Source organism: Streptomyces sp. NPDC090032 (assembly GCF_044748025.1).
In the GTDB taxonomy this organism is placed as follows: domain Bacteria; phylum Actinomycetota; class Actinomycetes; order Streptomycetales; family Streptomycetaceae; genus Streptomyces.
In genome coordinates, this window is sequence record NZ_JBIVFF010000025.1 from 1 (window position 1) to 57,115 (window position 57,115).

Sequence of the window (57,115 nt, forward strand, 5' to 3'; positions counted from 1 at the left end):
GTTTGAGTACTGGGTCGAACTCGAGGGCCTCGGCAAAGTCGAACGGGCAGTTTCGCGGGGTGGCGACTGGTTCCATGCGTGGCTCCCGATCGGGGTCTGACAAGTGGTCCACAGGTGTTTGGGGCTGGACGGGACAGGGGTGCCCGATCGTCGGCGAAGGCACGCACCGCTGCGGCCATACGGCCCAGCCGAAGCCCCCGGGCGTGTGGCGGGGCCCTTGCAACGCCCGCTCCCCCTAGCCCCCGAGCCCCCTTGGGCGTGTTCGGTGAATCGAAGCTCAGCTGGCGCTGAGGACTGCCGCTGAGTTCCAGGTCCGCGGCTCCATAAGGTAGGCGGCTCGGAGCGAACACGCAGCGTTACGGCACATGGGCCATCAGGGGGAGCAGTGGACAGAAGCAACTCGCTAGCGGCACTCGCACAAATCGTGCCGCCGATGCATGACAGGGATAAGCAGATCGACTGGAGGGAGGTCGAGGTGGCCGGGCACACCCGGTTTCCCTCGGACTACGTCCAGTTCATGCAGATGTTCGGGGCGGGGACGATCAGTGACACGATCGTCGTCTTGCGCCCGACATCGGGCGGCGATGGGCCTTCAAGCAGGGAGCCCAGTATGGAAGCTGAGACGGAGAATGCCCGCTACACCTGGGAAATGGACGGCGACGAGGCCGATTTCGACCTGGACCCCGCCTCCATAGTTGCGTGGGGCGCAACTTCGGGTGCTGACATCTACTGCTGGGTGACCACAGACGACGATCCGGACCGGTGGCCCGTCCTGGTGTGTGGAAGACACACGAGCCCGCTGTTCCAGATACATCCCCTCGTCATGGTCGAGTTCCTCCACAAGCTCCTCAGTGACCCCACATTCCAGGAGCGGACGGTAAGCGTGGTCATTCCCGAAACGGTGACTTTCGTCAACTGAGAGAAGCGCAGACTCTGATCGGCCCATGCCTGAACTACCGTCATGCGGCCTCATCGGCGGAGCCAGAGTCGGATCGTTGCGACGGTGACGGTGCCATGGAAGACGTATGCACGCTTGTCGAAGCGTGTGGCAACGGCGTGGGATCCCTTGAGGGAGTTGATCGTGCGCTCGACTGCGATCCTGCGGGCGTAGCTCGCTCGGTCGAAGCTGGCGGGTCTCCCACCTTGCTTGCTGCCGCGGTTGTGACGGTGGGCTCGTTGGTCATGGCGCTCAGGAACGGTGTGCTCGATCCGCCTTCGCCGTAGGTGACGGCGGTTACGGCGCGAGCTGTACGCTTTGTCCCCCTCAGATGGCCGGGGCGAGTAGGCGGATGCCCGCCAGTTGAACGCGGCACACGGATGCGGTCCAGCACCGGAATCATCTGGGGCCCGTCGCCTGATTGGCTTGGTGCGATCAGCACAGCCAGCGGGCGCCGCTCACCTTCACTGGCAGGTGGAACTTGTGGCCAGACCTCCTCCGGAGCGGCCGAGCCCTTCGTCGTCTTGGCGATGAGCTGGTCGGGTCCGCCTGCCCGGGATGCCTGACGGTCGCTTGCGCGCTCTGGCAGCATGCTGATGTGCCCGGCAGACGGTCGAGTCCACAGCCACCATGGCTGGTTATCGAGTCGGCAGCCAGGTGTCGACGACGGTTTCCAGTCCGCCCTGTCCGGTGAAGATATGCCCGTTCATGCCGATCGCCTGCGCCGCGCGGACGTTCTCCTCCCGGTCGTCGACGAAAAGGAAGTCGGCGGGCGCGGCCCTCAGGGCGACGACGCAGTGCTGGAAGGCTGCCGGGTCGGGCTTGGCCGCTTTGATCTTTCCGGAGAAGGCGATGTGGTCGAGGTGGCGCAGCCAGGGCTGTGCGGCGAGGAAGGCGTCCGCGTGGTCGGCGGGGATGTTGGACAGCAGGGCGACCTCGGCACGGTGCCGCAGGGACTGCACGTAGGTGACCATGAGGGCGTCGACGCGGAACCAGCTGTCGATGTCGGTGAGCCGCAACTCCTCGATCGTGTCGGCGTCGACGGGCCGGGACAGCCCCCGCAGTACGTCCGTCCAGTACGCCGAGGCGGACTGCTGTCCGGCGTCGTAGGGCGGGCGGTACGTCCAGTAGGCCGTGGTGAAGGCCTCGACGGATACGTGGCAGCGCGCGGCCATCTTGTCCAGTGCGCCTGGATGTTGGTGGCGGGCGATGACTCCGAAGAGGTCGAAGAGCACGATGCGGCGGTCGGTGGTCATAGTGGTGGTCTCCTCCGGATCCCGGATCCCGGATCCCGGATCCCGGATCCCGGATCCCGGATCCCGGATCCCGGGTTTCTGGTTCAGGAACGGGGCGGCAGGGCGCGGGCGAGCGAGTCGAGGGCGGACATGCTGTCGGCGCCGGTGGGGGCAAGTACGACGCTGGTCGCGCCTGCCGCGTGGCGGGCCTCGATCGCGTCGCGAGCCTGGTCTGAGGTGCCGGCGATGCTCAGTTCGCGGACCCAGGCGGCGGGCATGGTCCGGGCGAAATGCCGGGCGTTCGGGGAGGCGATGCGATGGGCGCGCAGCGCGGCGGCGAAGGACAAGGGGTCGATGTGCGCGGCCCAGTCCTTCTCGCCGACCGAGTCCAGGGCGGTGCGCACGCGCGCGAGGGCGACTTCTTCGTCCTCGTCGACGGCTGCGGCGTCGTAGGTGACGATCTCCGGCCGGCTCGATGCGGTGATGGGGCTCAGGTGCTTGAGGGAGGCGGCGATGTAGGCGGGAGCGGCAGGCTCGGCCAGTAGCAGCCCGTCGGCCACTTCGCCCGCAGCGGCCTGCGACTTGGGGCCGCGAACGCCCAGGACAACCGGCGGCACGACATCGGGGACTTCCGTGAGGACGACGCCATCGCAGCGTACGTAGCGTCCGCCGGCCGGGCCGGGCTCACCGCGCAGGAGCAGGCGCAGCGCGGTCGCGTACTCCTTGATCAGAGTCAGTGGACTGGCGGGCCACGATCCGGCCTGGCGCATCCAGTCGGGCATGCCGTGGCCGATGCCGGCGAGGAGGCGGCCGGGGTGGAGCTGAGCGAGGGTGGCCAGTTCCATCGCGGCGAAGCACACGTTGCGGGCGCCCGCGGGCAGGATGCCGATCCCCACGGTGACGCCGGTGGTGCTCGCCAGGACGGAGGCGGCCTGGGCGACGCCGCCGCGCCAGCCGAGGTCCTCCACCACCCAGATCTGATCGAACCCCAGCTCTTCGGCCCGCCGCGCGTAGGGCAGCACGTCCCCAACGGGAAGGTCTCGGGGCAGCATGACACCGACACGGCCCTGGCCCTGGGCGGGGGCGGCATTCACCTGGGTCGTCTCGGATATCTCGGACATCGAAGGCTCCTTGCAGGTCTGGGGTGAGGGGAGCCTGCGCGGCGCGGGGTCAGGGGCCGTGCCGCGCAGGCGGTCAGTGGCTGCTCGATGTCAACTCGCGTGTGCGGCCGGATCCGGCGCGCAGAACTCCGGCGGCCACCGCGGCGGTCAGGCAGAGCAGGGTCAGCAGGACGAAGGCGTGGTTCAGGGCGACCAAGTGGGTCAGCCAGCCGATGACGGCGGGGCCGGCGAGCATGCCGACGTAGCCGAGCCCGGCGACGCGCGAGACATTCGCGCCGGCGGCTGCGGGGTCGGCATGCCCGGCAGCGCTGAACAGCTGGGGGACGCAGCCCGACAGGCCGAGTCCGAACAGCGCCCAGCCCAAGAAGGCGGCCCACATCCACGGAGAGAACGCGACGACCGTGATACCGACGGCAGCCGTCGCCGCTCCGTACCGGAGGATCGCCATCGGCCCGAACCGGGCGACGAGCCGGTCGGCCAGCAGCCGCCCGATGGTCATCGTCGCCGCGAAGGTGCCGTAGGCGAAGGCGGCGACGCTCGCCGGGGCACCGAGGACGTCCTTGAGATGCAAGGCGCTCCAGTCGTTGGCGGCTCCCTCACACAACATGATCATCAAAGCCAGGGCGGCGAGGAGCCAGATGCGCCCGCGCGCGCTGCGGCCCTTGGCGGTGGGCGCGGACTCGCCTTCCTCGATCACGTCGGTGCCGGCGGGGGTGGGTGCGGCCGGCAGCAGTGCACGCGCCGACACGAGAGCGATCACGATCCCTATGACTCCTATGGCTGCCATGCCCGCGGCCGGGCTCAGCCCGGCGCTCGCGGCGCCCGCTCCGACGAGCGCGGCGAGGACACCGCCGACGGAGAACGTGGCGTGGAACCCGGACATGACGGGCCGGCCGTACGACTTCTCCACGTGCACGGCATGGGCGTTCATGCTGACATCCAGGCAGCCGTTGCAGAAGCCGAAGACCAGCAGGGCGCCCGCCAGTGTCCACGGATCCCGGGCAAGGCCGGGCAGCACCAGTGCAGCGCCGCACAGGACGCCACCGGCGGGCACCACGACGCGCGCGCCGAGGCGGTCGGTAAGCCGCCCGGCCACCTGCATGCCGATGAAGGCTCCGAGCCCCAGCAGTACCAGCAGGCCGCCGAGCGTGGCGTGGCTGATGCCCACGCGGTCCTCGATGGCGGGAATGTGCACCACCCAGGTGCCCATCAAGGTGCCGCACAGGACGAAATAGACGAAGGTCGCCACTCGGGCGGCTCGCAGCGAATGTGCCATGCAAACCACCGTAGCGAACATCGTGCATGTTTGGAAAGCCTGCTAATGAACAACTTGAATGTTCGTTTCGAGGTGGTGTTCAATCTCGGCATGAGCAACGCAGACCGGCACGGACTGATCGCCCAGGCCGTGAGGGACAAAGGCAGCGCCACCGTCCAGCAGCTCGCGGAGCTGACCGGGACCTCCGAGATGACCATCCGGCGCGACCTCGACACCCTGGCCGCGCAAGGCGTCCTCGTACGCGTACGAGGCGGGGCGCGCTCCCTGCTGCTGCGCGGAGAGGAGCCGCCCTTCGCGCTGCGCGCCCACGAGGCGGTCGACGCCAAGCGCCGGATCGCCGCCGAGATCTCCGCACTCATCGCCGACGGCGAGAGCGTCCTGCTGGACAGCGGCACCACATGCCTGGAGGTCGCCCGCCTGCTGCGCGAGCGACCCGTCACCGTGATGCCGCTGTCGCTGCAGGCGATCCACGCGCTCAGCGACCCGCCGGGAACAGCCGCGCTGATGGTCCCCGGCGGGCGCCCCCGTAGCGCGGAAGGGGCTCTGACCGGCCCCCTCGCTCTCGCCTCTCTGGCTGCCTTGCGCTTCGACACCGCGATCATCGGCTGCTGCGGCCTGAGCGCGGCCGAGGGCCTGACCGCCTACGACCTCGACGACGCGGCCGTGAAGAAGGCCGCGATCGCCTCCTCGCGCCGCACCGTCGTCGCGGCCGACGGCAGCAAGCTCGGCCAGACCGCCTACGCCTACGTCGGCCCCGCCACCCTCCTGCACACCCTCGTCACCGACACGACTGCACCCGCCAACGAGGTGACTGCACTGGAAAGCGCCGGCGCCATCGTTAGAACCGCCTGAACACCCCCCGCTGCTCGGACGCACCGCGCCGGCACGCAACCGGGTGGGTGCCCTCCCCGTTCAGGCCGAAGCGCGAGCGCCCGACCGGCCCGGCCTGGTACGCGATGCCGACCGTGGCCAATGCGGTGGAGCTCGGTGACGAGGTGCGCTCGATCGAGGCGTGGGTGCGGCGCGAGAACGGCCGGTACCTGGACGACTGGTACAACCGGCTGAGCGACCTCGAGTTCGCCCCCTGGCAGCCGTACCCTGACCAGCCCGCGAGCCCCGGACCGATGCGGTCCGGGGCTCGCTCGCATATCCGCCAGGGTCGGATGTTCATGCACGCGATGTCGTGCCCGACGAGATCGCCACGCACTGGCCACCACGGCGGCGGGGCCAGGTCTGCGGCGCGGTGTAAAGTCCACGGTCGCTCAGCGGGGCGGCCTCCAGCGGGTGAACACGCATGGGTCGGGGCCGGCATGGACTCCGAAGGGCAGCTCGATCCGTTCGAGAAGGAGTCCCTCGCCGGGGGCGCGCACGGTGCATCCGCAGCCCTTGTAGAAGGCGCCCAGGTCCCGGTCGGTCTCGAAGGACCTGCACAGCAGGAAGTAGTCAAGCTGGTCGTAGACCTGCCAGGCCCGCTCAGCCTTGCGCAGACGTTTTGGACAGTACGGATTTTGTCTGGCAAGGTCGCCTGTCCGATCCCCGATGACACCGGAAGGCGGTGCGGAACATGACCGAGGTGAGCACGCGCAGCGTCCGGGACGCAGCTGTCGCCACGCACCTGCGCAGGACGACCACCCTTGACGTGCCCGAGGAGTTCGAGACGTGGTCCGTCGCGGACCTGGCGGACTGGCTCCACGACACGGAGGACGACCCGCGGGTGTCCGACGAGGACTTCTACCAGGCCCGCAAGGCCGTACAGATGCTGGGAGTCGAGGACGCCTGACCGGTGGGCATGTCCCGCGGCCTCGCGCGGACATGGGGCATTCGCGGGGTCCAGTCGGCGCCCGGCGGGGGCTCACTGCCGCGTCACCGTCGCGCACGGCCTGCTCGTAGCGATCCTGGAAAAGCTGAAGGCGGGCGCACAACTCCAGCCCCGAGCTGCGTCTGGGCCGCCTCGATCGGTGCCCTCGCTTGCTGCACTTGCGGGTCGGAAAGCACGAACAAGACGCGGGCGACACAGTGCTTTGGAGCGGCGGGTCTCAGAGCGTGTGGAGCGTCGCCTCGATCGCTTCGACGATGCCGTCGTGGGCTGCCGGGGCCACGCGGCGGCCACGGCTCACGGGGACGGGGCGCCTCCTCCGCGATACGGTCCTCGACCACTACCGCCTCGTCGGCCGAGGACGACAAGCGTGGGGCGGGCTGGTGGTCTACAGCCCGCCCACTCCACCTCTTGGTGCGCCGGCGGCTGGGTGATCACCAGAGAGGCTGTGGGCAGGCCCACCATCGTGCGATGGAATACGAATTCCTCAAAGAATGTGGGGGTTGGAGATGTCGGTGGGGTCGCCCTGTCCACTGAGCCCGGGCGGTGGTCCGGCGGCCGCGCGCTGTATGACCCGCGCCCGGGAGAACCACGCGCACCCGGCCCCCGGCGTGATGTGCCCGGTCGTCAGCGGGCGCTCTGTCGCCGTACATGTGAACGCCCCGGCCCGCGCACGGGTGAACGCGGCAGTTTCTGATGGAGTGATGAGCTGGCCGCTATCGCCCTTACGACGGGGCGCTTGGCGTGGTCGGTCTCCGCGCACGGCGACTATTCCTCAAGGCGAGGTAGGCGGTCAGCGCCGCGGCTCCAAGGGGTAGCAGCGGCGCGAGAAATGCCGTCCCCCACGACGTGAAACCCGTGTCGATCACCTCAAGGTTCCCCCACGGCGTCCTGCCAGCGGACACCACCTCTCCCGACCTGCCGTCGTAGGTCACCTTCACGGTCTTCGTGCTCTTGTCACCCACAGGTCGGCCGGAGCACTCGACGTAGCTTCCCCCTCGGCCCCCACCTTCGAACTGGCACTGTGAAAGGCGGACCTGGACTTGGTCTCCAGCCAGTCTCAGCCGCACGAGACCCAGAGCCACGGACCATGCGGTTGCCCCCATGAACAGCAATGCGATCACGCTCCAGGCCGCAGCTGCTACACCCCACCCCTTGCGCGTCATGGAGTCAGCATTGCGCACCAGGATGAGAAGCAGGTACACAGCTGCGGACGTTCCTCCGGACGCAGCATTTCAACGCACAACAGCCGTCCCCGCACTGCGAACAAGCGGTGCGGGGACGGCTGTTCTTGCGTCAGCGCAGTTTGTTCACCGCGGTGACCGTCGTCTTCTTGAAGGCGGCCACCCGGGCGTCGGCGAAGGAGCCCATCTGCCCCCACTGGACGACGGTGACGACGTTCCCGTCACGGCCGACCGAGAACAGACTGATGTCGGACGCGCCCCACGTCGTCGTCGTGTGCACCCCGTACACATACGCGCCTTCCTCCACGGCAAGGCGCCCGTAGTACTTCTGCTTCGCGCTGGTCTCGGGATCCTGCTCCATCACCTTCTTCGCGCACCCGGCGAGGTCCTTGCGCAGCAGTGCTGCGAAGGCCTTGGCGCGTAGGACACTGCGCTCGACGACCGTCACCTGCAGCGCGCCGGTGTCGTAGTCGGTGCGGTAGGTGCGGTGCACCGAGGTCGACGGGAGTGCCTCGCCCACACACATGGGCAGCGGGTCGGGCTGCCCGGCCGTGACAGGGCCTGCGAACCAGGCGGACGCCGGGTGCGGCGGCAACTCGGACGGTGCCAAAAAGCGCGGGGTACCGGCCGCGGCGGCCGGTGTCGTCAGCGCGGCGGCGCCCGACGCGGCAGCCACCAGGGCGGCCAGGGCCGGCAGTACCCGGCGCATCCGGGTGCGTGTACGGATCATCATGGTCAGTTCCCCCGTGTTGTTGTCTTCGCTGGTTTGCGGGGCGATCGCCCTCACCGCATACGACCCGTGGCGCCGCGTACCAGTTGTCCGCGTCCGTGTCACAGCTGTGTCACCGGCGGCCGGGTATGGGGCACCCGGCTGCTTTTCGAAGGCGGGCGCGGTGACATCCGAGGCGGAATACCTGTTCGTGAGGTGCCCGCCGAGCAGGCATCTGCCAACGGCCTGACCTGTTTTCGAGGCTGTGGCGGTGCGCGGGGATCCGATGGGGCGGCAGACCACTACCGGCCGCGGCCTGACCGTCCAACCCCGCGAACCTCCCGGTCACAGCACGCGGGCCTGTCCGGCGGATCATGTGACCAGCAGCGGAAGGGCTGGACGGCATGCGTCACCGCCACTGGGTGTCCTCGCGCTGCTGGGCCCCGGTGCGGCCCGGCGATCACAGCAGCAAAAGCAGTCGCCCTGCACTTGATCTCCTGGAATGGTCTGGTTGTGACCACGTTGTTCCTGATGATCGGGCTGCCCGGGGCCGGAAAGACCACGAGGGCTCGGCAACTTGCCGAGGAGCACAGCGCCCTACGGCTGACGCCGGATGAGTGGATGAACCCGCTGTTCGGCGAGTCGGATGCGGATGGGAAGCGCGACGTGCTGGAGGGCCGGCTGCTCTGGCTCGGTCTGGAGGCGCTGCGACTTGGAACCAACGTGGTTCTGGATTTCGGCTGCTGGTCCCGTGACGAGAGGTCCGCGATCCGCTGGTTGGTGGAGTCTGTGGGGGCATCCTGCCGCCTTGTGTACGTGCCGGTGGACCATGAGACCCAACGTGCTCGGATTGCCCATCGCCAGTCGACCACCCCGGATCAGACCTTCCCGATGAGTGAGGCGGACCTTGTGCGCTGGAGGACGCTCTTCGAGGATCCCGACGCCGACGAGCTTGGTGGGCATGAGATTGGAGGTCCGCCTCCTGGATGGTCGGGATGGCTGGAGTGGGCTGCCGATCGGTGGCCGTCGGTCGCTTGACCCCCAACCTTGGTGCGGCCCAACACCAGGAGTGGGGGAGCTGGGCATGGAGCCTTCCCGGGCAGGGTGGGGTGAGTGAGCACTTGAAATCTGGCCGGTCGCCCGTGGACCGCGGGCCACCGGCCGCGCTTGGCCTTGGACCGCACCATGTGACGGCGGGACTGGCTGCGCCCCGCGGCGGAGGCCCTGCACAGCCACCCCAACACCATGCGCTACCGGCTGCGCCGAATCCGCGAGGTCTCCGGGTGGGCTTCGCCGATGCCATGCTGCTTGCGCACCTCTAGCTCCGGGTGCGCGAGCAGCGGACGCGCGCTTCCCAAGGCTCCGGCTGACCCCGGAACGAGCGCGTGTAGCGGCACCCGTCCAGGTCGACCCAGAGCACCACGCCGTCCAGGGCGGGGCCGGACGTCAGGCGCTCCGGCAGCCGGGGGTCGGCTCCGATGCGGAACGTCCCGTCGTCGAGCGGGACAAGTTCCGGTTCGTCGCAGGGCGCTTCCACGCCGGTCGCGGCGATCACGTGCAGTCGTCCCGCCCGCTGCACGATGCTGAAGCTGGGATACCAGGGGGTGTAGCTCCGGTAGTGACCTGCGAGTGCATGCGGGGGAGCGGTCGGCGCGGAGGGGCTGGGGCCCAGTGACTCGGGTCCGTAGAGCCAGCGCCCGTCCAGAGAGTGGTGGTAGTCGGACCATCCTGGGTGATCGCACACCAGCCGCCCGTCCCCCGCGTCGTACAGCCTGCCGGTCACCTCGTCCGAGGTGAGCGAGAGACGGTCGTCCCCCGTGGCCTCGACGCAGATCTGACGCGGCGTCGTTCCGTGTATCCCGACGTAGCGCTGGGCGTCGGGGATCCGCTCCGGGTCGAACAGCGCCGGGTCCGCCGGGGCTCCCTGGACGACGGCGAGCACATGGCGGGCGAAGCGGTCGATGATCTGGCACTCGCCGGGTGCGTTGGTCAGCACGGCGACACCGTGCCCGCCGTCGGTGTCGACGGCGAGGTACGAGCGGTATCCGACCATCCCGCCGGCGTGCGTCAGCCAGGTGCGGCCGTCGATGACTTCCACGTCCACGCCGAGCGCGTAGGAACCGACCGCGTCGGCAGGCACCGTGACGATCTGTCGGAGATGCTCTGGCCCGATGATCCTGGTGCCGTCCAGGGTGCCCCGCCCCAGCAGCATGCGGGCGAACAAGCCCAGGTCGGAAGCGGTTGCCAGCACGTTCCCATCGGCCGCCGAATACTCGAAGAAGCCGGCCGGCGCGAGCGGGGCCGACGGCAGCGGCGGGCGGTCGTCGCGCAGGAACCGGTACCCGGTGGCGAGTTCGGCGATGTCCTCGTGAGTGATCCGCGCGGCCGAGTCGCGCATGCCCAGGGGCCGCAGCAACCGTCCGGCCATGGCGTCCGCCAGCGATTCCCCCGTCACCTGCTCGACGATCAACCCCAGCAGGTTGTAGCCCTCGTTGGAGTAGTGGAACAGCTCACCTGGTTCGGCCCAGGTCCTCGCATCGCGCAGCGCGTAGCCGCGTGCGGCGGCATCAGGCAGCGCGTCGGCCCCGGCCACCAGGCCGGAGGTGTGCTGCAGGAGGTGCCTGACGGTGATCGCGCGGGAGCCGCCGTTCGGGGCGAACCAGGGCAGGTGGTCGGCGACCGCCGCGTCGAGGTCCACCTTCCCCTCGTCCGCCAGTATGCCGAGCAGGAAGGCGGTGAAGGTCTTGCTGATGGAACCGATCTCGAACCGCGTGCGCCGGGAGACCGGCGCCCCGGATTCAGCGTTCGCGAATCCTGCGGTGACGAACGCGGACTCGCCGGTCCCATCGACGACGCTGATCGCGATTCCCGGCACCGGCCACCAGGTCCGCAACCGCTCCGCAAGTTCAGAGAGCACCCGTTGCACATCCATCAGACGCCCGCCTTCCGCGAACCGAATCCCGCGAACCGGTCCGGACCCAGCTCGACCTGGGAGGAGTCGATCTCCGCGTCCGGCCGGTCGCCTTTGACGAACCGTCGGCACAGCGGGTACAGCAGCACGGCCAGCAGCGCCACCGCGAGACTCGTGCCGAACGTCGCGGCCTCGTCGACCGCCGTACTCCACGCCAGGTACACGATCATGGCTGTGGGCAGCACGACGACCAGGACCGCGCCGGGCCAGCCGCCGGGGACCCGAACCGGCCGGAGCATCTGCGGATATCTCCAACGGAGGACCAGGAAGGCCACGAATTCCAGCAGGATCGAGGCCAGGGTGAGCAGCACCGTGGCCCGCAGGATCGAGCTGAAGTCGACGGCGGCCAGCACGACGACGACGGTGGTGCTCGCCAGCAGCGCACCCACCGGTGTGTTGAAGCGTTTGCTGTCCCGGGCCAACCAGCGCGGCAGGTACGCGTCCGCGGCGAGCGCCCGCGGTACCCGGGTGCTCGTCAGCAGGATCGCCATGAACAGCCCCACCAGGGAGAGCGCCGATCCCAGGGAGATCAGCACCTTCAGCCAGATTCCGCCCAGAGCGCCGCCGGCCACGACGAAGTCGCCCTGGGCCCAGTCGGCGGGTGAGCCCCGGTGCAGCCCGCTGCCGATGGCGGCGATGGTGGGCAGCAGGTAAGCAGTGATGATCAGCGGAACCGAGATGGCCAGGGCCCGGGTGTAGGTCCGGTGCGCGTCGGCGACCTCGCCCAGCACGGTGCTCGGGCCGTCGAAGCCGAGGTACAGCCACACGATCACGCTGAGCGCGCCGGCCACCGACGAGTGGACACTCTGCCCCGGCACCGTGAAGGGCGAGAGCACGTTGATCCCGTTGCCGACCGCGTGCCAGATGCCGAGGACCGTCAGCACCGCGAACGGTGCGAGGATCAGCAGCATCATCCCGACCGAGTACTCGCTCACGGCCTTGGAGCCGCGGTAGTTCAGGTACGCCATCGGAAGGATGAGAGCGACGGTGACGATCCAGTGCAGGTCGACGACGAAGCCGCCGTGGAACAGGTCAACGATCACCAGCCCCCTCCCGCGGGCGATGCCCGGGACCCAGGTGGCCAGGTAGTCGACCAGCAGGATCGGGTAGAGGGCGAGGTTCAGCACCGACCCGATCGAATTCCAGGCACCGAACACGAAAGCCGCACCTCTGCCGAGCGCGATCTTCGTCCAGTAGTAGTAGCCGCCGTTGACCGGTATCGCGGCACTCAACTCCGCTGCCACCAGCGCGTTCGGCACGCCGAAGACCACCGGCACCAGGACGATCATCAGCAGGGTCATGCCCGGACCGGCGCTGGAGAGTGAGGCTTCGAGCCCGAAGGGGCCTCCGGACACAGTGAAGAAGAAGATTCCGACCAGGGGCAGCACGCCGAGCGTGCGTCTGCCCGCCCCGGGCGCCGGCCGCGCGATTTCCGACGGGATCAGTTCGGTCATCCTGGGCTCCACTCTCCGTTCGTGCCTGGTCGGCACAACGTACGGGGCGTCACCGGGGCCGTCCTCGTCGTGCGCGCCAAAGCCGCGGCCGGTCAGTTGTCGCTGCCGCCAACGCCGGGTTGATCCACGCGGAACACGACGAAGCCCCGGGCGACGAGGTCACCCGGAGCTTCTGACAGGACTGAGGTTTGGGGCCGGGGCAGTCCGCGCGCAGCGGCTTGAGCGCTGCGGAGGAGCGGACGAGTCGTTCAGCGACCAGGGTACAAAGGCGGCGACCTTCGCCGCCCAGTCGGACTGCCGCGAGCCCGCCGTCGGCGTCGAGCACGCGCTCGGCGTGGGCGAAGGAGTGCCCTGCCCGGCTGCTGCCGTCGCTCGGAAGGATCCGGCGAAGTTAGCGCGTCAGGCACGAGACCTGATCGAAGGGTTCAACGGCGTGGTGCTGAACGACGCGAAAAGGACCTGTCGGCGCCCGCTCTGTCGGAAGCCACCCAGGCGCTGAAGCCGTTGGTCGACCGACTGCCGCAGGCATTCGAACAGGGCTGCGACCCGATGGCTGAGGCGGCCACGACCGCCGCGGAGCTTCGGGCCGTCGCGACGGACAGAGGGCAGCTGGCGAAGAGCCTGTCCCACCCCGCCTCGGCCCTCTTCCTCGTGGCCGCTAGACATGCCCGACCTCCCCTCGCCCGAAGAGATCGAAGCCGCCCGCACACCCGCCGGCAGGTGGAAGCGCGACCAGCTCACCCCCTGGGGCGTCTCGTGGCCCCAAGGGCTGGAGGACGAGCTGACCGAGCGTTGGAAGGCCGCGCAGCAGGACGGCGCTCCGCCGCCCCAGCACCGCCCGGTCGTAACTCATCCCTTGGCCGCAGAGGTCACTCGCCCGGTTGGGGGAGTGAGATCGTTCCGGCGGCCGACGCCACCCCGCCTCGTTCGATGCGACGTTCAGAACATGACCAGTGCTGAACGGACGATGAAGGCGCTCTGGAGTGCCTGGTGGCAGCGATGGCCGTGCTGGGTGGCCTGGGCAACGATGCTGTGGGCGGTGCTGTATGCCGGCTTCGGTCTGGCGTGCGCGCTGAGCGGGACCCCCTTGCTTTACCACGGCGGTGACTCAGGGGCCTCCGGCCTGGGTTGGGCGGTCGTGGCGGTAGGTGCGCTGGCGACGTTGGTCAGCGGAGCGGTGGTGCTGTACGGGCTGCGGCCACCGCTACGGGTGCTGCTCCGGGTGGTCAGCGGGCTGGCAGGGATCACCGCGTTCAGCCTGCTGATGGATGTGATCACGCTGATGCTCGGTCAGGGAGTGGACAGCCAGGCCTCCGCTGCGAACAAGGCCCTCGCGGCGGTCGGGGCGGTCCTGGTCGCTGCCACGGCCCGGTCCGACCGCCTGCCCGCCGGTACTGCCGTACGAGCGCCCTCTGCTGCACCGCAGCTCATCCAACTGGCCGCCTGGACAGGGACGCTGACCTTTGTCCCGTACGCGGCGATGAAGCTGGTCTGGGCGTCCGGCGGGACGTTCGCGGGGATCACCGGGGAGGAGCTGCTAGCGGTCTCGGAGCGGAACGGCGCCTCGGGGATCTTCCTCACCCTGGAGTCCTGGGGCCTGGACCCCACCGCGCTACTGGCCGTGTTTGGTGTCTTCCTGCTCTGGGGCCTGGTCCGCCCGTGGGGGCAGGTCTTCCCGCGCTGGACGCTGTTCCTGCGCGGCCGACGGGTGCCGCGCTGGCTTCCGCTCGCCCCGGCTCTGCTCGGCGCCGCCACTCTCGCCCCGTACGGCGTTGTGGGGGTCGGATACTTGGCCCTGGCCACGGCCGGCGTAGTGACGATGCGGCGCGGAGACTTCCACTCCTCGGGCGACGCGCTGCTGGTCGGATGGATCGGGATGGTCGCCTTCGCCGTTTACGGCATCGCCCTGACCATCGCCGCCCGCTCGTACTGGCTTCGGACGCGTCCTGCCTGAACAAAGCCGCCGTAGTCAGATGGGTCTGCTGCAGGGTTTGGGTGACGGGTCAGGTCAAGATGTCACCCGATCGTGCGGCAGACCCCTTCGGATACGTCGAGGCAGACGAACAACGCTTCACGTGAGCCACCCGTACCTACGCCGGCTCCCAGATCAACTTGGTCCCAGGTCGACGCATCCGCGACCAGCGCATCGCTGATCCCATGAACGGTGAAGGCGCCCTCAGCCACCGGCGTCTGCGGATGCCCTGTGAGATGCGGGCGGTGTGTGACAGCACGGGCCGGAAGGCGGCGGCCGGACGGCCCGTGGTGCTGCTGCCCGGAGTGCTGTCCGGGGTCTTCCCGGCCGGTCGGCCGAGGTACCAGTCCAGTGTGGCGCCGGTCCGGTGTGATGCGCAGCTGTTGTCGGCGGCCTCGTCTCTCGTGTGGTCAGGACTGCTCGCGGCAGCCCTCTTCGGTGCACTCGAGAGTGACGAGGGTCTGGTCGACCTGCTGGCTGGTCAGAGGAGGTTCGGGCAGTTCGTGGGCGCCCTCGGTGCGGAAGGCGTCGAGCATCAGGTGGAGGTGGCGGCGCCAGGCTTGGGGGGCGACGGTGCGTGTGGCCTGGATGATCCCGGCCTGGGACCAGATCACGAAGGCGATGTCCTGCGCGGTCACGTCGCCGCGCAGGACGCCCTGTTCCTGGGCGTTGCGCATGATCTGGACGCAGAGGTCCTTGGTGCGTTCGTACATCTCGCGGCCGGCCACGTGAAGGGGCAGCCGTGCCGAGACCAGGTCGTTGAAGGCGCGGTCGCAGGCCTGCAGCTTGCAGAGCTTCTCCAAGTAGCGGCAGAACCCCTCCCAGGCGTCGTCCATGGCCGCGGCTTCTTCCGCGGCGGTGAGCAGTTCCGTGTACTTCGCGTTGAAGAGTGTTTCGACCAGGTCGAGCCGGGTGGGGAAGTGGCGGTAGAGCGTACCGATCGCGACGCCGGCCTCGCGGGCGACGCCCTCCAGGGACGCCCCGAGGCCCTGCTCGGAGAAGGCCGTGCGGGCGGCGGCCACGATCGCGTCCCTGTTGCGCTGTGCGTCACGGCGCAGGGGTTTCGTCGGTGTCTCCCTCGCGGACGGGGCGTGGTGGCGGCTCATGGCTCGAGCGTAACATGAGGCCCCCCTCGAATTTGGTTCTTGTCACGTTTCCGATCGCAATCCCATCCCTCCGACGTGCTGTGATGAGCCTCACCGCAAACATGAGGCCCCCCTCGGGTACGGTGGCAGAGCCGAATGTGAGGCACCCCTCCGGATGACCTTGCGGCAAGCCGACTGACCCGGGATTTCCGGATCTCGGTTCACCTGGAAGCAGCGGCCGCCAGTTCGGCGAAACCGCGGCAGTCTCGCAAGGGAAATGACCATGAACAGCATGACCAAGCGCGTCTCGATCGCACTCGCCTCCACGGCGCTGGCCGGCGGAGTCCTTCTCGGAGCCGGCGGCTCGGCTTCGGCAGCCACGACTTCGGTGCCCGTGCAGCACACGCAGGACGTGTCCGCCACCTCCGCCACCTCCGCGACCAGCAGCGAGCAAGTCAGCCGCCACACGGCCGACGACCACCGTAGGCAGGACACTGTGGGCTACGTACGGGCTGCGGACCACGAGGGCGAAGCGGCCTCGTGGCGCGGCGTCAGTGCCGCCCGCTGGTACGAGGATCAGGTCGAGGCGGCGGCGGCCTCGTGGCGCGGTGTCAGCGCTGCCCGCTGGTACGAGGATCAGGTCGAGGCGGCGGCGGCCTCGTGGCGCGGTGTCAGTGCCGCCCGCTGGTACGAGGACCAGGTCGTGTGGTCCCTGAACCACAGCTGACACGGCCCGAGCCGCCCCACTCCGGCAGGGCCGGGGCACTCCGGCAGGGCCGGGGCACCCGCGTCGAGTTTTATCCCCTCAATCAGTCCCAGGTCCCCCGACCGCTCCAGCGTGGCGTTTCCTTCCGCACCCTCAATGTGCGGCACTGGGACCGGATGGTGCAGGCGTGGGCGGACGACGGTGATGACGCGCTCGATCACGCCTGGTTCGACGACATCACATCCGAACTCGGCAGCGACTATGGCGCCTATGAGTTCGTGACCAACATCGGGTTTACCGCCTGACGCCCTGTAGGTCTCGCGGCTGATGTCGTGATCTCACGGGCGATGTCGTACCGATGTCGTATACGACATCGCCGTGAGACTAGCGCGTGGGTGCGGCTGCTCAGCGCCTCGTCTCGTACCTGGTCAGGATCACACCGCAGGGAAGCGTCCGCGTCTCCACCAGGTTCAGGTTGACCCAGCTGTCCAGGGCGGTGAAGAACGGCGTGCCGCCGCCCACCAGGACCGGATGGGCGGCGATCGCGTACTCATCGATCAGCCCGGCCCGCATGGCCGCCCCGGCGAGCGTTGGGCCGCCGATGTTCATTGGGCCGCCGTCCTCGGCCTTGAGCCGGGTGATCTCGGCGATCGCGTCGCCGGTGACCAGGCGGGTGTTCCAGGCGACCTTGTCGATCGTCGAGGAGAACACCACCTTCGGCGTGTCCCGCCAGTTCCGCGCGAACTCGATCTCCGCCGGGGTGGCGCCCGGCTGCTGGTCGCCGGTTGGCCAGTAGGAGCTCATCGTCTCCCACAGCTTGCGGCCATACAGCGACAGGCCACTCGCCTGCTCGTGGTCGAGCCACCACTGGAACAGCTCGTCACTCGGCGGTCCGCTCCAGCCGATGTCGTCGCCGGCCGCTGCGATGTAGCCGTCCAGGGTCAGGTTCATGCCGTAGATCAGTTTCCGCATGGCGCGGCCTTCCGTCCGTGGGTGTGCGGCGTATAGACCAGCGCGGCGCGGGAAACTCGTCGGTGCGCGATCTGGGCCCGCCTGTAGTCCTCGTGCTCGGGCTCAGCGTGGTGTACTCGGCCGACTCGGACAAGGTGCCTGATCTCGACCTCGCGCGCGCGAGGAAATGCCACGGATTTGAGACTGATCATGGGTGACAAGGCCGTGAGAAAGCCAAGAACGCCCAGGTCACGCGAGATCGACATGTCACGAGCGGCGAGACCCTGCATGCCCCCTGAGTGGCTGTCAGAGCGCTTGTGAGGTCTGGCTGGTGTTCCTTGGTCACGGGTGGAGCGTGTTCGGGCGCTGGTGGGGACCTGGGCGGTTCGGGGCCGGGGGCTGGCCTCGGGTGTAAGGGGTCGACGGTTGCCGCTCGGACGGTTGCTGCTCGGCGGTGTCGTGCTTGGTGTGACTGAGTGCCTCAGTCGGCCCTCCTACTTCCCCACAGGCAGGATCCCCGTAACGGCACCCGCAGGCAGGATCCCCGTAAGGGCACCAAGAGGCAGCGTCCTCACAAGGGCATCCACAGCCGGCAGCTGGGCGAGGGCGCCCACAGGCGGGCCGGCGTCGGCAGGGGCGGCGTGAGCGGGGGCAGCTACCACGATGGAGGCTGCCGTAACGGCCAGGACAGCGAGTGTGCGCTTAGCTGTGTTCATGGCCTGCCAACGGCGTTGAGTCGCTTGCGGTAACGGCTCGCCCCTCCAATGGCTGTCGCCTCAAGTGGCCAGGGCCCTTTGAGCGCCGTAGTTGGCGGAGGGGCTGGTGATGGGTGGTGTGGTGTCAGAGGTGGTTCGGTACCGGGATGTCAGCGGTGGTGGCGGGTTTGTGGTGGCAGGGGCCGTTAAGTCACTGACATTGGCCAAACGGAAGAGGCGGATGGGAATCCGAAACCTTTGGAGGGGCGCACTGACGCGCGGAGTGGAAGCCTACTATCGGAATGAGCACGGGGATGCCCCGGTGACGCTCCGTTCGCCCGAGGACGTCGACAACTTGATCGACGATCTTCTTGCGAGTGACTGTTCGGAGAACATGGCTGTCCTGCATAGCCTGGAACGGTCGCTCATGCCCTCAGGATTTCCCGATCACGAGTTGATGGTGGGGGCTAACGGGGAACTCCAGGTCGGAGTTCTCGCCTTCATGGATGACGGAAATGTCGTCTCTCTTGGACCCGCCGACGGGCGCGGTGAAGCGAGTTACTCCATCATGGGGAATATGACTGAATTTCCCGAGAGGTCGGAAATTCCTATCTCGCTTGTGCGGCAAGCGGTAAAGGAATTCTTGTCGTCTGCGGGGAAGCGCCCGGCGTGTGTTGAATGGCAAGTGCCGGAATTTTGGTGGAAGCGAGACCCTGACCAGAACTGATCTCAGTGGGCCGCCGACCTGCCGGTCGGTGGCCCATCACGCATTCTCGTGGAGGTCTGTAAGCCCAAGTGATGGGCGTCGTGGGTTTTTCAGTGTGGTGACGCCATAGGTTTTCACTGCTGGTGGGGACTGGTGGGCCAATGGGCATGGACGGGCCTTCGCCTTGAGGCGTTCGTGCGGCCGGGGTGGGGATGCCGGACGGGATGATGCCATGGGCTGTGGGATGTGAAGCGGCAATGGTCCAGCTGATGGCGGTGGATAGCCGTGGAGAAGACCATCGTCGCCATCGAGTCCAACGAGTCCTTCGGCGGCTGGACCAAGACCTTCACCGATCCCTGCCTCTGCGCGGCTATCGTCGACCGCCTCACCTTCAACGGCAGGATCATCGAGAACCGGCACTGACTCCTACCGTCTCGCCAGCACCCGGGCATGAGCTGCGGAGCCAGCGAAGGCCGGCTGAGCTCAGGGCGACCACACATACGGTGTCGTCGTGGTGACCGCGTGCAGGCCAAGGCGGGTGAGGATCGGGGCGCTGTCGGCTGAGGCGTCGACGTAGACGTAGGGGACGTCGCGGGCGGCAGCGCGTTGGGCTCGGTGGGCGACCATGGCCCGGTAGATGCCCTGTCCGCGCCATTCCTTGAGCGTTGAGCCGCCCCAGAGGCCGGCGAAGTCGATGCCGTCCTTGAACACCAGCCAGGCGGCGCAGACGACTTCGGTGCGTGCCTCGGCGACGAGGACGATGGTGTTTTCGGGGGCGTTCTCGATCCGTGCGGCCAGGTCGTCGGCGAGCCAGCCCCAGTCCTCGCCCCAGACGGTGCTCTCCATGGCGGCGATGCGCTGGAGGTCTGATCTGGCGGTGACGCGGCGGAGGGTCACGCCGTCGGGCAGGACGGGGTCTGCGGCAAGGTCTGCGGACTGCCCGATGAGCACGGTCTCGCTGTCCTCGGCGACGAAGCCGGCTGCCGTGAGTCGGTCGGTGAGGTCGGCGGGAAGATCATGGGCGCGAGTCTTCCATTCGACCGCCTCACCACGGGCAGCGTAGAAGTCACGCTGCTGCGCTATGAGCGTGTCGAGTTCTGCCCCGCACACGCCGAGGTCGCGTGGGCCCGTGACGAAGCCACGGTGCCAACCGACGACACGGGTCAACGGGCCGTCCTTTTCGATGCGAGCGCTGCCGCCAGGCGGGGTGACACCACGGAGTTGGGCGTCGTACGCGGTGCGGAGTTCGTTGATCAGAGTGTCCTTCACCCGAGCACCGTATGGACCGGGTCAAGTGATTGAACGCCGGTCGAAACCGCGCGAGCATCGGTTGCACTCTCTCACTGCCGCTACCTGTCTCGCCGGTCAGCCGCCCTGAGGGTGGCTAACCGTCCACACGTGCGCATCCGCACAGTGCCGTCATTTCTCGGGTCTGGCACAGATCTTGGGGAGCGGTCACGGAGGGTGGTCGCGGTGTTCGATTGCGATACACCGAGCGGGTGTGAGACCGCGTACGCCGCGCGGCGCCAAACAGCAGTAGTGACGCTCCGTCAGGAATCCGTGCATCTCTATCGCATGTGGCTGTGGCCTGTGGCGGCGCTGGTTCAGCTGCTGGATGGCGGCTTCCAGTTCGTCGTGCGCGCCGAGTTGGGCCAGGGTCTCGAAGCGGTGGCGCCACAGGACCTCGCGCTTGCGTCCGGTAACGGCGCGGGGCCAGCGGGCCGGTCGGGTGACAGGCCGACCGGCGGGCTGCGTACGGGGCAAGCATGGCCTGTCCGGAGACCGACTTCCGGATGCCTGCCTTGCCTCCGGACAGGAGTAGTTGTGAACCGTCTTGGCCGTACGGCGACGTTGACCACGGTGGTGCTGGCGCTGTGCGGCGCCGCGGTCGCGCCGGGCTCCAGCGCCGAAGCCTCGAATGAGGCGAGCACGTACATGGTGGTCCTGAAGGACTCGGTGACCGACCCGGCCGCGACCGCGGCCAAACATGTCAGGACCTACGGCGGAGCCCGGACCGCCGTCTTCACCCATGCGCTGAAGGGGTACGCGGCCAGGATGACGGCCGCGCAAGCCGCCGACCTGAAGGGCGACCCGTCGGTGCGGTTCGTGACGACGGAGCGCACCTTCCGCCTCCCGCCGGAGCCGCACCGAAATCTCGTGGGATGCAAGGAAGCGCAGGACCCCGGGCAGTGCCTTCCCGACTGGGCCGACCGCATCAATGCCGAGCGGTCGTCCACGCGCTCAGGCGACGGTCGAGGCTCGGTGAACGTGAATGTGGCGGTGCTCGACTCAGGTATCGCCGGCGATCAGCCTGACCTGAATGTGAAAGGCGGCGTGGACTGCCTTTCCGGTAGTCCGGTGACGCCGGGAAACAGTCTCAGCGACCCGGACGGACACGGCACTGAGGTCGGCGGTGTGGTGGGAGCCAAAGACAACAACATCGACGTCGTGGGCGTCGCCCCCGGTACACCGCTGTGGGCGGTCAAGGTAGCCGACGAAAACGAGCAGATCACGGAGTCTGCAGCATTGTGCGGGCTCGACTGGGTCACTTCGACCCGTACGGACAACGACCCCGCGAACGACATCGCGGTTGCCAACATGAGTTACTCGGGCCCCGGGAGCGATGACGGACGCTGCGGAACGGTCAGTCAGGACCCTGAGCACCTTGCCGTCTGCAATGCGACGCAGGCAGGCGTGACCCTCGTGGCCGGCGCGGGCAACGTGCACAATGACTTGGCTCAACGCATCCCCGCCGCATATCAGGAGGTGCTCACTGCGACCGCCATGGCGGACTTCGACGGCCGTCCGGGCGGTAAGGCGGTCGCGGAGTGTTACGGCTTCGACCATGGCTTTGTCGGCAACGCGGATGATCAGGCTTCGCTGGAGTTCAGTGACTTCGCCAGGTCATCGACGGATCGTCAGCACACGGTGGCCGCCCCCGGCGTGTGCATGGAAACGACGGAGCCTCCCGGAAGCACCATCACATGGGTTGACGGCACAAGTTACGCCTCCCCAGTCGTGTCCGGAGTAACGGCACTGTGCATCGCTAAGGGAAGGTGTGGGGCCGGCTCTCCGGCCCGCAACCTGCGGACCATCGTGAGCGACGCGAAAAAGTACAACCACGCCAATCCGCGCTACGGATTCTTCGGCGATCCCCTCCGGCCCATTCCGGGCCGCTACTACGGGTACCTCGTAGCCGCCGACCGCTACTGAGTCGGCATCCCCTCCAGCGTCAGGGCGGCTCACGTTGTCGGTGAGCCGCCCGATTCTTCCGGACAGGAGCAGTTGTGAACCGTCTTTGTCGTACAGCGGTGTTGACCACGATGGCGCTGACGTTGTGCGGCGCTGCGGTCGCGCCGAGCTCCACCGCCGAAGCCTCGGACAAGGCGAAGACGTACGTGGTGGTCCTGAAGGACTCGGTGACCGACCCGGCCGCGACCGCGGCCAAGAACGTCGGGAGCTACGGCGGAGCCCGGACCGCCGTCTTCACCCATGCCTTCAAGGGGTACGCGGCCACGATGACGGCAGCCCAAGCCACAGCCTTGAAGACCGATCCAACGGTGCGGTTCGTGGCCGACGGAGGCACATTCCGTCGCGGACCGCTGTCGCCCGAGAAGCCGGCGCGATGCAAAGGGTCGTCAGGAGATGTCGGACAGTGCCTGCCGGATTGGGCGGACCGTATCGATGCCGAGCGATCGTCCACGCGTTCCGGTGACGGTCGAGGCTCGGTCGACGTGAATGTCGCGGTGCTCGACGACGGAATCGCCGCCGATCAGCCCGACCTGAACGTCAAAGGTGGCGTGGACTGCCTCACCGGCAGCCCTTTGACACCGGGGAACAGTCTCAGTGACCCGGGCGGGCACGGCACAGCGGTCGCCGGCGTGGTGGGCGCCAAGGACAACGACATCGGCGTCGTGGGAGTCGCCCCCGGCACACCGCTCCAGTCCGTCAAGGTCCTCGATGACAATGGCGACGGCTCCACGGCTTCCGTGTTGTGCGGGCTCGACTGGGTCGCCTCGACCCGCACGGACAACGACCCCGCCAACGACATCGCCGTTGCCAACATGAGCCTGTCAGGCCCTGGAACCGACGACCGGAGCTGTGGAACGGTCAACCAGGATGTCCTCCACTTTGCCGTCTGTAACTTGGTGCGCGCAGGAGTCACCCTCGTGGCCAACGCAGGCAATGAGCACTACGACTTCAGTGGCTCGATCCCCGCCTCGTACGACGAAGTGCTCACCGTGACCGCGATGGCGGACTTCGACGGGCAGCCCGGCGGCAAGGCGGCTCCCGACTGCTACGGCTTCGACTTCGGCCTGCTGGGAGACGCGGATGACGAGGCGGTCCTGGGACTCAGCAACTTCGCCAAGTCGCGGGCGGACAGCCGGCACACGGTGTCCGCCCCCGGATCCTGCGTCGAGACCACGTACCTTCCGCCATCCCGTTTCGCAATCGTGAGCGGTACGAGTTTCTCCGCTCCAGCCGTGGCCGGAGTAACGGCACTCTGCATCGCGAAGGGCAGGTGTGGCGCCTCCACTCCGGCCCGCAACCTACGGACCATCGTGAGCGACGCCAAGAAGTACAACCGGGCCGATCCGCGCTACGGATTCTTCGGCGACCCTCGCCGACCCATCCCCGGCCGCTACTACGGAGACCTCGTATCCGCCGACCGCTACTGACAGCGCTACCTCTCCCTCATCGGCGATCCCTGCGCGAGGTGGACCACGGCGGTCACGGTTCCCCACCCCCCTGAATTCCACCGACCGGGCGCGGCTGCGGGAGTCCCTGGAGCTCCGCTTCCCGCTGGGCGGATCGCACTCGCACGGCTTCACCCCCACCTGTCCCTCGGCCGTACCCCGGAGCCGCACCTCCTGGCACGCAAGGTAGAGGCCCTCCTGGGCCCCATGACGGCCCGGGCCGACGAGTTGGTCGTGCTCTCCCGGCGCGGCGACGAGCCGATGCGGGTCCGGGCCCGCGTCCTGCTCGGCAGCGGCGACATACGTCACCCGGAGAATCCGGCCCTTCCGGGCAACCCTCCGCCGCACCGCCCGTCTGGTCCGACGCGCACGGGCTTCGGCCGGCCCGGCCGGCATGCAACGAAGTCGTGAGTACGCACCCGCGCCTTCTGCAGCGGCGTGGCCGAGAAGGCGCTCGCCGGTCTTGACCGGGGCGAGCGGGCCGCCGTCGAGGCGGTGCGCCGGCTCACCGAAGCTGGTGACGGTGTTCTTCCCTCACCGTCGGCCGAACCGCTGACCGGCGACGCGAAGGCGTGCCTACCTTTGCGCCTGGTGTCCGAGGTAGGAGTCCGGGGCCATATGAAGCGGGGACCCGTCGCCGTTCTGAGACCGATCAGCTTGGACACAGCGTGAGACGGCCTCAAGACCAGCAGGTCACGGGCTCTGACCCTCCGGATGGTCCTCCTCTGCTGCGCAACTTCTACGGTCCGGTCGAGTGGTCCGCTGCCCGCTCTGGAGGGAACTCTCCTGCGCGGCACGAGTGATCCTTCGATGTGACGTCGAGAGTCTGAAGCGCTGTGTCTCAGAGGCTTGCGCCGCGTGGGGCTCGTCCGGCGCCTGGAAGCTGCCACAGGACTTCCCCTTGATGTTGGTCATCGAGGCGTGCCGGTAGGCGTCACGACGTTCGTGCAACGCTCCGTTGTAGAGCGAGCAGTGGTCGCGCAGCATCTCGCTTGAGCGCCTGAGTGTGCCGCACGGTGGGCCACATGACGAACTTGTACGCACGAATCACAAAGCCCCCGTTCGGCTCTTGTGAGCAAGATAACCGAGGCCACCGACACCCCCTCCGCAGACGGAGCATCCATGCACGCACGACCGTCAGAACAGCACCCGTACGCCGCCCTGACGACCCACATCGGCCGCTGAACCTCGTCGAACGCACCCCCGCCGACATCGAGGCCGACGTCCGAGCCGCCGCGCCGCCGGGAAGGAACCGTCGCCGGACCGGACGTCACCACCGATGCCACCGGCCTGACGCTTTTCGCGACGGTGCGGCGCGCTGACGAGCCGGGGTGATCCCCGCAGCCGGCATCGTGTTCCTCCCTGACGCGGCATCGGTCGTCAGTCGAGGCCTTCGATGATGCGGAAGTCGCGCTCGACGCTGTCAGCGAGTACGGCCAGTGCCTCCTGGTAGGCCGCACTCACGCGTGCGGCGACCGCCTGTTCGAAGCTGTCGAACTCGATCAGGACGGTGCGCTCGGCGATTCCGGCGTCGTGTGCGACGACCCGGCTGCCGCGGGAGAGCAGCCGCCCGCCCGCGGCCTTGACGGCTGGACCGGCCAGCTTGTCGTAGGCAGCAAGCCTCTCAGGGTCTGCGATGGTGCGGTAGACGCTGACCCAGTAGCCCTTGGCCACGGTACCTCCTGTGTTCGGAATTGATGATCAGAAGCATGCTCGGATCCATGGCCGACGCGCTGTGGGTCAGCGAGCCGACGGAGACGGGGTGGAAGTCGGACGGCTTCGATCAACCGGCCGGGGGTGCGATCGGATTGGTCTCGGGTGAGCGTCGGCGGGCGAGGACGAGCCAGAGCCGGTCGAGTCGATGACTGGCCTCGCCGGAAGGGCCGCGGCCCGGACTGGAACGAAGAGGGCCGACAAGTAGGCACGAGTCGCACCAGTACGACGTGATCGGCCATCAACCCTGAGCCCCTGCCACAGGTGCCGCCAGAACTGGCCGGGCTCTCACAGGAGCAGTTGGACCTGCTGCGGACCGGCACCCTCGCCTTGAGCGCGCAGGCCTCATCGCATGACCGTGCGCACGATCGCTGCCTGGCCGCCGACTCGGATCCGGTGTCCCATGCGGTCGCGGTGGGCGGTCGCTGTGATGGTGGACGGGCTGCCGAGGTGATCACCCATGTCGACAGCGAGGCGGTGTGTGCCGAACCCGGCAGCATGCGCTGCCAGGCAGGCCGTGCTGTTGGCGTTGGCGATGTCCTCGGGGACGCCGATCGACGGGGCGAACATCCGGGCTGCTGCTCGGCCGTGTCGGTTGGGGGGCGAGTAGGCGTAGCAGCCCAGCAGACCGTAGCGGTCACAGGCTGCGCGCAACAGGGTTAGGTCCGGAGTGAGTTCGGCCAGTGCGGCGCGGGATCGGATGGGCAGCAGAAGCCTCGGCCGGCCGTTCGACGCCACGCAGGCATCGCCGGCTACCGCGTCCTCTGTCAGTCCGAGGCCGCCTACGACTGCCCTCAGTTCGGGTCCACCGGTGCTACGCAGGCTGATCGGGCCCGGGTCGAACGACGCCGTCAGGCCGTCACCGTTTCGGCTTGCCCGACCGTCGAAGCTGCGGTGGTCCGTACGCAGGACGGCGCGGTAGTCGTGGTCGCCGCCTTCCCGTTCGGCGAGCACGGTGAGGGCGGCGACGGTGCCGTGTCCGCAGGCGGGCAGTTCGCCCTGGGCGGTGAAGAACCGCAGTGTGTACGCGGGCTGACGACGCTCGATTCCGGTCGCGCGGAGGAAGACGGCGTGCGATGTTCCCAACGCCGTGGGAATGCGGCATCGCTCCTCGTCGGTGAACGGCGCATCATCCAGAACGGCGGTCGGGCTGCCACCCACGCCGTCTCGCTGACACGCGACGACGACCGCTACTTCGGACATGGCATCGGGCCGGGGGTCAGGAGCATGGTCAGGTCCAGTGCGGGCGCGCTGTGCGTCAACGCCCCGACGGAGATGAGGTCGACGCCCGTCCCGGCGATGGCGAGAACTGTGTCCAGGCGGATGGTGCCCGAGGCCTCCAGCAGGATCCGGGAAGCGTCGGCCCGCCCGGCCCGGAGCTTCACGACCTGCTCGATGTCGGCCACCGGCATGTTGTCGAGCATGATCCAGCGGGCTCCGGCGTCGAGGGCCTCGGTGGCCTGTGTGACGGTCTGCACCTCGACATCGCTTTCCACGGTCTGCCCGGTGCGCGCCATCCCGCGCCTGACCGCCTCGATCGCAGCGGTCACCCCGCCCGCCGCGGCGATGTGGTTCTCCTTGAGCAGGACCATCGCCGCGAGATCGAGGCGGTGGTTGTGGCCGCCGCCGGCGGTGACCGCGTACTTGTCCAGGGCGCGCAGGCCCGGCGCCGTCTTGCGCGTGTCCAGGATGCGCGCCCCGGTCCCTGCCACAGCTTGGACGTAGCGGTCGGTCAGCGTCGCGATGCCGCACATGCGCTGCAGGAAGTTCAGGGCCGTACGCTCCCCGGTGATCAGGCTGCGCGCCGAACCGGACAGGTGCATCAGGACCTGGCCGTCGGCCAGTCGGGCGCCGTCGGCGACGGCCGGCTCGACCTTGACCTCGGGGTCGACCTGCGCGAAGACCTCGGCGACGACGGGGAGGCCGGCGGCGATGCCGCTTTGCCGGGTGCGGATCTCGGCCGTGGCCACCAGTTCCTCGGGAACGCTCCACACGGTGGTGATGTCCTTCCCTGACGCGTCCTCGGCCAGGGCGGCAGCGGCGGCGGCCCGTGCTGCCGTCGAGGGAAACTCGGTCGTGGTCATCTGTTCTCCACCTCTGAGTGGATGTTGGCTTGGTGGCGGAAACCGCTGACGAGACAGCGCTGAAGTTCCGCTGGGACGGTTCACAGGACCTGGTGGATCCTGTACTCGATCTCCCGCGTGCGGTCACCCGTCCCCCCGCCGCGAACAGGTTCCGAGTGAGCCGTCCGTGCGACTCGGCGTCGACGTCGAACTCGGGGCACCATGCGCATGTACCGGTCCTCCCAGCCGGTCTCGCCTCCTTCGACACGGGCTTTCAGGAACGCCTCTCACCCAGGGTCGTCGGGGCAGGTGCCGCAACAGCCTCCTCCGTTTCGATTTCCGAAGCGGTCGCCGATGCTAGCGTGTCGGTATTCGAAGCATCAACCCTGGAGAGCTGGACATCCCGACATGGCAACACCCAGGCCTGGCAATCCTGTTCGCGGCTCGACCACCGGCCGCCCCCTCATGGCCGCACTCGATCTGTTCGGGCGGCGGTGGAGTCTGCGCATCCTGTGGGAGCTTCGCGCGGGCCCGCTTGGATTCCGCCCCTTGCAGAAGCGGTGCGACGACATGTCCTCCAGCGTTCTGCGGCAGCGCCTGACCGAACTGCTGGATGCCCAGGTGATTCACCAACTACCGGACAGCCGCTACGAGCTCACCCCGCTGGGACAGGAGGCGCGCCACGCCCTGAACCCCCTCGCCCGCTGGGCGGGACGCTGGGCGGCCACTATCGACCCGCAAGGGGCGGACCACACCGACGACCAGTCCGCCAGCCGCGTCTCACATCCGGACACCGTGGACGACGGGACGCCGGAGAGGGGCTCCGCGGACTGACGCCCCGCCTCGGATCGGAGGCGGGGCGGGACCACCGGGTCGCGAGGTTGCCGTGGCTCGGCCGAGCGCCGGGGACAGGCGCGAAACCTCCGCCGATCCTCGTGGAAGCAACTGCCAGGCATCCACGGCGGTGTCGTACGAACCGCGCACCGCCTCGAGTACCAGCCTGGGCACCCCGAGACTGTGCCGTTCGTGCGGCAGGCCGAGCACCTCGTCGGCCGGATAGCAGTTGGCCAGGCCCGGCTCCCTGAGCACGCACCGGGTGACCCTCACCGGCCCGATGACGGTGGCCAGTTCATGGTGATGCGCGCTCGCCGGCCGCGTGCGCCCATCGGCGGGGGCCGCACGGGAGCAGGTAGCCAGCGCGGTCAGCTCCGCCGCCTCGGGGCGGGCGCGCAGATCAAGGTGGGCCTGCAGCAGCAGCCGGGTCAGCTCCCAGCCCCGTGCCGCGGCCGTCTCCTCTACGTCATGATGGGGCAGGGCCAGCGTGGCAGGGCCGCTGAGATCGGAGATCAGCTGAGTGAAGATTCAGCGAGGCTGCGACCGTATGGTCAGCAGCACTTCTGTCGTGCGCCGCAGACGATCTCCGTCCAGCTGAGCGTTCACATCAATGTATTCCCGGCCAGCCGCCGGCGCGGTCTTGAAGAGCCCGAACTCCACTCCCGGAGCGCGAATCGCCGATGCTCCGCCGCACAGGTGCAGATCAGCAGGGTCGGGTCCGTCGCCCAACGTGAAGCGCCCATCTCCCAGGTGATCGCTGCTGCCGCTCAGAAGCTTCTGCGAGCGGAGGAATTCCTCGAGGTCAGCGGCCGTGCTCTTGAAACTGGCCGCCAGCAGTAGGCCGTTGTCTGTGCGGGCCGACAGGTGCGATATGTAGTGAAGATCCGTGGCGTTCTCCGGCCGGGGAACAGCGACGTAGGAGAGCGCGGGATCCAGGGCAGCCTCGCTGCCGTGGCAAGCCCGTGGATCGTCAAAAGGGTGCCCGCCCCGGCCGAACGCGGCCCACGCACCCGTTGCCAGCCCAGCCGTTAAAGCCAGGGCGGCTACCACACCCCCGACCCTCCGCTTAGTCACCTGTGCCCTCCCCGACGCGCCCGCAACTCTGATTCCTCACAGCTACCAGTTCGTGCGCCTCCATGTCGCACGAACACACGGTCTCCTGACTGCCGGAACCCAACTCTGGACCTTCCACCAGGTCAACCGCGGAGCCGCTACTACGTGATTGAGGAAGGCGCGATGAGTATCTGTACGGATAGCGGTAGTCCACAGAGTTGAAGACGATGACAGCCATGACCAGCGCCCCGTGGATCGTGATGCTTGTCCCGGCAGTTCTGTTGGCTCTCACCTTCGTTCTCTGGCGTGGCGTGCCGACTTCACGCCGTCACCAGAGATCCCGCATGCGCCGTGTCCTCTTCCTCCCTCTTGGTGTCATCCTGATGCTGGTCCTCGCATCGTGCGGGCGCGCGACCAGCGAGAAGACCGTGCACCGTCTCGCTGGCAGCCCAGAAGCAGTAAGGGCACGCCAAGCGGCCGGGTCTGCGACCCGCGACGTCATCGCTGCCTGGGACACCGATACCCCGCTCACGCTCGGTCTCGTCGTGGTGGAGGACTCCTGCGCTGGCGGGCAGGCACCGGAGTTGTTCTTCCCCAGTGGCGCCGACCGGTACAAGATTCGCTGCACGATGTACGTCACGGCCTACTTCGGCGCCGACCCCCGACGCGTGGCCGACACCATCGACGGTGTTCTCAGCGCAGGGGACCGGCCCGGATCCCCCATCCCTTTCGGCCACGACTTCCAGTACGCGCGCACCGTCGTTGACTACTACCGGGGCAAGGCAGGCGACCCCCAGGGACCAGGGACCGGCGAGCCGAAAGAGCTGTTCAGCGCAGGCACAGTCACGCTTAACTGGGACCAGGTTCGTGCCGAAGGCGCGAGTGCACTGATGGAAGAGCCACGCACGTGCACGCCCCATGATCCACCGGTGCGGCGCTGCCTGCGCGAGCCGGCCACCAGCAGCGTCGCTGACCTGCGCCGCACCTATGGGATGGTCTTCAAACTCACCTTCCCTGCCAAGGACTACTTGACCGTCTGGAAGTAGTCAGCCTGACATCGATCAACGGCCCGTGGGCCTTGGCGGATCGTCCGCCGAAGTTCGGCACCGATACCGCGCTGTACGAGCCTGTTGGTGTCAGCCACTGATCTCTCAGTCGCCGCACGCGGCCTTGACAAGCGCCTCCTCCGGTTTGCCGGGTGACGTGCTATAGCCGCGGATCGTAGGCGGCAATACGCTGCGCCCATGAACCTGGGGGATATGGGGCGTGGGATCTTCGCTGTTGGACACGGCGGCTTGGCGCCCCTCAAGCGTCACACAAGTGCGGGTTGGTCGTCCGGAATCTGGGGCCTGGTCACGGTCCTGGTCATCCTGACGCTTGTTGCGGTCTTGGTGTTCTCCGTACGACGGGGCTCCTCGTCGGATGACGAAGACTGACGCTTAGCAGAGCGCGAGCAGCGAGATGACTTCTGCTCCGGTATGCGCGTAACAGGCGGTCGACGTAGCAGCTTTGGGCTGGCACGTGTTCCCGTCCCTCGCCGGCAGGGCCGAGCACCGCTGTGACGCGACCGCTGCCGGCCTCGGCGGTCAGCCGCCGTGTGCGGCGCACGACATACGGATCGAGGTCGACGGTGATCACGCGGCCGGCCGGGCCGACGACGTACGCGATCAGTTCGGCGTTGTAGCCGCCCGAGCCGCCCTCGAAAACCGTCATCCCCTCGGTCAGACGCAGGTGCTCGGCCATGTCGGCCTGGAGCCAGGCCGCGGACACTGAACTGGTCGCCTGGGCAAGGTCGTTGTGCTCGGTGACCACGGCCAGGTTGCTGTGGTACGCGGTCCGCAGAGGACTCTCGGGGGTGTAGCGGTGCCGCGGCGCCGCACGCAGCGCCTGCTGGACCGGCAGGGAGGGGGCCCAGCCGCCGGCAATGACCCGGTCAGCCATGCGCTCGCGCCGCTCGACCGCCGCTAGCGATTCGCCGGGCACCGGCGGGTAGGCCCTGTCGATCGGATACATGTGCGCGGAGGGCGCGTACGGCAGGACCCCTGGCCAGATGAGGTCCAGCGCCCGTGCGGAGGTGGTGGACAGCCGGTCCAGACGGCGCAGGGCGTGCAGCGGTCGCCAGTCCACGTGGCCGCGGCCCTGGGCGTCGGTGACCACGGCGTGCACTTCGGTCACCGAACTCCGCTGCGGGAGAGGTGTGTTCGTGATCTGCACGGCGGGCCTCTTCAGCCCGCGCAGGACCAGGACGGCCATGCCGTTCGCGTTGAAGCGTTGTGCCTGGTCCCACATGCTCATCAGGTGGGCGATCTCGTCCTCGTCGAGGGCGATGCCCCGTCGCTCGGCGGGGGTGGTCGCGGCGAGCGGTGTGATGACGACGAGGGCACCGTTCTTGCGCAGCCGTCGGCCCAGAGTGCGGGACAGGCGCGTGCGGTCGCGCAGGAAGGCGTACACCATCCGCAGGACGATGAGGTCGTAGCCGTCCGCGTGCAGTTGCGAGAGGTTGGCACGCTCGATGTCCAGGTGCAGCCAGTGGACGGATCCGTGGGAGGGATCGTCGAGGCGCGTGTCGGTGCTGGGGAAGGCGGCGTCGGCCCAGTCCACGGCATCGACGGTGTAGCTCATGGAGGCCAGGTGCAGGGCGGGTTCTCCGGTCCCGCATTCCACGTCGAGTGCTCGGCCTCCGTCGGGAGCGGGCACGTGCTGGGCGAGCAACGATCGCTCGTCGTCGAGGGGCCGGTAACGACGGCCTTCGGCGTAGCCGCGATTCCATTCATCTTGGCGGGTGAACAACGGCGCATCCTTACGTCGAGGGCAGGGGTGGGTACACGGGTGGAGAACAGGCGTGGTGCCGACTCAGACGACCAGCTCCTACCGGCTCAGGGCGGGGATGCGGAGACGGGGGGCCTCGACGAGCTTGCGGCGGTGACTCAGGCCCATCCCGTCTCCGAGTAGAGGTGACCGGCGCCGATGGCTTCGATGACGCCCCGGGTGTAAGGGACGAGTGCCTCCGGGAGTGCGGCCGGGTCCCAGAATTTCCACTCGGTGCACTTGTCCGGCTCGCATAGTTGCGGCTCGCCCCTCCAGGCCCGCACGCGGAAGAAGAGCCCCAGGCGAGGCTGGTCCCCGGCCCCGTCGATGAGGTGGACGACGTGAACGAGTTCGACGTCCTGCGGCTCGATCAGTAGGCCGGCCTCTTCACGTGCCTCCCTGATCAGGCACGTGAGAACGCTCTCCTGCTCACAGTGGCCCGCCAGGGTGTGCCAGGTGGAGGGTGCGAACTCGGAATCGGGGTGGCGCAGCCCGAGCAGCACTGTTCCGTCGGGGCGCTCCAGATAGAGGTGGACGCCGATCACGTTGGGGACGGTGCCGCTGGCAGAGGCCGGTCGGCACTCGCTCTTTGAAGCGTGGCCGACCTGTGAGGCGAGAGTGGACGCGATGGCCAGCGATGCGGCGGCGTGGCGTCGCACGAGGTCGCTCGTGGAGGGCGTGATGCGCAGACGGTGGAGGTCATCGGGAGCAAACCAGGCAAGCATCACCCCTTCCGTCAGGCGGAGTTCGCGTGGGTCGCCGTTCCAGTTGCCGGCGTAGATGGCGATGGGCACGGTCGCACCGGCGGCGTCGACTGCTTCCTCGGTACCGAACGGGATCAGGTCGGGGATGAGCAGTCCGGCTTCTTCGTCGAGTTCGCGTCGCACGGTGTGCTCCAGGGTGGCGTCCTGGGGTTCTCGGCCGCCGCCCAGCAGGGACCACATACCTGGCTCCCAGATCCGGCCGGGGAAGTAGTCCCGCAGGTGGAGCAGGTACTCGCCACGGTCGTTGTAGATCAGGGCGGAGGCGTTGGCGGTCTCCGGTTCGACGGCGGGCGTGAGCTTGAGCAGCTTCTCGCGCAGGGAGGGGGAGGCCGCCTTGTCCAGGGGCCGCCACTCGATGCCGCCGACTTCTTCTTCCTGCAGCACGACCGACACCTGGTCGGCTGAGCGCAGGCGGAAGAGGAAGCGGACGTCGAAGTGCTGGTGGCCGGGTTCACCTTTGCCAGGGTGTGCGTCGATGTCGTGGATGTCGATGTCGAACGGCACGGCCTCGTAGCCAGGCCACGGTGCCACAGCCTGGGGCGGGATCCCGGTCTCCTCGTGCAGCTCCCGCAGGGCCGCCTCTGCGAGGGAACCATCGTCGGGTTCGGCGTGTCCGCCTGGAGCGAGGACCTGCCCGCTCGCCAGGTGCAGCACGTGCAGGACGCGGCCGAGGGAGTCGACGACGACGGCGCCGCAGGTGACGTGTCCGGAGAAGGTGGAGCGGCTGGCGATGTCAGTGGGCCGGTCGAGGGCTTCCAGGAGGCCGCCGAGTTGTGGTCGCTCGTGAGGGTGGCGAGCGAGATAGGTCTCGACGGTGGTGCGGATGTGGTCGTGCGACAGCGGCATGGTTGTACCTCAGAGGGGCGCGATGCGGAACGAGTCGAGGCGGGGTGGTCGTTAGTGTCAGAGCAGCCGCATCCCCTCCGCAGGAACTCTCTCGATGGCGGCGGGGCGAGCGGTGGGCAGGCCCCAGTGCTCCCGGGCCGTTTCAGCGGCGAGTCGGGCTTGCCGCGCTCCCGGCGGGCTCCATCCGAGCAGGGCGGCTGCCTGAGCGGGGGTGGCGAGCAGGCGTGCGAAGGGGTGGCCGGTGGCGGGGTCGACGGCCGCCGGCCCGATGCCGGTGACACGGGCGGCTAGGCGGAGCCTGGCGTTGGGCCCCACTGCGCCTCCTCGGTGATCCCGCGCCGGCAGGCGACGTGCGGGTGTTCGCCGGGTTCGACGACTCCGCCGGGCAGCAGCCACCCGTCGTCCTGGCGGCAAGTCGCGTGGACCAGCAGGACGCGGCCGGCCTGGTCGGTGATGATCGCGGCGGCGCCGAGCCACACCGCGTGCCGGGATGCGGCGTACTGCGCTGCTGACAGGACGGTCGGGATGCAACTCGTGCTGATGGGGGAGGGGGAGGACATGGCTCTGCCTTTCGGTGGAGCGGGTCATGTCTTGTCTAAGACGCTGGGCGAGGCAGGCTTCGGGATGTTCGGGGTCGGGGCGTACTGCGCGGCCTGGGTGTCGAACATGGAGGCGTACCGCCCGCCTGCGGCCATGAGGTTGTCGTGGGTGCCGTGCTCGACGAGGCGTCCTTGGTTGAGGACGTAGATGTGGTCGGCGTGGCGGACACCGGACATGCGGTGGGTGACCAGGACGACGGCCCGGTGCGGCGCGGCGAGGCGCCGGATGCGGTCGAAGGCAGCGATCTCGGCTTCGGGGTCCAGGGCGGAGGTGGGCTCGTCGACGATGAGGACGCTGTCCTCCTGCGATGTTGAGCTGCGCCAGTGGGTGCGGGCCAGGCCCACTTTCTGCCATTCGCCGCCGGAGAGTTCGATGGCTCCACGGAACATGCGGCCGAGCATGCTGTCCAGCCCGTTCGGGAGTTTGGCGGTGACGGGCCCGGCGCCGGCGTAGTCGACGGACGTCTGCAGGTCGCGCGTCGAGGCGTCGTGGTCGGGACGACCGATGCGGATGTTCATCGCGGCCGTGACGGGCCAGCGCTGGAAGTCCTGGGTGAGAAGGGAGACGCGGTTGAAGACCAGGGCGCGTTCCAGCCCGGAGATGTCGGCCTCGCCCCACTTCACCGAGCCGTCGTGAGGCAGCAGCAGACCGGACAGGATCTTCATCAAGGTGCTTTTGCCGGAGCCGTTCTCGCCCACTACGGCGGTGACCGACCCCATGGGGAAGGTGAGCGTCACATCGTCCAAGGCCGGTGCGTCGCGGTCGGGATACCGGTAGGTGACGTGTTCCAGGGAGACCTGCTTGACCTGGACGGGGACGGGGTTGCCGGTCTGGGGGATGGCGCGTTGGGCAGCTTCGACCAGGAACTGTCCGTGGTCCCGGACGTAGAGGGACTCTTCGTGCAGCTGGTTGATGTTCATCACCAGGGCGCCCAGGCTCGCCGACCCGGTCCGTACTGCGATCACGGCAGTGCCGGCGACGGCGAGGCTCATGTGGCCGGCCATGATCAGCCAGATCATGGTGGCGTAGGTGGCGGCCATTGCCAGTCCGGACAGCGCGGAGGCGACCCATTCGGTGACGGCTTTGCTGGAGGCCAGGCGTTCCTGCTCCGCTTCTGCGCTCGCGGCCATGTGACGGTACCGGTCGAGGAGAAAGGGGCCGACGGCGTGGATACGTACTTCTTGGGCGGCCGTTCGCTCGGTGAGAAGGTTCCCGATGAGACGGCTGGCCCGCACGTGCTCGATCCAGCTCATCATCGACACATAGCGTTCCTGTGCCACCCGCATGGCGCCCCAACCGCGGGGCGCGGCGATGACCAGCAGCATGGGCAGCAGCGCCGGATGCAGAACGGTGAGCACACCGGCCGTGGCGATCAGCGAGATGCTGCTGTTCAGCGCGGAGACACAGGCGCCGATCATGCGGCGCGCGGAGGCGGGCCCGTACTGGGCGATGTCGATCAGGCGGCGGAAGTCCGGGTCGTCGATGGCTTCGAGTTCGACGGCGGTTGCCGCGGCCAGGTACTGCGTGGTTGCGATCCGCTCGACCTTCGGCTCCAGGCGGCCGGCCCGAGAGGTCGACCAACCGGCCAGGGCGGAGTTCACGACGGCGACGCCTGCAGCGGCGAGCAGGCCCGGCAACAAGGCGTGCAGCCGTTCGACAGCGTCTCCGGCCCCTAAGAGCGCGTGCATGACGGCGTTGACGGCAAGCAGGCCGACCGCGGCGGCGATGCCCTGGCCGAGTTCGCTGATCGCCACCGCCATGAGCGCACGACGATCCGCGCTCCAGGCCATCCGCAGGGTGGCGCTGACGAGTCTGGGCATCTGGCGCAGCGCGGAGCGCATGGTCAAGTCCAGGCCGGCGTGCTCGTGTTGGGACCAGCCCATGTCGTAGCGCAACGGCCCGCCGAAGAGTTCGCGTTCCGCATCGGAGACCTGAGGCTCGGCCATGCGGACCTTGCCGAAGAATCGCTTCATTCGCTGCCTCTCTGGGACGGCCAGTTGAGAGCCCGGTAGGACGGGCCGTGGGTGAGCATGTGGAAGACGGTGGCGGTGTACGGGTGGCAGTCCGGCGCGGGTTTCTCCATCGGTACCCAGAACAGACCCTCGTGCTTGTCCGGCTCGGCGCTGTGCGGCTCGCCCTCCCAGGACTGGGCGACGAACACGGCGGTGGTCCGGTCCAGGCCGTCGCCAGGTTCGCGGTGGTGGGTGAGGCCGTAGAACTCCTGCTGGTCAGCGCTGATGCGGACCCCCGTCTCTTCTTTCGCTTCGCGCCGCGCGGCGGGATCGAGCGGTTCGCCGGCTTCCAGATGGCCGCCCACGACGGTGAGTTGTCCCGGTGCAAGGGCCGCGTCCGGTTTGCGGCGGACGCACAGCGCTGCGCCGTTCGCACCGAGCAGGACCTGGGCCACGTCAGCGATCAGCAGGTGAGGCGCGGCGCTCACAGGCGGCCCTTCTGCAGCAGGCGTTCGACGGTGCGCCGGCCGCGTGCCGTGACGAGCGGGTCGCCGTGCCGGGGGCCGTGGGCGAGAGCGCTGGCGGCGTCGGCTGCTGCTAACGCTGCCAGCGCGTACTCCTCTGTCGCGGACAGAGGCCGGCCGTGCCCCTCGAACAGGGTGCTTCGTAGTTCGGGGGTGGTCCGGCCACAGCGAGGTGGCGAGTTTCCCGAAGTCAGCGACGAGGGGGCCTGGTTCGCTGCGCTCGAAGCCGATCAAGGCGCAGCGTCGGCCGTTCCAGACCAGGTTGCGCTCCCAGAAGTCCCCGTGCCGCCACCCGGCCGGCAGCGGTCCGCCGCCGGGCAGCGCGCTCACCAGGTGTCGCAGCAAGTCCGCTTCCGTAGCGGACAGGTGGTCCCCGGCCTCGGCGAGGTGCATGTCCAGGCCGGCCACCGTGTTTTCGGCGACTCTGTCGGCTTCCGGCTGGACCAGGGCACCGGTCATTGCATCGTGGAAGCGGCGCAGGAGCCGGCCGGCTTGCCGGTGGGCCGTGCGGCGGCGCGCGCGTGACCCCTCCTCCTTCAACGGCTCACCGTCCACGGCGGTCGGGATCAGGGCGAGCAGCTCCGCGGAACTGTCGCGCCGCACCGGGGCATTGCCGTGACCGAGGTGAGGAACGGCCACCCGGTAGGCACCGGTCTCGCGCGTACACAGGATCAGCTTGGGCGCCACTTTCACGTCGTGGTCGCCGGCGCGTCCGGTCACCCTCCACACCTGGGAGGCTTCGCGGTCATGCGAGGAGTCCCGCACACCGTCCATGGGGCCCAGCACGCTCTCCACCCAGGCGTGGAGGGGGAGGGCAGACGCGTGGAGTCCGTCATGCCAGGTACCTCGTATCCGGTCGTGATCCATCGGCGAGCAGGGCGGCGCGGCCGGAGGTGAGGAGAAGGCTGGCGCCCGAGGAGACAGCGGTGTCCTCGAACGCAGGATGAACGAGCGCAGGGCGGCGTACGGGATGCATGGGACTCCTCAGGGACGAGATGCGGACAGGTGATCGGGTAACGGCGGTTCTGCTGTAGCCGTAACGGGTGGAGGCGGGCGAAATCTAGAACCTGATTTCGAATACCGGGCCCGCTCCTTCTGTGGTCGGGTGAGGCGGGCTGTCATGCTGTGTTCGATCACTCATGTGGGTTGCGGTACCTCCTGCGGGGGATTGCCGGGGGCCGCCTGGTCGGTCATGGCGTGGCGAGGTCTGGGCGGAGGGCGACGGCGTCGCGAAGAAGGCTGCGCTTCGAGTAGAAGGTGTGCTCGACCGCCCAGCCGTGACTGCCGAGGTACTCGCAGAGCCAGCTGTCGATCCGCTTCATCTCGATGAGGACCTCGTCCTGGTCGCGGTCGTGGTCGAGGATGCTGCGCGAGCGGAGGCACTCCAGCTCGCACTGGGAGAGCACCACTTCGGGGGCCGCCAGGAGGGCGCAGCGGTCGAGGAAGATGCCGTGGACTGTCCGGTCCGCATCGACTCGCACTGGCTGTCGTAGCGGACGCGTTGGAAGGGCGGCATGCATGGCCTGGACTGGAGGCCCAGATCTTCGCCCAGAAACGTCTCGCAGCGGTCGGCTTCCACCGACGCCGTCTCCGCGTCGGCTTCGCGGGGTCAATGCCGCGTGCGCGCACGGAGCGACAAGTTCCTGGGTTGCCTCGGCCGGCTTGACCAGGTGAATCCTGCTAAGCCTGTAGCCGTCGGGGACGCCGTGTCGAAGCGAGCTGCTGCGCGCCGCGCAGCGCGGACGCTCCCGGCGGTGCCGCGACTCCAAGTTGGCTGCTGTGACCGCGAAGGCGCCGCGCGAGTTCCTCCACGCCGCCGGCGCTCTCCGGCAGCGGCGAGTCCTCGCCCAGCACGAGTGCCGCCGTCTCCGCCGCGGCCACCGCCTGATCTCGCCGCACACAGGCCGGCCCCATGGCGAGGTGGCCTGCCTGCCCTGGCCACCGCGGTGACGGGTCTCCCTATGCAGGACCAGCGAGAGACGCATGACACAACTCCTGTTCGGATTAAGCCAAGTTGAGTGGGATTAGCCATGGAGTGCCGACGACAGACGGGCGAAGTGATTGATCCGACCGTTACGTTGAGCGAACCGTGCAACTCCGTCGAGGGGTATGCCCGCACGGCTTCCACTCCGCGCGTGACCAGCAGCGCGGCGGAGTCTCCGGGCGCTCGGCCCTGGCTGGCCGCCTTCGCGACGAAGCCGTCCCCCTGCTCGGCGGCCGATTTCGTACCGAACGGCACCGCCGGGACACGCACTCCGCCGTCGCGGAGTTGACCTACCTCGCCGGCTGGACGGCCTTCGATGCCTCCGAGCACCGCACGGCCCAGCGCTAACTCACCCCCTTGCCGCCCACATCGTGGCCGAAGCCGGCGACGGACCGCTCGGCGGCCACATCCTGCGCGCCCTCGCACACCAAGCAGCGGACCTCGGGCACCCGCGCTGAGCACTCGCTCTGGCCGACGCCTCCATGTCCCGGGACCGCTACGGCCAGGCCGGCCACCGCGAGAAAGCCCTGCTCGGGATCGTCCACGCCAAGGGCGCTCGCGGCCGACGGCGACCGCCCCGGAACTCTCGCGGCCATCAGCCCGAGCGGAGGGACCTCGCCCGCGCCGATATCGACGATGCGCCACGCCGCGTGGACTTCTTCCAGGAAGCCTCCCTTGCCCACGAGACCGCATGCGCCCTGCGTGACATGGGCCAACCAGTCGACTCGGAGATCCACTTCCAGCGCAGCGTTGCCACCTGCCGCCGGCAGCAGTGCGCCCGCACCCACAGCGTGACCCTCGGCTACCTCGGCGCCGTCCAGGTCCGGCAAGAACGCCTCGATGAGGCATGCGCTACCTGGGGCCAAGCTCTCGATGCCATGGCTTGCGTCCAGTCCGGCCGCGTCCGCGACGTCATCGTTCGGATGCAGAGCGACCTCTCGCCCGTTCGGCAATGCGGGGGCCGCCACGTCGCCGAACTCGACAGCCGAGCACGGGAGATGCTGCGGGCCATAGGCTGACCGCAGAGCAGGCCCGTCGCTTCGCGTGACGACTACCGAATACGCAACTTTGAGGGAGAGGAACGAGCCCCGATGGCGACGTACGAGGTCGAATCGATCGCAACGGTGGTCGGCGGCCACACCCGCGTTCAGGACGACTACCAGGGCGGGGTCGAATCTGTCATCCGGCTCAACGAGGCGTACCCCCTCGAAACACTGCAGGGCATCGAGGAGTTCTCCCACCTGACGGTGACGTGGCGCTTCCACCTGGCGCGATCCGAAGATGTCCAGTTCCACGCGCGCAGCCCGCGGGGGAACCCCAACTGGCCGGCGACCGGCACCTTCGTCCACCGCAACCACCGTAGGCCCAACCAACTGGCCATCAGCTACCCGCGGCTGCTCAAGGTGCGCGGTCGGGACCTCCTGGTCACGGATCTTGACGCCGTCGACGGGACGCCCGTCATCGATCTGGCGCCTTGCTTCGAGCAGATGGGGCCCCAAGGACCAGTACGTCAGCCGGCCTGGCCGGGAGAGATGCTTGCCACCTACTGGCTTGACGCTTCGAAGCGTCCGTAGCCCGGCGGCTGGGGGAGGGGGCTCGCCGACGCGGGCGAGCGCCGGCCTTCCTCTCGCTGCGATGGGAGTCCAAGCGGTCCCCGACGGCATCGTGCTGGACTGCCCGGCACCACCGTCCGGTCAATAATTCGCTGTGCCCGTGGAAGGGGCGTCCGTAGGGTTCCCGCACGACGGATGAGAGTCAGCGGTCCGTGCGAGCGGCCATCCCACGCGCCACAATCGCCCACCGACCCCGGAAGAACGGGCCCATCTGCCACTGTTCCCCAGCAATGAGCACAACAGCGACAGCCGTCGGCCCCTGTCCTACCAGTGGTTCCACCGGGGCTTCAAGGCATGGATCAACGACCTCGACCCTCCTCTACTGGAGACGCAAGCGCGAACGCTGGCGACTGCTGGCTGAGGGCGCCCCGGACGACGCCACCGCCGACTACCTGCACGCCTACTTCGAACCCACCGCCCGCGCGACCTGGGACCGATGGCGCAGGACTGGTGGGCCGCCTTCGGCGTCGGCGAGAACGACAAGACGATCTGCTGCGCCGACACCAACGGGGTCGCGATCGTGTGCCTTCAAGTCCTGCACCGACTCCTGGAAGGAACACGTCAGGAGGCGGCAGAGCTGCGACAGCGCCTCGACAGGCTGGAACAGCATGCCGCCCCTGAGGACGCAGCCCACACGCAGACTGATCCTGGGCGGCGGAGAGAATCCGCCGCCCATAGGTAGATGTAGGTAGATGCGCCCACGCCTGCGCCACGGAGCACGGGGAGGCGAGCCTCCAGGAGCTCCCCGACGGAGGCAACCGTGCACGCCAAGCGGTGTGGCCAACTATGACGCTCTGACTGGCTAGCGTTCTACTTGGCCCCTGAGCGCTCCAGGTGGCCCTGGCTCTGTTCACGAGGTACGACAGCAGATATGCACCTCCCTCGAGCAGCGCGTGGACGGCGGCGTGTTCGATGTTCATGAGGAACGACAGCGGCCGTGGGGCGGGTCGGCCCTGTAGTCGCATCCACCAGTCGAGGGCTGTGCTCGATCACAGCCGGGTGGCCAGCCAGATGGTCACCGCCGCGGTGACGGTGAGTCCGGCGTTGAGCGCGACCCGGCGGTCTTCGCCCATCAGGTGAACGGTGATCGCGCCGGTCTGAAGGAGTACGAAGCCGATGGCCGCGGCCATCGCCAACGAGGGAGCGATGCCGGTCAGCTTCGGCAGGATCAGGCCGGTCGCGCCGAGGATTTCGACCGCCCCCAGCGCCCTGAGAGCAGGCAAGGGTATGCCGTCGACCCAGGCCATCATCGGCCGGAGTTGATCGCGGCTGCGGATCACCTTCAGCGTGCCTGCATAGAAGTAGAAGAGCGCGAGCAGTCCCGCGACGATCCAATAGGCGATGTTCATGGTTCCCGTTCATGGACCACAGGTTCATGGGGCCCTGTCGATTAGCTCGCACACCAGAAGAGACCTCGTGTAGGCACGACCCGTCGTCCGAGGGACCCCGACGCGCGGGCTGCCGCCGACGCCGAAAGGCGGCAACGCCACCGCCCTGCCGGTCCAAGGGAGGGTGGCCGGGCACATGCTGTGCCGTCGGCTTCAGGCGAGGCCGGTGGCGGGCTCGGTCGCGTAGCGGCTCATCGCGTCGATGTGGGCCTGTTGCGTCAGAGGCCGGCCGCCGGCGAGCGCCTCCTGGAGTTCTCGGAAGTACTGCACGTACAGGTCGGGGGTGAATGTGCTGAGCATGACGGCCGGTTGGTCGGTCAGGTTGGCGAAGGTGTGCGGGGTTCCGGGCGGAACCATTACGAGCGTGCCCGAGGCGGCGTCGTAGTCCTCGTCCCCGACGGTGAACCGCACGGTGCCGGAGAGGATGTAGAAGCCCTCGTCGTGTCGGGCGTGGCGGTGTTGCGGCGGTCCCTGGGTGTGCGGGGCGAGGACGGACTCGGCGATCGCGAGGCGGTGCCCCGTGTGGCTGCCGTCTTCCAGAACGCGCATGCGCGTGGTGCCCAGAACGATCGTCTCGCCGTCGCCGGGACGCACCACCGACACAGCGGGGTGGGTCTGCGGCTCGCTGCTCTTCGCTTCTTCGGTCATGCTCACAAGTGCACCGCCCGGCACTGCCGGTGTCCAAGACCCATCCCGCGGCGCCGATACCTCGTGGGTATCGTTGCAGCGTGGAGCTACGGACCTTGCGCTACTTCGTGGCGGTCGCCGAGGAACTCCACTTCGGCCGGGCCGCCACCCGACTGCACATGAGTCAGCCGCCGCTGAGCCGGGCGATCAAGCAGCTGGAGGCCGATGTCGGGTCCCTGCTGTTCGTCCGCTCGCCTACGGGGGTCACGCTGACTCCCGTGGGCTCGGTACTGCTCGACGAGGCGCGGGCCCTGCTCGACCATGCCGACCGCGTCCGGGTGCGCGTGAGCGCGGCGGCCGGCGTCGCGACCATCACCATCGGCATCCTGGGCGACGGCACCGACCCGGGAGTGGCCAGGATGGCCGCCGCCTACCGCCGAAGCCGCCCCGGCATCGATATCCGCATCCGCGAGACCGATCTGACCGACCCAACCTGCGGGCTGCGCGCCGGAGTGGTCGACGTCGCGCTGACTCGGGCGCCGTTCGACGAGACGGCCCTGACGGTGCGTGCGCTGCGGACCGATCCGGTCGGCGTGGTCCTGCGCGCCGACGATCCGCTGGCCCGCCGCGACGGGCTGCGGCTGGCCGAGCTGAGCGACCACCCCTGGTTCCAGTTCCCGCCGGGCACTGACCCCATCTGGCAGTCGTACTGGAACGGTGGCAGGCCGCGCGAGGGCCCAGTGGTGCGCGCCGTCCAGGAATGCCTGCAGGCCGTGCTGTGGAACGGCACGGTCGGCCTGGCCCCGCTCGGACACGACCTGCCGGCGCAACTGGCCGTGGTGCCGCTGATTGACATGCCGCCGAGCCGAGTGGTGGCGGTGTGGAACGAGGGTGACACCAACCCTTTGATCCGATCCTTCATCGAGATCGCGACAACCGCGTACCGTCACTGAGCACCGGCAACCGGTGCTGCCGCAGCTCGTGAACAATCCGGACGCTGCGCCCTGAGGGACCGCCTCCCGAAGTGGGGTTCTGGCTCAACTTCTGTGGTGACGCCCAGATGCTCGATGGACCAGGTCGGCGCGCGCAGGGACCAGCAGGTCAGAGTGTTCGTCCGATGCGGTCATGAACGCGCACAGCACAGCTCCTGTGTTCTCGACCCACGGGCTGACGGGCTGACGGGCTTGCGGGCGATCATGCGGACGTTCCGCGGACACCCCGAACCCGGCGAGCACGCCGTCCCCGGACATGCGGTGCAAGCCGCGGACGGGTGGCCTATGGCAGTGCGGTCCTTGTTATGCGTGGGGATGTCGCGGTAGATGTACGCGGCAATGGTCAGGGCCGTGAAAGGGAAAGGTCATCCGCGTCAGCAAGGGCAGCAGATGCTCGGGAATGGTGGCCTGGGCATGCGGGGTGAGCTGCCCGGCGGAAAGACGGTGGCCGGTGAGCTTCTCGACCAGGACGAGGCCGAGCGAGTAGGCGTCCGAGGCGGGCGTGGCGGCGCGTCCCTGAAGCTGTTCGGGGGCCATGTAGGCGGGGGTGCCGAAGACCTTCCCGGTGGCGGTGCCGAGGTAGACGTAGCGACGCTTGTCGTATCGGAGGCCACTGCCCGGTGTTGCCTGAGCCGGTTGATCGCACGTTTGACGGTGTTGCGTTTCTTGTACCGCTCTTCGTCGAAGCCGGGTGGCCGTGCGCCGCGTGATCCCTTGCACGGGCGGGCGGTCTGGCTGTCCGTCTTCTCCGGAATGGTGTGTCGGACGGTGGTGAACCCGCCGCGCGAGCGGCCCAGGCCCTCACCTCCCGCACCGCCTCCACCAGGCGGGCATGCAGGCTCTGCCACGCGGTTTCGTCCTGATGTTCTGTTGGCTCGGCCCCCTTTGACGTGGAGGTCGTGCGGGCACCCGCCGCATGCTGATGCGCCCGCACGATGGTGGAGTCGACCGAGACGTCCCGGTCGATCTCACCCGCTCCATCCGCCGGGGCCTGGACCTGCTGGAGCAGACGCTCCCATGTCCCGTCGGCCGACCACAGCCGGTGCCGTTCATAGACGGTCTTCCACGGCCCGAACCGTTCGGGCAGGTCACGCCACTGCACCCGTCCGAACCCGGTGCAGAGTCCGGTCGATCACCTGCCGGTGATTCCGCCACCGACCGCAACGCCTGTTGCCGGCCGGCAGGAACGGCCGAAGCCGTTCCCCCCCCCATTGACGGGGACTGAACTGCCGACCACTAGTCCCGGACTGGAGCCCCACCCATGTGGTAACAGCTGTTACCATCGTGGTATGGCGAAGAAACCACAGCTGGGCGCGCGGATGGACGGGGAAGTCGCGGAACTCGCGAAGAAGCGTGCCGCCGACCTGGGCCTGAGTGTTGGTGACTACCTCGCCCGCCTGGTGCGGGACGATGCCAGTGGCCTGCGCGCCCGCGCGGTGGACGCGGCTGCCCGCTTCCTGGCCGAACACCAAGAGGTCTTCGACGACGCCGAACGGGCCCAGGAGACAGCTCGGGAAGCGCGCGCGGCCTGATGGAACTGCACATCGACGTTCCCTGGATCCTTGAGGTCACAGAGGTCGCCGGAGCGAACGATCCAGCCCCCGACGACTACGGTGTTCCCGTTTCGGCAGTGGCCCGTCACCGGGCCGAGCTGCTCGAGCAGCCCGTCTACGACGGCCCGTACGCCAAAGCCGCCGCCCTGGTCCACAGCCTGGGCCGGTGTCGCTGGCTGGAGCGCTCCAACCTGGCCGTCGCCGCCGCTACCGGCGTCATGTACCTCGACGCCGCCGGAATTCCCGTCAAGCCCGCCCGCGAGGACGCCATCGCCCTCAAAGACCTGCTCCTCGACCCCGCCTGCACCGCCGGGAAAATCGCCGCATTGCTACGGACCTGGCCCACCGTCACCTGACGCCCCATACCCGGCGCCTCCTCAGAGCAGTACCACTCGCGCGGGCCGGCGCCCCGGACCGTGCGCTGACAGGCCTGGCAGCCGTCGCCAAGTCCATGGCAAGCGATGGCACTGCGTGCGAGCATGAACGCGTCGGCCCGCTGGCTCCCCCGTGGCAGGGACCGACACATACCCGGTGTCGTGTGCCCGTGAAGTGGCGATGCCCTATCGCCGTGAGCTGCGGTTCGCCAGGTAGGCAGGGACGGAGATCGGCCCTGTCGCCCCCGTGCCCGCGAGGATGGTCCGACGCTGGCGTCCACGCTGCGCCACGAGCTGTCGTCGCCCCCGCGCCTACGGGGATGGTCCGGATGGAGCCACAAGGCTGGGCCTCTGGTTGCTGGTGCCCCCTGCGTCTGCGGGGTGGTGTCCGCGCCCAGGGCCTGCTCGCGATCCGTTCAACGCGTGTGGGGGTGCCCGCCGTTGCCGATGAGCACCCCCACACCTTCATGACCGCGCGTGGGTCAGCCGCGGATGATGTTCTCCGCCTGGGGGCCCTTCTGGCCCTGGGTGATGTCGAAGGTGACCTTCTCGCCTTCGCCGAGTTCGCGGTAGCCGTTGCCGCTGATGTTGGAGTAGTGGGCGAAGACGTCGGGGCCTCCGCCGTCCTGCTCGATGAAGCCGAAGCCCTTTTCGCTGTTGAACCACTTCACGGTGCCGCTGGCCATACGTCTGTCCTTCACATCACCCGAGCTCGTCCACGCCGGGAGAACTCGGTCTCTATGCGCTCTTGGGAATGAGCGCTACTACGCGCCTCATCCTGCCCCACACCGTGGCCTCCGCGCCTGCGGGGATGGTCCGATGGTCTACGAGCAGGGCCTCCAGCGCATCAAGTCGACCCCGCGCCCGCAGGGATGGTCCGCGCTTGCCCCTTGCGGCTCGAACCGAACGGTATGTCGCCCATCCGCCCGCGGGCGGATGTGTGCGGGCTCACCCGTGGATTGCCTTGCCGCTCCAGTGAGTCGTTCGGTGCGGGTGTAGTTGGCATCGGCTGCGGGTTGAGTGCAGGGTCCGGCACGTAAGTCGTTCCGTGAGGGGCTTTTCAACTGCGTACATAACAGTGGGTGATTGATCGAGATGCAGGGGGTGACGGGGCCTGTTTCTCTGGTGTGGCCCGCTCTTCCTCATCACCCAAGGAGTGATCATGAGCGTTGCAGGCGAGTCCGGTCGTGCCCAGCAGATGCGCGCCAAGGCTCAGGACATGGAACAGGCCGCGGAACGCGCCACTGACCCGCAGGAGCGTCAGCGTCTGAAGGACAAGGCCCGCCAGCTCAAGGAGCAGAGCGAGCATGCAGGCGGTGCGGGCTCGCGGGACATCGACCCGACGGTGTCGTCCCGGTAGTTCCTAGCACAGACACCGGCCGGTGGCCGGCCTCCGTGACCTTCTGGCACGCGAGAGGCCCCCGGCCGGTCACTGCTGTCTTCCCTCAGTCGCCCGCGGTCCCGGCAGCGGTCCTCATGCAGTGCGGCCCCGGCGCCAGGGCAACAGGGGGCGCGATCGGCCATTACACCCGGCGGATGTGCGTGCGAGTCAGCAAGGCCGGGTGGTTCGGCAGTCTGGGCCGCCCGTGGGCGGGATGCGCGGCGACCTCGTCGAGGAACTCCTTCCTGTTCTGGTCGCAGTACGCCTTCGAGGCCGGGCAGAAGAAGCACGCTGACATGAGCGGGGAGGTAGAGGCCACGGGGGTAACGGCGGGGCATTGCGCAGGTTCCTGCTGACCTTTCCGGACTCTTAAGGGACCGGGGCAAGGCCGGCGAACTCGGCCGGTCGCGTGGCCGGTTGCACGCCTGATTGCCCGAGGCAGTCTACGGGCCTGTGCGGACGGCCCGTAGGCGCACCCGGCGAGATGTGCCCCCGCTGCACTACTGAGCCCTGGCCGGCCTGAAGGCCGCGCACCACAATGAGGCGACGTCCGAACAGTGTCCAGGTAAGTAAGAACGGGCTCAGGCGCCGCGCTTGCGCAGTCCCGCGGCCGCCAGTACCACCGTCGGCACCGACACCAACACAGCCCATCCCAGGCGTCGTGTCTGGAATGAGGCGCACGTCGTCTCCGCGCCCTTCTCCATCGACGCGTAATTGGGGGTCCATTCGGTGCCGAGGACGGAGTGGCACTTGGAGAGGGGGTAGCCCGAGCTGATGTCGGGTGCGCTGGTCAGCAGCCAAAGGGTCACACCGAACCCGGCGCACGCGAGAAACCATATGAATGTTCTGGTCATGCCGTGACCCTAGACGTTCGATCTTGAGTTGCGGCTCGTCACAGGCTTATAGGTCGTTTCATCCTGTTGTTTCACCCCGGGGTGCGGCTTTGATTGCCTGGTGTCGGGTCGCGCCAGGAGAGGGTGCTTTCGCCGGTAAGGCGGCGGGCCATGAGTTCGGTCATGGCCAGGTGAATCATGGCTTCGGAACTGTGTGGGTGGGTTTCGTAGTCGCGGGCCGGGCGGCGGTGGAGCATGAGCCAGCCGTAGGTCCGCTCGACGGCACAGCGTTGCGGGATGGGGGTGAACCCTTTGGCGCCGGACGGGCGTTGGACGATTTCGAGGTCGATGCCGGGTGGCGGCGTGCGCGACGAAGTGCTTGCGGTAGCCGCCGTCGACCCAGACCTTGCGCTGGCCGGGATGGTCGGCGGCGGTCTGGTCCAGGAGGAACTTGGCCAGTGGTGGAGTCCTCCTGGACGCCGGCTGCCGTGACCAGCACCGCCAGCAGCAGCCCGAGGGTGTCGGTGATGATGCTGCGCTTGCGGCCCATGATCTTCTCGCCCGCGTCGATGCCCTGACGGCCAACCCCGGCCTGCACGACGAGATCACCGCGCCTCGGGCAACGTGCTGCTGGCCGAGACGCTGGAGCCCATCGTGGGACGGGTCGACTGGCTGCGCCGCAAGATCGAGGACTTCACCCTCATCCACGCGGAGCACGAGGCCCTGGCCGACGCGATCACCAACGGCGACCCCGACGCAGCCGCCACCGCGGCCCACCACCACGTACGCGCTTCCCGGGGACGGACGTTCAGGGGGGCTCTTCGACTGAGAGGGCCGCGGCGAACTTCTTTGGGAAACGCCCGAGCGGACCGGCCGTCACCCCTTACGACATTGGGATCTATTAGCGGCAGAGAGGGTGCGGCTGCTTGAGGGGCGATGTGCCTGGTCGCCTCTGGGCTCCCAGGGCCGGGGTGTCAGTGGTTCATGCAACGGTGCCCCCATGGAACCTCCGGGAGTGATTGAGGCACTGCGGGATCGGATCCAGGCGCGCGATGGGTCAGGGTCGCCGACCTGGTCGCCGAGGACGTCGTGGTCGAGTGGCCGGTCAGCGCGGAGCGCATCGTTGGCAACAAGAACTTCGTCGCGGTGAACAGCGAGTACCCGGGGGCTGGTCGATTCGGGGGCTGCGGATCGTGGCTGACGGCAGCGAGTTGGACTCCGAAGTCGAGGTGCCGCATGACGAGTTCGGCGTGTTCCGCGTGGCCTAGTTCTGGACCATCCAGCAGGGACGGATCGTGCGTGGCTGGGACTACTGGACGAGTGTTGGGGCTGATCCGCGCCCGGATTGGCGGGCGGCTCTGGTTGAGCCCATGTGAAGCGGTTGACGCTCGCAGCGAAGTCCCGGCCGATTTGGTCGTGCCGTAGCAAGGGCCATGCGGGTTGGGTGAGTTGTGAAGCTCACCTGGGCCCGCGCGGGCCCGCTCCCATCCTTGCCTTGTCCGGTGTCTCCCGCGCACGCGTCGGCGAGTTGTTCGCCGAACTCGCCGCCCCGTGGGAGGCCGCGCGGCAGCCCGGACTTCGCGAAGCCCGAGGTGGAGAACGCCGCAGGGCGGCCGGCGCCGGGCGCAAGCCGAAGCTGGTCTTCTGCGACCGACTGCCTCTTGCCCTGGTGCACCTGCGCCATCGACTGCCGCACGAGGTCCCGGCCGAGCTGTCGCGCTTGCTCGTAGCCGACTTCGATCCGTCCGTACGCGGCATCGTGGCCCAGCCTGTCCTGCTGAAGGCCGCTGTGGAGGGGCAGGCCCGCAAGCACATCCCGGATTACATCTTGACCACTGAGCAGGGTCCGGTAGTGGCGGATGTGAAGCCGCACAGCCGGCTGTCCACCCCAGCTGGTGGCGTTCACGTTCGTGTGGACCCGCAGGCGGTCGAGTCGCGTGACGGGGGCTCAGCGCCTCGTCTCGTACCTGGTCAGGGCCACGCCGCAGGGGAGCGTCCGCGTCTCCACCAGGTTCAGGTTCACCCAGTTGTCCAGGGCGGTGAAGAATGGCGTGCCGCTGTCCACCAGGACCGGCGCGGTGGCCAGCACGTACTCGTCGATCAGCCCGGCCCGCATGGCCGCTCCGGCGAGCGTTGCGCCGCCGATGTTCATCGCGCCGCTGTCCTCGGCCTTGAGAGTGCCAGAGATCCGGTGCATCTTGTTGACACCTAATTAGTTCGGATCTTAGGTTAACCAATTAGCTCAGGGAAGCAAGCCCATGCTCGGGTGCGAACAATCTGCATCCTGGTGGGACAAGCGCCGGTGGAAGGATGATCATTACCCGCAGATGGACACCGCCGGCCCGGACGGCGTTCGCAGCTGCGCCGACTCTCGCGCCGGGCGATACCACGTTCTCGCGCCCTGCCCGCAGCATCTCGATGGACTTGACGTGCCTGGACGGCGATCGCACCGTTCAACTTGCCACCTGCGATGGCTCGGTGACCCAGGCCTGGCGCTGGGGACGGCAGCGCCAGGGCGGCCGGCGTGCAGCTGGATACCTCCGGCGGGTCCACCGCGAACGGTGCCCCGATCGACCGCGACGCGTTGTGCCGACCAGGCCAGCGGTGGCAGCCGCGGCGCCGAGGGCGGCGGCCGCGACGAGAGCAGGCCGCGACGGCACAAGGTGCCCCGATCGACCTCGACGCGTTGCGCCAGGGGCAACCTGGCAGAAGTTCGGCCACTTGCCGGACGGCACCGTCTACGCTGCCGCACCCTCAGCCTCACCGGCAACAGGGGCAAGGCGGCCGGACGACGCCCCGGACTCTGTCGGCCCAGTCCGGCGATGTCCCACAGGCCCAGCTCGGCCTGGCTCCCGGCGCAGGCTGGGACACCTGGGCCACCACAGACGTTCCTGCCGCCACCGGATCGGAACTTGGCGCGGTCCTCCGCCTCCAGCGATGACGGCTCGTACCGGATCGCCGACGCCGCCACGGCCAACTCCTGGGCGTGGACGTCACATCGAGCAGCCCCCGGGCGTGGGAGGCCGCTCCCAAACGCCACCGTGGCCGGCACGGGCGGCCCCACCGTCGGCCAGCAGTGGTTCGTCATCCCCGGCAAGTCCGCCAGCGACGCGGCCACCGGCACGTACCGGCTGGTCAACCGCTGCACACATGTCCTCACGCTGCCGAGTCCGAGCGCTCTTCACGATGTTGCTCAAGCGTATGGGCCTCGTGTCGGCGCATTCCTCTCCGCTCAAGAAAGGCGACCTGGATGAGTAGAGTTCGCGTACGGTCCGAAGTAGGAAGAGTCAAAATCGCGAGTAGGCGTGCGACCGTTCATACCTGGCGTGCGGTGACCGTGGCAGTGGCGTCCTTTGCCCTGTTGAGCACCCTTGTCGCTGCCGCACCACCTCGCGCGATGGCGGTCGCCAAGGGTTTCACGGAGATACAGCCGGCCAATGTTCCCTACAAGCTGCCGGTCGTACTGCCATCGGAAGTTCACTCACCATCGGAGGACCCTCAGGCTCCCTATACCCGGACGGTCGTAGGGCTGATCAAACAGCTGTTGCCGTCGAATCCTCCGACTCTGGGCCAGCTGCAGAACGCCTTGCAGATTCTCGACGGCACCGACGGGTACAAGTACAGTGACGGCCACTCTCCTGTGGCAAGTTGTCACCAGACCGGCTCCAATGTCGCTCCGAGTGGCACTACACCAGCCATCTCGCCGTTGTGCTGGACCGACGGAGCCGGCGTCGAGTTGTTTGCGGGGCCGCAGCGTGGACAGTCCACAGCCGCCACGCAGAATTCTGCGGTGGCCGGCTCATTCGACCGCAGTTTGGGTAACGCCTGGGGCCAGGTGCAAGGCGCCGAGGCGCGCGCACATATGGCTACCGGTCTATTGGGCCCGCAGGTAGATACGGACATCTTCCCCAACTGGGCTCGCGCCAGTGACGAAACGGGGGAGGACCCCTACCTCGGCGGCGAAACAGCAGCGTCCGAGGTCAACGGGATCCAGGGCCGGCACGCGATGGCTCAGACCAAGCACATTCTGGGCTATTACGGAAACGATATCAACCAGCCGGTCCAGATAGCGGATCAGGCGATACGCGAGCTATTCGCACCGCCCTACGAGAGTGCCGGAAAAAAGGGCTCGACGGCGTCGTACATGTGCTCCTACCAGAAAGTTCAAGTCCCCGACGCACCGAATACAACGCTGGGGCAACTCACCCAGAAGAGCCCGTTCGGCAGCACCACAGCGCAGACTCGCAACCTTACCGACGCCAACTTCGCCTGCGGAAACCCCCTGGTCCAGGATCAACTCATCCGCGGCGAATGGAACTCCAAAGCATTCGTGGGCACCGACTACCCCGTAGCCACCAGTGGCAACGATCTCGCCCAGGGCACCGAGCAGAACATGCCGGGCGCGGACCCGCGCACCGGGAGCACAAGTGTCTGGGACCAAATTCCACAACTCGTACACAGCGGCAAAATCCCGTTGCCCGTGTTTGAGCAGGCCCTCGCCCGCGTGCTCTACCAGGAAGAGCGCTTCGGTCTGCTCGGCTGCAACGACACCAGCGCTTCTTGCAGCAACCCCGGAGGCGTGAGCGGGGTACGCGATGGTTCAGCCGCTCTCCCCACCGGAAGCCCGGGATCAGATGCCGTGATAGGCACAAAACACGGCGATGCGGCGGTCGCTGAGAAGTCTGCCGAAGAAGGAGGGGTGCTCCTGAAGAACGACTCCTCGACCCTCCCCATCACGCCGACCGACCTGTCCTCAGGAGTCGCACTCAGCGGCCCTTTGGCCGAATACAACGTCGGCTCTCCCAACAATGAGGCTTCCGGCGGCTACCCCGACCGCAGCGTGATCAACACCCTCCAGCAGATCAAGACGTTCGCCCGGAACGACAGCGCCTTCACCTACAGCCCGGCTCTGAGCCCGAGCGGCTATGCCCTACCCTCATCAGCGCTGTCGACATCGACCAAGAGAGTCACCGGAGGACTTCACCGAACGGGTGGCCCCGGTGCCCCAACGACAGACAGTTCGCTCGACTTCACTACGGCTTCATCGGCCGGAGAGCTCGGCAAGGGGGACTATGTCTGGAGCGGTTACCTGTATGTACCGTCAGCAGACACGTACACGTTGCGTACCCAGAGCACGAAAAGCTCCGACGTCAGCGTTGGGCTCACCGTCGATGGAAAGCCTCAGGAAGCATCAACGCCGGCAGGTGTCTACAGCGGTCCTCGGCCCGGGATGTTTCCGATGGATATGAGCACTACCCGGGCCGGCTTCACAGCGAGCGGGCTCAATAACTCGGCATACCAAATGGGACGTCTGTCTGCCGGTTATCACTCGATCTCGGTATCGTTCTCGAACGGCAGCTCCGCGAAGGCCAGTTTCCGGCTTGCTTACAGCCGCACAGACGGCGACATAAGCGATGCTGCAGCGGCCGCGAAGGGCAAGTCCAAGGCCATCGTATTCGTTGGTGCGGGAAACACCGGTCAGCTTACTGATCCGGCGAATCCGGACATGGTTCTCGGGAAGCTGCCCGCCGATCAGGTCGCCCTCATCAAGGCGGTCGCGGCGGCAAACCCGAACACGTCAGTCGTGCTGAACACCCCAGGCCCCGTCATCACCACCTCCTGGATACACGACGTCAAGAGCGTCTTGGAAATGTGGCAGCCAGGCCAAGAGGGTGGTACGGCAACGGCGCGACTGCTGCTGGGGCTGGCGAATCCGTCCGGGCGCACGGTGACCACCTGGCCGCGAGGAGGCAAAGACACCCTGTTCAGCAACGACCAGAACCAGGGACTGTTTCCGGGAGATGCCACCGGTACCCATCCCGAGCGGGTGGGCGGAACGGAAAGGCCGACCGGACAAGTGCCGGTCTGTGAGACAGATGCGGTCTGTCAGGGCGAAGACGCCAAACTGAACGGCCCGACCATCGCTACCGACCAGAGAAACCACACCGGTTCTGGATTCGTCACCGGATTTCTCACCGACGAAGATTCATCGCGCTACCAGGTCAGTCCGAGCGCAACGGGCACGTACACACTGAGAGTTCGGTACGCCAACGCGACGGGGTCGAGCCGGTCGCTGCGCGTTGCTGTCGACTCCGGGCCGGCGAGACTGCTGCCTCTGCCGAGCACCGGAAGGCGGGGAAACTGGTCGATCGCTCAAATCTCATTGAGTCTTACGGCTGGGCCCCACACCGTGAGGATATTCCGGGGCGGCTCGGACAACACCAGCGGAAACGTCAATGTGGACAGTCTGGCATTGACGGCCCCAGGCCGTGATTTCCCCGGCGCAGCAAACGGCCTCGGTGGCTTGTTCGAATGCTCCGTCGCTGTCACCTGCGAAGTTGAACGAGGGCGAATCCGCGGAAAGGGTGTCAAGACCACTGTCGACCACAAGGGCTACACCGGTGAAGGGGCAGTCGCCGACTTCACCGAGACGGGAGACCAAACGCAGATAAACCTTCCTTCCGACGCGGGAAGCTACACGTTGCAACTGCGCTACGGCAACGCAATGGGAAGCTCGAAAACACTCACCGTCGACGTCGACGGCAAAGCCAGACAAGTCAGCCTGCCGGCGCTAAGTGACCGGAACACCTGGAGCGTCAAGACTGTTGAGGTAAATCTGACCGCCGGAATTCACAGGATCAAAATTCTACGGAGTGGCAAAGACAGCGGAAACGTCGACATCGACTCGATCGCACTGACCGCCAAGGGCGCAGCCTACCCGGCGCGTCAGGTAGCGAGTTTCGGTATCTACGCAGGCTATCGCTACTACGACCAGCTGGGTACGGCAGTACAGTTCCCGTTCGGGTGGGGCCTTTCCTACACGAACTTCGCCTACTCGAAACCGACTGTCACCGCCACCAACGACGGTGGGCTGGACGTGTCTTACACGATCAGAAACACCGGATCGCAGGCCGGTGCTGCCGTGGCACAGGTGTACGTCGGCCCACCGTCCAAACGGCCGAACGGTGCGGAATTCGCTCCACGGGCGTTGGCAGGCTTCGAGCGCATAACCATCGCTGCGGGAGCGGCGAGTGCCGTGACGACCCATGTCGATCCGCGCGCTTTGCAGTACTGGTCCACATCTAAGCAGCAGTGGACTCGCACCCACGGTGCCCGAGACGTGTTCGTCGGACCAGCAGACAGCCCGGATCAGTTGCGGCGTGCCACAGCTCCCTGACAGCTGCGGTCATCGACGCCCGGACTTCCATCCTGCACCAGCCGCGAGTTTCCGACACGGAAGCCTGCGCTCGCGCTGGGCGGACTCATCCCGGTTTCCGAGCCAGACGGCAAGTACGCGCCGGCGCGTGAGCGCGGCATGCACGCGGCACTTCTGGTCCAGGCGGGCGCGGGCCCGCAATGTCCCGCCGTGGATGCGCTGATCGCCTCGAGCGTCGACAGCGCCGCCCTCGCTGAGAACAGTCAGCGGGGGCGGCGCCGGATCTCGCTTTTTTTCTTGACGAACGAAAAGAAGCGCGCCAAGGTTTCCGTGATGGCGCGGCCCTTCGCCGCGCCGCCGAACTGGGGTGGGGAGCGATGGCTGCACGGCACACGTCCGTCGAGGACCGGTACGTCATCCGGGACCGGAACCGGTCGCTGGTCTTCGGGGCGATCATCACCAAGGGCCCGATCTCCCGCAGTGAGATCGCCGAGGTGACCGGTCTGTCGCACGGCACCGTGACCAAGGCGGTTGCGCCGATGGTCGAGGCTGGGTATGTCACGGACGAGGCGCCTGACGAGCCCCGGGATGCTGCGGAGTCGGTCAAGGGGCGCCCGCGCGTGCCGTTGAGGGTCCGGCCCGAGCGGCGCTGCGTCGTCGGCGTCAAGACCACGGGCCATGAGGTGATCGGAGTCGTGGCGAACCTCGCGGGCACGGTGGTGGTCTCGAAGCGGGTTCGGCTCGTCTCCGCCGAAGTGGCCGACGTGGTGCGCGCGATAGGACATCTGGTCAAGCAACTCGTGGGCAGTGAGGCCGGGTTGCGGGAATGTACACACGATCTGGGGGTGGTTCTCGGTGGGCATGTCGACGCGGACCGGCGGCTCGTCCACACCTCGCTCGAACTCGGCTGGCGCGAGGTGCCACTCGCTCGGCTCCTGACCGCGGAGACCGGCCTGCGGACGGTCGTCGAGAACAACGTGAACGCCCTGGCCGTCGCCGAGCAGTGGTTCGGCGCCGGAGTGGACGTGCCGTGGTTCGTCGTAGTCACCCTCGGCGCCGGCGTGGGCAGCGCGCTCGTCCTCGACGGTCAGCTGATGGGCGGAGTCCGAGGCGGGGCAGGAGAGTTGGGGCACGCGGTCGTGGAGCCCGGCGGGCGGATCTGCCGTTGCGGCAATCGCGGGTGTCTGGAGACGGTCGCAGCCGATCCCGCTATCCTCGCCTCGATCGTCGAGGCCGGCGGGCCGGACCTGGATGACATCCGTGCCGCCGCCGACCTGGCGCGGAGCGGTGACCTGGCGGCCACAGCCGCCTTCACCCGGGCTGGTACCGCGCTCGGCACCCAGATCGCAACCCTCGCCAACATCGTCAATCCGCAGCGCATCATCCTGTCCGGTGAGGGAGTGGTGAGTTCCGACTTGCTCATGACCTCCCTGCGCGAGGCGTTCGCGGCCCACGTCCTGCTACCCGCGGACCACTACGAGCTCCTCACTCACCCGCTGCCCGACGAGGCGTGGGCCCGCGGCGCCGCCATGGTCGCTCTGCAGGACATCTTCGTCGGTTCTGCGTAAGTCTTGCCCGGTCGGCGGGTGTCCGGCCCATTTCCCCTCACCACACCACGGCACTGCACTTCCTCGTACGGCGGATCCGATGGCGTACGGGCAAAGCTCCTCCTTCCTATGTGTCCCGGAGGTACCCGTGTCCCTTCAGCATGCTCTCACCCGCCGCTCCCTCCTCAGAGGGGCCTTGGCCACAGGGGCGGCACTCACTGCCACAACCGCCTTGGAGGGCTGTGCTCTGGGCGAGCACGGCGCCCAGAGCACGACCGACACCGTCGAGAAAACCGCTGACAACCCCTTCGGCCTCGCGGACAAGGGCAACGTCGAGCTCGTCTGGTTCAAGGGCGGCAGCCCGGCCTACCTGCCGGACGCGGTCGACCCGCTGTTCCGGAAGAAGCACCCGGACGTGAGGATCGAGCGCCGCTCCACGGAGCGCATGTCGCAGACCCTGCAGCCCCGCTTCGTCGGCGGCAACCCGCCTGACTGCGTGGACAATTCAGGCGCCGACTCACTCGATGTCGGGGTGCTCATCCAGGACGGTCAGGTCCTCGACCTCACCGCGCTGTACGAGGCGCCCTCCCTCGACGACCCGAAGAAGACCGTCAAGGAGACCCTGCTCCCCGGCGCCTACGAGGACACGCTCGTCGACGGCCGCCCCTACTCACTGGCGTACTACTCGCGCGGCTTCGGCCTCTGGTACGACGCCCATTTCTTCGAGGGCAAGGGTTGGCAGGTCCCTGACACCTGGAGTGCGTTCCTCACATTGTGCGAACAGATCAAGGAGGCGGGCGTGATCCCGTACGGCTTCGCAGGGAAGAACACCGCCGACTACCACAGCAACGTCCTGCTCACCTCAGCCGCCAAACTCGGCGGCCCGGAGATCCTGCGCGCCGTCGACAACCTCGAACCGCACGCCTGGGAGGCCGCGGCGATCAAGAAGGCGGCCGAGGCGTGGGCGCATGTCGGAGCCACGTACAGCGACATGA

General features: G+C 68.0%; 46 protein-coding genes and 11 pseudogenes (1 of these 57 cut by a window edge). 25 read left to right on the forward strand and 32 right to left on the reverse strand.

Annotated elements, in window-relative coordinates; translation table 11 throughout:
* Positions 1–385: 385 nt before the first annotated feature.
* Positions 386–919 carry an SMI1/KNR4 family protein gene (locus ACIPWY_RS38625; RefSeq protein WP_401536914.1) on the forward strand — a complete coding sequence of 178 codons (534 nt, stop codon included), beginning with the start codon at positions 386–388 and terminating at the stop codon, positions 917–919.
* A gap of 50 nt (positions 920–969) precedes the next feature.
* Here the strand turns inward: ACIPWY_RS38625 and ACIPWY_RS38630 are convergent.
* From ACIPWY_RS38630 to ACIPWY_RS38645, 4 genes and pseudogenes are all read right to left on the reverse strand, one after another.
* Positions 970–1,572, reverse strand: a pseudogene (locus tag ACIPWY_RS38630) (IS5 family transposase); the annotation flags it as partial.
* A gap of 3 nt (positions 1,573–1,575) precedes the next feature.
* Positions 1,576–2,193 (reverse strand): HAD-IA family hydrolase, encoded by a 618-nt coding sequence (locus ACIPWY_RS38635; protein WP_401536916.1) that lies wholly within the window; start codon positions 2,191–2,193, stop codon positions 1,576–1,578.
* A gap of 83 nt (positions 2,194–2,276) precedes the next feature.
* On the reverse strand, positions 2,277–3,293 hold the full coding sequence (locus ACIPWY_RS38640) for an LLM class flavin-dependent oxidoreductase (RefSeq protein WP_393705816.1): 1,017 nt from the start codon (positions 3,291–3,293) through the stop codon (positions 2,277–2,279).
* 73 nt (positions 3,294–3,366) lie between these two features.
* Entirely contained in the window at positions 3,367–4,569 is a 1,203-nt protein-coding gene (locus ACIPWY_RS38645) for an MFS transporter (protein WP_393705815.1), read from the reverse strand.
* Between the two features lie 90 nt (positions 4,570–4,659).
* On the opposite strand from ACIPWY_RS38645, the gene ACIPWY_RS38650 reads away from it, so the two are divergent.
* From ACIPWY_RS38650 to ACIPWY_RS38660, 3 genes and pseudogenes are all read left to right on the forward strand, one after another.
* Positions 4,660–5,421: a DeoR/GlpR family DNA-binding transcription regulator gene (locus tag ACIPWY_RS38650; protein ID WP_393705814.1), complete on the forward strand. Its 762-nt coding sequence runs from the start codon at positions 4,660–4,662 to the stop codon at positions 5,419–5,421.
* 47 nt (positions 5,422–5,468) lie between these two features.
* Positions 5,469–5,651, forward strand: a pseudogene (locus ACIPWY_RS38655) (hypothetical protein); the annotation flags it as partial.
* A 482-nt stretch (positions 5,652–6,133) separates the two neighbouring features.
* A complete protein-coding gene (locus ACIPWY_RS38660) occupies positions 6,134–6,349 on the forward strand; it encodes a hypothetical protein (RefSeq protein ID WP_362910265.1) in 216 nt (71 codons plus the stop codon).
* Positions 6,350–7,681: 1,332 nt separating this feature from the next.
* Here the strand turns inward: ACIPWY_RS38660 and ACIPWY_RS38665 are convergent.
* Positions 7,682–8,302, reverse strand: coding sequence for a hypothetical protein (locus ACIPWY_RS38665; RefSeq protein WP_362910263.1), 621 nt, complete (start codon positions 8,300–8,302; stop codon positions 7,682–7,684).
* Positions 8,303–8,791: 489 nt separating this feature from the next.
* On the opposite strand from ACIPWY_RS38665, the gene ACIPWY_RS38670 reads away from it, so the two are divergent.
* A complete protein-coding gene (locus tag ACIPWY_RS38670) occupies positions 8,792–9,316 on the forward strand; it encodes an ATP-binding protein (RefSeq protein ID WP_362910261.1) in 525 nt (174 codons plus the stop codon).
* A gap of 280 nt (positions 9,317–9,596) precedes the next feature.
* On the opposite strand, the gene ACIPWY_RS38675 is transcribed toward ACIPWY_RS38670, so the two are convergent.
* Positions 9,597–11,195: a serine hydrolase domain-containing protein gene (locus ACIPWY_RS38675; protein ID WP_393705813.1), complete on the reverse strand. Its 1,599-nt coding sequence runs from the start codon at positions 11,193–11,195 to the stop codon at positions 9,597–9,599.
* A gap of 14 nt (positions 11,196–11,209) precedes the next feature.
* Positions 11,210–12,703 (reverse strand): APC family permease, encoded by a 1,494-nt coding sequence (locus ACIPWY_RS38680; protein ID WP_393705812.1) that lies wholly within the window; start codon positions 12,701–12,703, stop codon positions 11,210–11,212.
* Between the two features lie 946 nt (positions 12,704–13,649).
* On the opposite strand from ACIPWY_RS38680, the gene ACIPWY_RS38685 reads away from it, so the two are divergent.
* Complete coding sequence (locus ACIPWY_RS38685) at positions 13,650–14,657, forward strand: hypothetical protein (RefSeq protein WP_393705811.1); 1,008 nt, start codon at positions 13,650–13,652, stop codon at positions 14,655–14,657.
* Positions 14,658–15,085: 428 nt separating this feature from the next.
* Here the strand turns inward: ACIPWY_RS38685 and ACIPWY_RS38690 are convergent, their stop codons facing one another.
* On the reverse strand, positions 15,086–15,781 hold the full coding sequence (locus ACIPWY_RS38690) for a TetR/AcrR family transcriptional regulator (RefSeq protein ID WP_362910253.1): 696 nt from the start codon (positions 15,779–15,781) through the stop codon (positions 15,086–15,088).
* A gap of 262 nt (positions 15,782–16,043) precedes the next feature.
* Between ACIPWY_RS38690 and ACIPWY_RS38695 the strand changes: the two genes are divergently transcribed.
* Entirely contained in the window at positions 16,044–16,487 is a 444-nt protein-coding gene (locus ACIPWY_RS38695) for a hypothetical protein (protein ID WP_393705810.1), read from the forward strand.
* A gap of 41 nt (positions 16,488–16,528) precedes the next feature.
* Positions 16,529–16,771, forward strand: a pseudogene (locus tag ACIPWY_RS38700) (transcriptional regulator); the annotation flags it as partial.
* A 100-nt stretch (positions 16,772–16,871) separates the two neighbouring features.
* On the opposite strand, the gene ACIPWY_RS38705 reads toward ACIPWY_RS38700, so the two are convergent.
* Complete coding sequence (locus ACIPWY_RS38705) at positions 16,872–17,438, reverse strand: dihydrofolate reductase family protein (RefSeq protein WP_362910249.1); 567 nt, start codon at positions 17,436–17,438, stop codon at positions 16,872–16,874.
* A gap of 996 nt (positions 17,439–18,434) precedes the next feature.
* On the opposite strand from ACIPWY_RS38705, the gene ACIPWY_RS38710 reads away from it, so the two are divergent.
* A complete protein-coding gene (locus ACIPWY_RS38710; protein ID WP_393705809.1) occupies positions 18,435–18,839 on the forward strand; it encodes an Imm1 family immunity protein in 405 nt (134 codons plus the stop codon).
* Positions 18,840–19,106: 267 nt separating this feature from the next.
* Positions 19,107–19,272: pseudogene (locus ACIPWY_RS38715) on the forward strand (ATP-binding protein); the annotation flags it as partial.
* 29 nt (positions 19,273–19,301) lie between these two features.
* Here ACIPWY_RS38715 and ACIPWY_RS38720 read toward each other — a convergent pair.
* The gene (locus ACIPWY_RS38720; RefSeq protein ID WP_393705808.1) at positions 19,302–20,087 is read right to left on the reverse strand and encodes a GNAT family N-acetyltransferase; all 786 of its coding nucleotides are present in this window, start codon (positions 20,085–20,087) and stop codon (positions 19,302–19,304) included.
* Between the two features lie 555 nt (positions 20,088–20,642).
* On the opposite strand from ACIPWY_RS38720, the gene ACIPWY_RS38725 reads away from it, so the two are divergent.
* The 3 genes from ACIPWY_RS38725 to ACIPWY_RS38735 all read left to right on the forward strand — a co-directional run bounded on the left by ACIPWY_RS38725 (position 20,643) and on the right by ACIPWY_RS38735 (position 23,926).
* Positions 20,643–22,031 carry a S8 family serine peptidase gene (locus ACIPWY_RS38725; RefSeq protein WP_393705807.1) on the forward strand — a complete coding sequence of 463 codons (1,389 nt, stop codon included), beginning with the start codon at positions 20,643–20,645 and terminating at the stop codon, positions 22,029–22,031.
* Positions 22,032–22,129: 98 nt separating this feature from the next.
* Positions 22,130–23,497: a S8 family serine peptidase gene (locus ACIPWY_RS38730; RefSeq protein ID WP_362910241.1), complete on the forward strand. Its 1,368-nt coding sequence runs from the start codon at positions 22,130–22,132 to the stop codon at positions 23,495–23,497.
* A 225-nt stretch (positions 23,498–23,722) separates the two neighbouring features.
* Complete coding sequence (locus ACIPWY_RS38735; RefSeq protein ID WP_362910239.1) at positions 23,723–23,926, forward strand: hypothetical protein; 204 nt, start codon at positions 23,723–23,725, stop codon at positions 23,924–23,926.
* A 489-nt stretch (positions 23,927–24,415) separates the two neighbouring features.
* Here the strand turns inward: ACIPWY_RS38735 and ACIPWY_RS38740 are convergent.
* The 4 genes and pseudogenes from ACIPWY_RS38740 to nadC form a co-directional block, all read right to left on the reverse strand.
* A pseudogene (locus tag ACIPWY_RS38740) lies at positions 24,416–24,566 on the reverse strand (RNA-guided endonuclease TnpB family protein); the annotation flags it as partial.
* A gap of 329 nt (positions 24,567–24,895) precedes the next feature.
* On the reverse strand, positions 24,896–25,189 hold the full coding sequence (locus ACIPWY_RS38745; protein WP_393705806.1) for a DUF1330 domain-containing protein: 294 nt from the start codon (positions 25,187–25,189) through the stop codon (positions 24,896–24,898).
* Positions 25,190–25,573: 384 nt separating this feature from the next.
* Positions 25,574–26,389 (reverse strand): PhzF family phenazine biosynthesis protein, encoded by an 816-nt coding sequence (locus tag ACIPWY_RS38750; protein WP_393705805.1) that lies wholly within the window; start codon positions 26,387–26,389, stop codon positions 25,574–25,576.
* Between the two features lie 29 nt (positions 26,390–26,418).
* Positions 26,419–27,312, reverse strand: coding sequence for a carboxylating nicotinate-nucleotide diphosphorylase (nadC, locus tag ACIPWY_RS38755; protein ID WP_393705804.1), 894 nt, complete (start codon positions 27,310–27,312; stop codon positions 26,419–26,421).
* Between the two features lie 444 nt (positions 27,313–27,756).
* On the opposite strand from nadC, the gene ACIPWY_RS38760 reads away from it, so the two are divergent.
* On the forward strand, positions 27,757–28,125 hold the full coding sequence (locus tag ACIPWY_RS38760) for a winged helix-turn-helix transcriptional regulator (RefSeq protein WP_401536924.1): 369 nt from the start codon (positions 27,757–27,759) through the stop codon (positions 28,123–28,125).
* A gap of 528 nt (positions 28,126–28,653) precedes the next feature.
* Here ACIPWY_RS38760 and ACIPWY_RS38765 read toward each other — a convergent pair.
* On the reverse strand, positions 28,654–29,175 hold the full coding sequence (locus tag ACIPWY_RS38765; protein WP_362910227.1) for a hypothetical protein: 522 nt from the start codon (positions 29,173–29,175) through the stop codon (positions 28,654–28,656).
* A gap of 239 nt (positions 29,176–29,414) precedes the next feature.
* On the opposite strand from ACIPWY_RS38765, the gene ACIPWY_RS38770 reads away from it, so the two are divergent.
* Positions 29,415–30,224, forward strand: coding sequence for a hypothetical protein (locus tag ACIPWY_RS38770; RefSeq protein WP_393705802.1), 810 nt, complete (start codon positions 29,415–29,417; stop codon positions 30,222–30,224).
* Between the two features lie 319 nt (positions 30,225–30,543).
* On the opposite strand, the gene ACIPWY_RS38775 is transcribed toward ACIPWY_RS38770, so the two are convergent.
* From ACIPWY_RS38775 to ACIPWY_RS38810, 8 genes and pseudogenes are all read right to left on the reverse strand, one after another.
* Positions 30,544–31,968, reverse strand: coding sequence for a methyltransferase domain-containing protein (locus ACIPWY_RS38775; RefSeq protein WP_401536927.1), 1,425 nt, complete (start codon positions 31,966–31,968; stop codon positions 30,544–30,546).
* 137 nt (positions 31,969–32,105) lie between these two features.
* Positions 32,106–33,596: an NUDIX domain-containing protein gene (locus ACIPWY_RS38780; protein WP_401536929.1), complete on the reverse strand. Its 1,491-nt coding sequence runs from the start codon at positions 33,594–33,596 to the stop codon at positions 32,106–32,108.
* Between the two features lie 57 nt (positions 33,597–33,653).
* Positions 33,654–33,911: a hypothetical protein gene (locus tag ACIPWY_RS38785; RefSeq protein ID WP_393705797.1), complete on the reverse strand. Its 258-nt coding sequence runs from the start codon at positions 33,909–33,911 to the stop codon at positions 33,654–33,656.
* Positions 33,884–34,156, reverse strand: coding sequence for an NUDIX hydrolase (locus ACIPWY_RS38790; protein ID WP_362910217.1), 273 nt, complete (start codon positions 34,154–34,156; stop codon positions 33,884–33,886). Before ACIPWY_RS38790 ends, ACIPWY_RS38785 begins: the two co-directional genes overlap by 28 nt.
* Positions 34,157–34,180: 24 nt before the next feature.
* A complete protein-coding gene (locus ACIPWY_RS38795) occupies positions 34,181–36,169 on the reverse strand; it encodes an ABC transporter ATP-binding protein (protein ID WP_401536931.1) in 1,989 nt (662 codons plus the stop codon).
* Positions 36,166–36,636, reverse strand: a complete 471-nt coding sequence (locus ACIPWY_RS38800; protein WP_401536944.1) for an NUDIX domain-containing protein — start codon at positions 36,634–36,636, stop codon at positions 36,166–36,168. Before ACIPWY_RS38800 ends, ACIPWY_RS38795 begins: the two co-directional genes overlap by 4 nt.
* A 246-nt stretch (positions 36,637–36,882) precedes the next feature.
* Positions 36,883–37,539 (reverse strand): annotated as a pseudogene (locus tag ACIPWY_RS38805) (phosphotransferase); the annotation flags it as partial.
* 323 nt (positions 37,540–37,862) lie between these two features.
* The gene (locus tag ACIPWY_RS38810; RefSeq protein WP_393705794.1) at positions 37,863–38,153 is read right to left on the reverse strand and encodes a hypothetical protein; all 291 of its coding nucleotides are present in this window, start codon (positions 38,151–38,153) and stop codon (positions 37,863–37,865) included.
* Positions 38,154–38,794: 641 nt separating this feature from the next.
* Here ACIPWY_RS38810 and ACIPWY_RS38815 point away from each other — a divergent pair.
* Together ACIPWY_RS38815 and ACIPWY_RS38820 are read left to right on the forward strand one after the other, a co-directional pair.
* Positions 38,795–39,675, forward strand: a pseudogene (locus tag ACIPWY_RS38815) (Tat pathway signal protein); the annotation flags it as partial.
* A gap of 72 nt (positions 39,676–39,747) precedes the next feature.
* On the forward strand, positions 39,748–40,230 hold the full coding sequence (locus ACIPWY_RS38820) for an SAM-dependent methyltransferase (RefSeq protein WP_362910210.1): 483 nt from the start codon (positions 39,748–39,750) through the stop codon (positions 40,228–40,230).
* A 1,028-nt stretch (positions 40,231–41,258) separates the two neighbouring features.
* Here the strand turns inward: ACIPWY_RS38820 and ACIPWY_RS38825 are convergent.
* Positions 41,259–41,618, reverse strand: a complete 360-nt coding sequence (locus tag ACIPWY_RS38825) for a DoxX family protein (RefSeq protein ID WP_393705793.1) — start codon at positions 41,616–41,618, stop codon at positions 41,259–41,261.
* A gap of 192 nt (positions 41,619–41,810) precedes the next feature.
* Complete coding sequence (locus tag ACIPWY_RS38830; RefSeq protein WP_393705792.1) at positions 41,811–42,305, reverse strand: cupin domain-containing protein; 495 nt, start codon at positions 42,303–42,305, stop codon at positions 41,811–41,813.
* Positions 42,306–42,400: 95 nt separating this feature from the next.
* Here ACIPWY_RS38830 and ACIPWY_RS38835 point away from each other — a divergent pair, with 95 nt between their 5' ends.
* Positions 42,401–43,237 carry a LysR family transcriptional regulator gene (locus ACIPWY_RS38835; protein ID WP_393705820.1) on the forward strand — a complete coding sequence of 279 codons (837 nt, stop codon included), beginning with the start codon at positions 42,401–42,403 and terminating at the stop codon, positions 43,235–43,237.
* A 342-nt stretch (positions 43,238–43,579) separates the two neighbouring features.
* On the opposite strand, the gene ACIPWY_RS38840 is transcribed toward ACIPWY_RS38835, so the two are convergent.
* Positions 43,580–43,813, reverse strand: a complete 234-nt coding sequence (locus ACIPWY_RS38840; RefSeq protein ID WP_393705819.1) for a hypothetical protein — start codon at positions 43,811–43,813, stop codon at positions 43,580–43,582.
* 27 nt (positions 43,814–43,840) lie between these two features.
* A pseudogene (locus ACIPWY_RS38845) lies at positions 43,841–44,535 on the reverse strand (IS5 family transposase); the annotation flags it as partial.
* A 30-nt stretch (positions 44,536–44,565) separates the two neighbouring features.
* Between ACIPWY_RS38845 and ACIPWY_RS38850 the strand changes: the two are divergent.
* Entirely contained in the window at positions 44,566–44,808 is a 243-nt protein-coding gene (locus ACIPWY_RS38850) for a hypothetical protein (protein ID WP_362910203.1), read from the forward strand.
* The gene (locus ACIPWY_RS38855) at positions 44,808–45,185 is read left to right on the forward strand and encodes a fic family toxin-antitoxin system, toxin component (RefSeq protein WP_362910201.1); all 378 of its coding nucleotides are present in this window, start codon (positions 44,808–44,810) and stop codon (positions 45,183–45,185) included. Before ACIPWY_RS38850 ends, ACIPWY_RS38855 begins: the two co-directional genes overlap by 1 nt.
* 500 nt (positions 45,186–45,685) lie before the next feature.
* Here ACIPWY_RS38855 and ACIPWY_RS38860 read toward each other — a convergent pair whose 3' ends face one another.
* Positions 45,686–45,889 carry a cold shock domain-containing protein gene (locus ACIPWY_RS38860; RefSeq protein ID WP_362910199.1) on the reverse strand — a complete coding sequence of 68 codons (204 nt, stop codon included), beginning with the start codon at positions 45,887–45,889 and terminating at the stop codon, positions 45,686–45,688.
* A 476-nt stretch (positions 45,890–46,365) separates the two neighbouring features.
* Here ACIPWY_RS38860 and ACIPWY_RS38865 point away from each other — a divergent pair, with 476 nt between their 5' ends.
* On the forward strand, positions 46,366–46,563 hold the full coding sequence (locus ACIPWY_RS38865) for a DUF6381 family protein (RefSeq protein WP_362910198.1): 198 nt from the start codon (positions 46,366–46,368) through the stop codon (positions 46,561–46,563).
* A gap of 163 nt (positions 46,564–46,726) precedes the next feature.
* Here the strand turns inward: ACIPWY_RS38865 and ACIPWY_RS38870 are convergent, their stop codons facing one another.
* The 3 genes and pseudogenes from ACIPWY_RS38870 to ACIPWY_RS38880 form a co-directional block, all read right to left on the reverse strand.
* Complete coding sequence (locus ACIPWY_RS38870) at positions 46,727–46,882, reverse strand: hypothetical protein (protein WP_362910196.1); 156 nt, start codon at positions 46,880–46,882, stop codon at positions 46,727–46,729.
* 283 nt (positions 46,883–47,165) lie between these two features.
* Positions 47,166–47,438, reverse strand: a complete 273-nt coding sequence (locus ACIPWY_RS38875; protein WP_362910194.1) for a hypothetical protein — start codon at positions 47,436–47,438, stop codon at positions 47,166–47,168.
* 71 nt (positions 47,439–47,509) lie between these two features.
* Positions 47,510–47,994, reverse strand: a pseudogene (locus ACIPWY_RS38880) (transposase); the annotation flags it as partial.
* Positions 47,995–48,038: 44 nt separating this feature from the next.
* Between ACIPWY_RS38880 and ACIPWY_RS38885 the strand changes: the two are divergent.
* Positions 48,039–48,347: pseudogene (locus tag ACIPWY_RS38885) on the forward strand (FCD domain-containing protein); the annotation flags it as partial.
* Between the two features lie 1,018 nt (positions 48,348–49,365).
* Here the strand turns inward: ACIPWY_RS38885 and ACIPWY_RS38890 are convergent.
* A pseudogene (locus tag ACIPWY_RS38890) lies at positions 49,366–49,593 on the reverse strand (dihydrofolate reductase family protein); the annotation flags it as partial.
* Positions 49,594–50,748: 1,155 nt separating this feature from the next.
* Here ACIPWY_RS38890 and ACIPWY_RS38895 point away from each other — a divergent pair.
* From ACIPWY_RS38895 to ngcE, 3 genes are all read left to right on the forward strand, one after another.
* Positions 50,749–54,594: a glycoside hydrolase family 3 C-terminal domain-containing protein gene (locus ACIPWY_RS38895; RefSeq protein ID WP_393705791.1), complete on the forward strand. Its 3,846-nt coding sequence runs from the start codon at positions 50,749–50,751 to the stop codon at positions 54,592–54,594.
* 356 nt (positions 54,595–54,950) lie between these two features.
* A complete protein-coding gene (locus ACIPWY_RS38900; protein WP_393705790.1) occupies positions 54,951–56,141 on the forward strand; it encodes an ROK family protein in 1,191 nt (396 codons plus the stop codon).
* 211 nt (positions 56,142–56,352) lie between these two features.
* Positions 56,353–57,115, forward strand: the 5' portion of a protein-coding gene (ngcE, locus tag ACIPWY_RS38905) for an N-acetylglucosamine/diacetylchitobiose ABC transporter substrate-binding protein (RefSeq protein ID WP_393705789.1). It continues 578 nt past the right edge of the window; 763 of the gene's 1,341 nt are visible here — the first part of the coding sequence; the start codon lies at positions 56,353–56,355; the stop codon falls past the right edge of the window.

Excerpts from the sequence above, each read along its gene's own strand:
- ACIPWY_RS38635 (WP_401536916.1), bottom strand. The coding sequence starts at position 2,193 with ATGACCACCGACCGCCGCATCGTGCTCTTCGACCTCTTCGGAGTCATC.
- ACIPWY_RS38640 (WP_393705816.1), bottom strand. The coding sequence starts at position 3,293 with ATGTCCGAGATATCCGAGACGACCCAGGTGAATGCCGCCCCCGCCCAG.
- ACIPWY_RS38645 (WP_393705815.1), bottom strand. The coding sequence starts at position 4,569 with ATGGCACATTCGCTGCGAGCCGCCCGAGTGGCGACCTTCGTCTATTTC.
- ACIPWY_RS38650 (WP_393705814.1), top strand. The coding sequence starts at position 4,660 with ATGAGCAACGCAGACCGGCACGGACTGATCGCCCAGGCCGTGAGGGAC.
- ACIPWY_RS38660 (WP_362910265.1), top strand. The coding sequence starts at position 6,134 with ATGACCGAGGTGAGCACGCGCAGCGTCCGGGACGCAGCTGTCGCCACG.
- ACIPWY_RS38665 (WP_362910263.1), bottom strand. The coding sequence starts at position 8,302 with ATGATGATCCGTACACGCACCCGGATGCGCCGGGTACTGCCGGCCCTG.
- ACIPWY_RS38680 (WP_393705812.1), bottom strand. The coding sequence starts at position 12,703 with ATGACCGAACTGATCCCGTCGGAAATCGCGCGGCCGGCGCCCGGGGCG.
- ACIPWY_RS38685 (WP_393705811.1), top strand. The coding sequence starts at position 13,650 with ATGACCAGTGCTGAACGGACGATGAAGGCGCTCTGGAGTGCCTGGTGG.
- ACIPWY_RS38690 (WP_362910253.1), bottom strand. The coding sequence starts at position 15,781 with ATGAGCCGCCACCACGCCCCGTCCGCGAGGGAGACACCGACGAAACCC.
- ACIPWY_RS38695 (WP_393705810.1), top strand. The coding sequence starts at position 16,044 with ATGAACAGCATGACCAAGCGCGTCTCGATCGCACTCGCCTCCACGGCG.
- ACIPWY_RS38705 (WP_362910249.1), bottom strand. The coding sequence starts at position 17,438 with ATGCGGAAACTGATCTACGGCATGAACCTGACCCTGGACGGCTACATC.
- ACIPWY_RS38735 (WP_362910239.1), top strand. The coding sequence starts at position 23,723 with ATGACGGCCCGGGCCGACGAGTTGGTCGTGCTCTCCCGGCGCGGCGAC.
- nadC (WP_393705804.1), bottom strand. The coding sequence starts at position 27,312 with ATGACCACGACCGAGTTTCCCTCGACGGCAGCACGGGCCGCCGCCGCT.
- ACIPWY_RS38760 (WP_401536924.1), top strand. The coding sequence starts at position 27,757 with ATGGCCGCACTCGATCTGTTCGGGCGGCGGTGGAGTCTGCGCATCCTG.
- ACIPWY_RS38770 (WP_393705802.1), top strand. The coding sequence starts at position 29,415 with ATGACCAGCGCCCCGTGGATCGTGATGCTTGTCCCGGCAGTTCTGTTG.
- ACIPWY_RS38780 (WP_401536929.1), bottom strand. The coding sequence starts at position 33,596 with ATGCCGCTGTCGCACGACCACATCCGCACCACCGTCGAGACCTATCTC.
- ACIPWY_RS38790 (WP_362910217.1), bottom strand. The coding sequence starts at position 34,156 with ATGTCCTCCCCCTCCCCCATCAGCACGAGTTGCATCCCGACCGTCCTG.
- ACIPWY_RS38795 (WP_401536931.1), bottom strand. The coding sequence starts at position 36,169 with ATGAAGCGATTCTTCGGCAAGGTCCGCATGGCCGAGCCTCAGGTCTCC.
- ACIPWY_RS38820 (WP_362910210.1), top strand. The coding sequence starts at position 39,748 with ATGGCGACGTACGAGGTCGAATCGATCGCAACGGTGGTCGGCGGCCAC.
- ACIPWY_RS38825 (WP_393705793.1), bottom strand. The coding sequence starts at position 41,618 with ATGAACATCGCCTATTGGATCGTCGCGGGACTGCTCGCGCTCTTCTAC.
- ACIPWY_RS38830 (WP_393705792.1), bottom strand. The coding sequence starts at position 42,305 with ATGACCGAAGAAGCGAAGAGCAGCGAGCCGCAGACCCACCCCGCTGTG.
- ACIPWY_RS38840 (WP_393705819.1), bottom strand. The coding sequence starts at position 43,813 with ATGGCCCCCGAACAGCTTCAGGGACGCGCCGCCACGCCCGCCTCGGAC.
- ACIPWY_RS38850 (WP_362910203.1), top strand. The coding sequence starts at position 44,566 with ATGGCGAAGAAACCACAGCTGGGCGCGCGGATGGACGGGGAAGTCGCG.
- ACIPWY_RS38855 (WP_362910201.1), top strand. The coding sequence starts at position 44,808 with ATGGAACTGCACATCGACGTTCCCTGGATCCTTGAGGTCACAGAGGTC.
- ACIPWY_RS38860 (WP_362910199.1), bottom strand. The coding sequence starts at position 45,889 with ATGGCCAGCGGCACCGTGAAGTGGTTCAACAGCGAAAAGGGCTTCGGC.
- ACIPWY_RS38865 (WP_362910198.1), top strand. The coding sequence starts at position 46,366 with ATGAGCGTTGCAGGCGAGTCCGGTCGTGCCCAGCAGATGCGCGCCAAG.
- ACIPWY_RS38870 (WP_362910196.1), bottom strand. The coding sequence starts at position 46,882 with ATGTCAGCGTGCTTCTTCTGCCCGGCCTCGAAGGCGTACTGCGACCAG.
- ACIPWY_RS38875 (WP_362910194.1), bottom strand. The coding sequence starts at position 47,438 with ATGACCAGAACATTCATATGGTTTCTCGCGTGCGCCGGGTTCGGTGTG.
- ACIPWY_RS38900 (WP_393705790.1), top strand. The coding sequence starts at position 54,951 with ATGGCTGCACGGCACACGTCCGTCGAGGACCGGTACGTCATCCGGGAC.